56 protein-coding genes, 2 tRNA genes and 2 pseudogenes (1 of these 60 running past the window's edge) are annotated in these 57,023 nt (G+C 70.1%); 27 read left to right on the plus strand and 33 right to left on the minus strand.

All coding sequences use genetic code 11. The annotated features are described in order from the left end of the window. The 4 genes and pseudogenes from GA707_RS12515 to GA707_RS12530 all read right to left on the minus strand — a co-directional run. Positions 1–566, minus strand: a 566-nt coding sequence (locus tag GA707_RS12515) for a transposase family protein (RefSeq protein WP_193315320.1), incomplete at its 3' end; no start/stop codon positions are given. A 255-nt stretch (positions 567–821) separates the two neighbouring features. Continuing rightward, positions 822–1,922 (minus strand): annotated as a pseudogene (locus GA707_RS12520) (IS256 family transposase); the annotation flags it as partial. 120 nt (positions 1,923–2,042) lie between these two features. Continuing rightward, a complete protein-coding gene (locus GA707_RS12525) occupies positions 2,043–2,933 on the minus strand; it encodes a hypothetical protein (protein ID WP_152178797.1) in 891 nt (296 codons plus the stop codon). Beyond that, positions 2,930–3,457 carry an RNA polymerase sigma factor gene (locus GA707_RS12530; RefSeq protein WP_226963764.1) on the minus strand — a complete coding sequence of 176 codons (528 nt, stop codon included), beginning with the start codon at positions 3,455–3,457 and terminating at the stop codon, positions 2,930–2,932. The genes GA707_RS12525 and GA707_RS12530 overlap by 4 nt, the downstream gene beginning before the upstream one ends. A 146-nt stretch (positions 3,458–3,603) precedes the next feature. Between GA707_RS12530 and GA707_RS12535 the strand changes: the two genes are divergently transcribed. From GA707_RS12535 to GA707_RS12560, 6 genes are all read left to right on the plus strand, one after another. Continuing rightward, positions 3,604–3,801: a hypothetical protein gene (locus tag GA707_RS12535; RefSeq protein ID WP_152178798.1), complete on the plus strand. Its 198-nt coding sequence runs from the start codon at positions 3,604–3,606 to the stop codon at positions 3,799–3,801. Then, a complete protein-coding gene (locus GA707_RS12540) occupies positions 3,785–4,123 on the plus strand; it encodes a type II toxin-antitoxin system PemK/MazF family toxin (RefSeq protein ID WP_152178799.1) in 339 nt (112 codons plus the stop codon). The genes GA707_RS12535 and GA707_RS12540 overlap by 17 nt, the downstream gene beginning before the upstream one ends. Positions 4,124–4,312: 189 nt before the next feature. Further along, positions 4,313–4,627 (plus strand): helix-turn-helix transcriptional regulator, encoded by a 315-nt coding sequence (locus GA707_RS12545; RefSeq protein ID WP_226963765.1) that lies wholly within the window; start codon positions 4,313–4,315, stop codon positions 4,625–4,627. Next, positions 4,624–5,664: a permease gene (locus tag GA707_RS12550; protein ID WP_152178800.1), complete on the plus strand. Its 1,041-nt coding sequence runs from the start codon at positions 4,624–4,626 to the stop codon at positions 5,662–5,664. The genes GA707_RS12545 and GA707_RS12550 overlap by 4 nt, the downstream gene beginning before the upstream one ends. Positions 5,665–5,688: 24 nt before the next feature. Continuing rightward, positions 5,689–5,931: a thioredoxin family protein gene (locus tag GA707_RS12555; RefSeq protein ID WP_152178801.1), complete on the plus strand. Its 243-nt coding sequence runs from the start codon at positions 5,689–5,691 to the stop codon at positions 5,929–5,931. Positions 5,932–6,190: 259 nt separating this feature from the next. Then, entirely contained in the window at positions 6,191–7,444 is a 1,254-nt protein-coding gene (locus GA707_RS12560; protein ID WP_370460041.1) for an IS110 family transposase, read from the plus strand. 378 nt (positions 7,445–7,822) lie between these two features. Here GA707_RS12560 and GA707_RS21310 read toward each other — a convergent pair. Then, positions 7,823–7,945, minus strand: a pseudogene (locus GA707_RS21310) (transposase); the annotation flags it as partial. A 214-nt stretch (positions 7,946–8,159) separates the two neighbouring features. Here GA707_RS21310 and GA707_RS12570 point away from each other — a divergent pair. The 3 genes from GA707_RS12570 (at position 8,160) to GA707_RS12580 (ending at position 9,647) form a co-directional block, all read left to right on the plus strand. After that, positions 8,160–9,074, plus strand: coding sequence for a tyrosine-type recombinase/integrase (locus GA707_RS12570; RefSeq protein WP_152178802.1), 915 nt, complete (start codon positions 8,160–8,162; stop codon positions 9,072–9,074). A gap of 273 nt (positions 9,075–9,347) precedes the next feature. After that, positions 9,348–9,491, plus strand: coding sequence for a hypothetical protein (locus GA707_RS20890; protein WP_193315321.1), 144 nt, complete (start codon positions 9,348–9,350; stop codon positions 9,489–9,491). A gap of 3 nt (positions 9,492–9,494) precedes the next feature. Continuing rightward, complete coding sequence (locus tag GA707_RS12580) at positions 9,495–9,647, plus strand: DUF86 domain-containing protein (protein ID WP_152178803.1); 153 nt, start codon at positions 9,495–9,497, stop codon at positions 9,645–9,647. A gap of 86 nt (positions 9,648–9,733) precedes the next feature. Here the strand turns inward: GA707_RS12580 and GA707_RS21320 are convergent, their stop codons facing one another. The 9 genes from GA707_RS21320 to GA707_RS12620 all read right to left on the minus strand — a co-directional run bounded on the left by GA707_RS21320 (position 9,734) and on the right by GA707_RS12620 (position 15,050). Then, entirely contained in the window at positions 9,734–10,234 is a 501-nt protein-coding gene (locus tag GA707_RS21320) for a transposase (protein ID WP_226963766.1), read from the minus strand. A gap of 195 nt (positions 10,235–10,429) precedes the next feature. Continuing rightward, positions 10,430–10,798 carry a transposase gene (locus GA707_RS21325; protein WP_226963767.1) on the minus strand — a complete coding sequence of 123 codons (369 nt, stop codon included), beginning with the start codon at positions 10,796–10,798 and terminating at the stop codon, positions 10,430–10,432. A 226-nt stretch (positions 10,799–11,024) separates the two neighbouring features. After that, on the minus strand, positions 11,025–11,282 hold the full coding sequence (locus GA707_RS12590; protein WP_152178804.1) for a Txe/YoeB family addiction module toxin: 258 nt from the start codon (positions 11,280–11,282) through the stop codon (positions 11,025–11,027). Between the two features lies 1 nt (position 11,283). Then, a complete protein-coding gene (locus tag GA707_RS12595; protein ID WP_152178805.1) occupies positions 11,284–11,541 on the minus strand; it encodes a type II toxin-antitoxin system Phd/YefM family antitoxin in 258 nt (85 codons plus the stop codon). A 151-nt stretch (positions 11,542–11,692) separates the two neighbouring features. Further along, positions 11,693–12,112, minus strand: a complete 420-nt coding sequence (locus GA707_RS12600; RefSeq protein WP_152178806.1) for a type II toxin-antitoxin system VapC family toxin — start codon at positions 12,110–12,112, stop codon at positions 11,693–11,695. Further along, positions 12,109–12,345, minus strand: a complete 237-nt coding sequence (locus GA707_RS12605) for a toxin-antitoxin system antitoxin subunit (protein WP_152178807.1) — start codon at positions 12,343–12,345, stop codon at positions 12,109–12,111. Before GA707_RS12605 ends, GA707_RS12600 begins: the two co-directional genes overlap by 4 nt. 921 nt (positions 12,346–13,266) lie before the next feature. Beyond that, positions 13,267–13,911 carry a site-specific integrase gene (locus GA707_RS12610; RefSeq protein WP_152178808.1) on the minus strand — a complete coding sequence of 215 codons (645 nt, stop codon included), beginning with the start codon at positions 13,909–13,911 and terminating at the stop codon, positions 13,267–13,269. Positions 13,912–14,215: 304 nt separating this feature from the next. Next, positions 14,216–14,287: transfer RNA gene (locus GA707_RS12615), tRNA-Arg, on the minus strand. 103 nt (positions 14,288–14,390) lie between these two features. Continuing rightward, positions 14,391–15,050 carry a hypothetical protein gene (locus GA707_RS12620; protein WP_193315322.1) on the minus strand — a complete coding sequence of 220 codons (660 nt, stop codon included), beginning with the start codon at positions 15,048–15,050 and terminating at the stop codon, positions 14,391–14,393. A 31-nt stretch (positions 15,051–15,081) separates the two neighbouring features. On the opposite strand from GA707_RS12620, the gene GA707_RS12625 reads away from it, so the two are divergent. Genes GA707_RS12625 through GA707_RS12635 form a run of 3 tightly spaced genes read left to right on the plus strand, consistent with a single transcriptional unit; the run spans position 15,082 to position 20,800 of the window. Further along, the gene (locus tag GA707_RS12625; protein WP_226963768.1) at positions 15,082–16,446 is read left to right on the plus strand and encodes an MFS transporter; all 1,365 of its coding nucleotides are present in this window, start codon (positions 15,082–15,084) and stop codon (positions 16,444–16,446) included. Positions 16,447–16,455: 9 nt separating this feature from the next. Then, a complete protein-coding gene (locus GA707_RS12630; RefSeq protein WP_152178811.1) occupies positions 16,456–20,451 on the plus strand; it encodes an AAA domain-containing protein in 3,996 nt (1,331 codons plus the stop codon). After that, positions 20,426–20,800: a hypothetical protein gene (locus GA707_RS12635; RefSeq protein WP_152178812.1), complete on the plus strand. Its 375-nt coding sequence runs from the start codon at positions 20,426–20,428 to the stop codon at positions 20,798–20,800. Before GA707_RS12630 ends, GA707_RS12635 begins: the two co-directional genes overlap by 26 nt. Before the next feature lie 245 nt (positions 20,801–21,045). Here GA707_RS12635 and GA707_RS12640 read toward each other — a convergent pair whose 3' ends face one another. From GA707_RS12640 to GA707_RS12655, 4 genes are all read right to left on the minus strand, one after another. Continuing rightward, positions 21,046–21,405, minus strand: coding sequence for an MscL family protein (locus tag GA707_RS12640; RefSeq protein WP_152178813.1), 360 nt, complete (start codon positions 21,403–21,405; stop codon positions 21,046–21,048). A gap of 437 nt (positions 21,406–21,842) precedes the next feature. Further along, complete coding sequence (locus GA707_RS12645) at positions 21,843–22,664, minus strand: S-methyl-5'-thioadenosine phosphorylase (RefSeq protein WP_152178814.1); 822 nt, start codon at positions 22,662–22,664, stop codon at positions 21,843–21,845. A gap of 42 nt (positions 22,665–22,706) precedes the next feature. After that, positions 22,707–23,063, minus strand: coding sequence for an FmdB family zinc ribbon protein (locus GA707_RS12650; protein ID WP_152178815.1), 357 nt, complete (start codon positions 23,061–23,063; stop codon positions 22,707–22,709). An 87-nt stretch (positions 23,064–23,150) separates the two neighbouring features. Next, entirely contained in the window at positions 23,151–24,692 is a 1,542-nt protein-coding gene (locus tag GA707_RS12655) for a potassium/proton antiporter (protein ID WP_226963769.1), read from the minus strand. 119 nt (positions 24,693–24,811) lie between these two features. Between GA707_RS12655 and GA707_RS12660 the strand changes: the two genes are divergently transcribed. Beyond that, the gene (locus tag GA707_RS12660) at positions 24,812–27,394 is read left to right on the plus strand and encodes a penicillin acylase family protein (RefSeq protein WP_152178817.1); all 2,583 of its coding nucleotides are present in this window, start codon (positions 24,812–24,814) and stop codon (positions 27,392–27,394) included. Between the two features lie 142 nt (positions 27,395–27,536). Here the strand turns inward: GA707_RS12660 and GA707_RS12665 are convergent, their stop codons facing one another. Continuing rightward, entirely contained in the window at positions 27,537–28,160 is a 624-nt protein-coding gene (locus GA707_RS12665; RefSeq protein WP_226963770.1) for a 5-formyltetrahydrofolate cyclo-ligase, read from the minus strand. 38 nt (positions 28,161–28,198) lie between these two features. On the opposite strand from GA707_RS12665, the gene GA707_RS12670 reads away from it, so the two are divergent. The 6 genes from GA707_RS12670 (at position 28,199) to GA707_RS20895 (ending at position 33,658) form a co-directional block, all read left to right on the plus strand. Continuing rightward, positions 28,199–29,605 carry a UTP--glucose-1-phosphate uridylyltransferase gene (locus GA707_RS12670; RefSeq protein ID WP_226963771.1) on the plus strand — a complete coding sequence of 469 codons (1,407 nt, stop codon included), beginning with the start codon at positions 28,199–28,201 and terminating at the stop codon, positions 29,603–29,605. Further along, a complete protein-coding gene (glp, locus tag GA707_RS12675) occupies positions 29,602–30,855 on the plus strand; it encodes a gephyrin-like molybdotransferase Glp (protein WP_193315323.1) in 1,254 nt (417 codons plus the stop codon). Before GA707_RS12670 ends, glp begins: the two co-directional genes overlap by 4 nt. Beyond that, positions 30,852–31,349 carry a cyclic pyranopterin monophosphate synthase MoaC gene (gene moaC, locus GA707_RS12680; RefSeq protein WP_152178818.1) on the plus strand — a complete coding sequence of 166 codons (498 nt, stop codon included), beginning with the start codon at positions 30,852–30,854 and terminating at the stop codon, positions 31,347–31,349. Before glp ends, moaC begins: the two co-directional genes overlap by 4 nt. Beyond that, positions 31,346–31,840, plus strand: a complete 495-nt coding sequence (locus tag GA707_RS12685) for a molybdenum cofactor biosynthesis protein B (protein WP_152178819.1) — start codon at positions 31,346–31,348, stop codon at positions 31,838–31,840. Before moaC ends, GA707_RS12685 begins: the two co-directional genes overlap by 4 nt. Before the next feature lie 76 nt (positions 31,841–31,916). Continuing rightward, positions 31,917–32,552 (plus strand): GNAT family N-acetyltransferase, encoded by a 636-nt coding sequence (locus GA707_RS12690; protein ID WP_226963772.1) that lies wholly within the window; start codon positions 31,917–31,919, stop codon positions 32,550–32,552. 92 nt (positions 32,553–32,644) lie between these two features. Next, entirely contained in the window at positions 32,645–33,658 is a 1,014-nt protein-coding gene (locus GA707_RS20895; protein ID WP_193315324.1) for a hypothetical protein, read from the plus strand. Between the two features lie 31 nt (positions 33,659–33,689). Here GA707_RS20895 and GA707_RS12700 read toward each other — a convergent pair whose 3' ends face one another. Continuing rightward, the gene (locus GA707_RS12700; protein ID WP_152178821.1) at positions 33,690–34,943 is read right to left on the minus strand and encodes an AI-2E family transporter; all 1,254 of its coding nucleotides are present in this window, start codon (positions 34,941–34,943) and stop codon (positions 33,690–33,692) included. A 132-nt stretch (positions 34,944–35,075) separates the two neighbouring features. On the opposite strand from GA707_RS12700, the gene GA707_RS12705 reads away from it, so the two are divergent. Both GA707_RS12705 and GA707_RS12710 read left to right on the plus strand, forming a co-directional pair. After that, positions 35,076–35,151: transfer RNA gene (locus GA707_RS12705), tRNA-Ala, on the plus strand. A gap of 213 nt (positions 35,152–35,364) precedes the next feature. Beyond that, a complete protein-coding gene (locus GA707_RS12710; protein WP_193315325.1) occupies positions 35,365–35,877 on the plus strand; it encodes an LURP-one-related/scramblase family protein in 513 nt (170 codons plus the stop codon). Positions 35,878–36,019: 142 nt separating this feature from the next. Here the strand turns inward: GA707_RS12710 and GA707_RS12715 are convergent, their stop codons facing one another. The 5 genes from GA707_RS12715 to fumC form a co-directional block, all read right to left on the minus strand. After that, entirely contained in the window at positions 36,020–36,847 is an 828-nt protein-coding gene (locus GA707_RS12715) for an SDR family NAD(P)-dependent oxidoreductase (protein WP_152178823.1), read from the minus strand. Next, positions 36,844–38,250, minus strand: coding sequence for an NAD(P)/FAD-dependent oxidoreductase (locus GA707_RS12720; protein ID WP_152178824.1), 1,407 nt, complete (start codon positions 38,248–38,250; stop codon positions 36,844–36,846). The genes GA707_RS12715 and GA707_RS12720 overlap by 4 nt, the downstream gene beginning before the upstream one ends. Positions 38,251–38,393: 143 nt before the next feature. Continuing rightward, positions 38,394–38,846 carry a hypothetical protein gene (locus GA707_RS12725; RefSeq protein WP_152178825.1) on the minus strand — a complete coding sequence of 151 codons (453 nt, stop codon included), beginning with the start codon at positions 38,844–38,846 and terminating at the stop codon, positions 38,394–38,396. A gap of 14 nt (positions 38,847–38,860) precedes the next feature. Then, positions 38,861–39,334, minus strand: coding sequence for a cupin domain-containing protein (locus tag GA707_RS12730; protein WP_152178826.1), 474 nt, complete (start codon positions 39,332–39,334; stop codon positions 38,861–38,863). A gap of 53 nt (positions 39,335–39,387) precedes the next feature. Further along, positions 39,388–40,788, minus strand: a complete 1,401-nt coding sequence (gene fumC, locus GA707_RS12735; RefSeq protein WP_152178827.1) for a class II fumarate hydratase — start codon at positions 40,786–40,788, stop codon at positions 39,388–39,390. A gap of 22 nt (positions 40,789–40,810) precedes the next feature. On the opposite strand from fumC, the gene GA707_RS12740 reads away from it, so the two are divergent. Further along, positions 40,811–41,800, plus strand: a complete 990-nt coding sequence (locus tag GA707_RS12740) for an NADPH:quinone oxidoreductase family protein (protein WP_152178828.1) — start codon at positions 40,811–40,813, stop codon at positions 41,798–41,800. 111 nt (positions 41,801–41,911) lie between these two features. On the opposite strand, the gene GA707_RS12745 is transcribed toward GA707_RS12740, so the two are convergent. The 6 genes from GA707_RS12745 to GA707_RS12770 are packed head-to-tail and all read right to left on the minus strand — an operon-like array spanning position 41,912 to position 50,496. Continuing rightward, on the minus strand, positions 41,912–42,949 hold the full coding sequence (locus GA707_RS12745; protein ID WP_152178829.1) for a phosphotransferase family protein: 1,038 nt from the start codon (positions 42,947–42,949) through the stop codon (positions 41,912–41,914). Then, positions 42,946–43,401 (minus strand): MaoC family dehydratase, encoded by a 456-nt coding sequence (locus GA707_RS12750; protein ID WP_152178830.1) that lies wholly within the window; start codon positions 43,399–43,401, stop codon positions 42,946–42,948. Before GA707_RS12750 ends, GA707_RS12745 begins: the two co-directional genes overlap by 4 nt. Positions 43,402–43,411: 10 nt before the next feature. Beyond that, on the minus strand, positions 43,412–44,374 hold the full coding sequence (locus GA707_RS12755; protein WP_152178831.1) for an ERCC4 domain-containing protein: 963 nt from the start codon (positions 44,372–44,374) through the stop codon (positions 43,412–43,414). Positions 44,375–44,423: 49 nt separating this feature from the next. Then, positions 44,424–47,984, minus strand: a complete 3,561-nt coding sequence (locus GA707_RS12760) for a bifunctional RecB family nuclease/DEAD/DEAH box helicase (RefSeq protein WP_152178832.1) — start codon at positions 47,982–47,984, stop codon at positions 44,424–44,426. A gap of 42 nt (positions 47,985–48,026) precedes the next feature. After that, the gene (locus GA707_RS12765) at positions 48,027–48,887 is read right to left on the minus strand and encodes an NYN domain-containing protein (protein ID WP_226963773.1); all 861 of its coding nucleotides are present in this window, start codon (positions 48,885–48,887) and stop codon (positions 48,027–48,029) included. A gap of 40 nt (positions 48,888–48,927) precedes the next feature. Continuing rightward, positions 48,928–50,496 (minus strand): dolichyl-phosphate-mannose--protein mannosyltransferase, encoded by a 1,569-nt coding sequence (locus GA707_RS12770; RefSeq protein WP_152178834.1) that lies wholly within the window; start codon positions 50,494–50,496, stop codon positions 48,928–48,930. 76 nt (positions 50,497–50,572) lie between these two features. Between GA707_RS12770 and rsmI the strand changes: the two genes are divergently transcribed. The 4 genes from rsmI (at position 50,573) to GA707_RS12790 (ending at position 55,025) form a co-directional block, all read left to right on the plus strand. After that, positions 50,573–51,415 carry a 16S rRNA (cytidine(1402)-2'-O)-methyltransferase gene (gene rsmI, locus GA707_RS12775; protein ID WP_152178835.1) on the plus strand — a complete coding sequence of 281 codons (843 nt, stop codon included), beginning with the start codon at positions 50,573–50,575 and terminating at the stop codon, positions 51,413–51,415. A 99-nt stretch (positions 51,416–51,514) separates the two neighbouring features. Further along, on the plus strand, positions 51,515–52,234 hold the full coding sequence (locus GA707_RS12780) for a succinate dehydrogenase cytochrome b subunit (protein WP_152178836.1): 720 nt from the start codon (positions 51,515–51,517) through the stop codon (positions 52,232–52,234). 38 nt (positions 52,235–52,272) lie between these two features. Beyond that, complete coding sequence (locus GA707_RS12785) at positions 52,273–54,282, plus strand: fumarate reductase/succinate dehydrogenase flavoprotein subunit (RefSeq protein WP_152178837.1); 2,010 nt, start codon at positions 52,273–52,275, stop codon at positions 54,280–54,282. Continuing rightward, the gene (locus tag GA707_RS12790; protein ID WP_152178838.1) at positions 54,282–55,025 is read left to right on the plus strand and encodes a succinate dehydrogenase/fumarate reductase iron-sulfur subunit; all 744 of its coding nucleotides are present in this window, start codon (positions 54,282–54,284) and stop codon (positions 55,023–55,025) included. The genes GA707_RS12785 and GA707_RS12790 overlap by 1 nt, the downstream gene beginning before the upstream one ends. A gap of 99 nt (positions 55,026–55,124) precedes the next feature. Here GA707_RS12790 and GA707_RS12795 read toward each other — a convergent pair whose 3' ends face one another. Together GA707_RS12795 and GA707_RS12800 are read right to left on the minus strand one after the other, a co-directional pair. Continuing rightward, positions 55,125–55,919, minus strand: a complete 795-nt coding sequence (locus GA707_RS12795; protein ID WP_152178839.1) for a CPBP family intramembrane glutamic endopeptidase — start codon at positions 55,917–55,919, stop codon at positions 55,125–55,127. Positions 55,920–55,929: 10 nt separating this feature from the next. Continuing rightward, on the minus strand, positions 55,930–56,514 hold the full coding sequence (locus tag GA707_RS12800; RefSeq protein ID WP_152178840.1) for a DUF4126 domain-containing protein: 585 nt from the start codon (positions 56,512–56,514) through the stop codon (positions 55,930–55,932). Positions 56,515–56,657: 143 nt separating this feature from the next. Here GA707_RS12800 and metG point away from each other — a divergent pair, with 143 nt between their 5' ends. After that, a protein-coding gene (gene metG, locus GA707_RS12805; protein ID WP_152178841.1) for a methionine--tRNA ligase crosses the window boundary here: on the plus strand, positions 56,658–57,023 show its 5' end (the start). The gene runs 1,455 nt beyond the window's last position; the window shows 366 of its 1,821 coding nt (coding positions 1–366); its start codon is at positions 56,658–56,660; the stop codon falls past the right edge of the window.

Below are 57,023 nucleotides of genomic sequence, written 5' to 3' on the forward strand. Positions count from 1 at the left end.
TCAGCGACGCCACCGAAGGACGAGGAGTGATGCCCCTGACCTAACCCCCGACAGGGAGAACACCTGTCCGCCGACAGGGAAGTCACCTGTCCGCACACAAGGAAATCCCGCTGTCCGTTGACACCTGGGGCCCCGCACGCACTCCGCAGCCGGGTCGTAAGCCGTGCCCGCGGCGTGGCCGCCGGCAGTGGCTCGGTGAACAAGGCTCGAGCACGCTCAGCCTCGCGGCAGCGCCATCGGCGCTTGTGCCACACCAGCGCGATCGGCGCCTCCCCGTAGGGCAGGTCCCTGGGGTGGGTGGTTGCCCTGTCCTTGATCGAGGTGGAAAACACCCCGCACGACGGGCACGCCGTCGCGCGCTCATCAGCGGTGGCCACGTGCACCACACCGACCCCGTCCTCGACGAGCTCGACCTGCCGGACCCAGTCCCTCGATCCCAGCAGCGCCGCATCCTTGCTCGCTTCGGGGGTCTCTACGTAGTGAACATGCGTGGGCTGGACCAAGCCGGTGACCTCACCTTCGTGATCATAAACTGCATTGCCAACAGCCACGATCACCGAGGTCACGTGCCCGTCGTGTCACCACGCAGGACCAGCGTGCCCGGTCAAGCTAGAAGAGCCCGCAAACTCGAGCTCGCCGCGGGCGCACCCTCACGACGCGGCTTCGATGGCCAGCCCCCAGCCGCCTACAACGACAAGGCCCGCCGAGATCAGGAGCGGCTCGCCGCAGAACGCCACGAACGAGCCTACGAGGTGATGTCAGCCACTGGCAGCCCCGCCCTCCAGCGAACAGACTCACGCCACTGCCTGCCTCACCTTGACGATCTCATCCGTGGAGAACAGCACCCGTCGAATCTCGACGTCATAGGCCAGGAACGGGATGAACTCCTCCCACGCGGACCGCCACAGCTTGCCAATCGCCGGGTAGGCCTTGGCCCACTTCTCCTCGAGCTCTTCGAACGCGGCCCAGGCGGCCTCGGCGGTGGCCGCGGTGTAGATGGCGCGCAGGTCGCGGGCGATCTGGTCCCAGTACTTGCGGCTCGCGCACCGGAACGTGGCCCGGATCAGGTGGATGACGCATGCCTGCACGATCGCCTGCGGGAAGATCGCGTGCACGCTGTCCGGGAGCCCTTTGAGGCCGTCACAGACGATGAAGAACACATCGCGCACACCGCGGTTGCGCAGTTCGGTCAGCACGTTCATCCAGAACTTCGCCGACTCCCCGCCGCCGTGCCCGGCCCACAACCCGAGGACGTCCCGCCGGCCGCCCAGGTCGACCCCGATCGCGGCATAGAACGGCTGGTTGCCGACCTGCCCGTCACGGACCTTGACGTAGATCGCGTCGATGAAGATCGCCGCATAGACCCGTTGCAGCGGCCGAGAGGACCACGCCTGCATCTCCTCGACGACACCGTCGGTGATCCGACTGATGGTGTCCTTGGAGATCGAGGCGCCGTACACCTCGGCGAAGTGCGCGGAGATCTCCCCGGTGGTCAGGCCTTTGGCGTACAGGCTGATGGCGACCGCGTCGACGTCGTTCAGGCGCCGCTACCGCTGCTTGACGATCACCGGCTCGAACGTGCCGGCCCGATCCCGCGGCACCTCGATCGTGACCTCGCCGGCGGCATCGGTCAGCACCGTCTTCTCCCGAGTGCCGTTGCGGATATTGCCCGCACCGCCCTCGGGAGCACGGTGCTTGGCATGGCCGAGGTGGTCGGTCATTTCCTCCTCCAGCGCCGTCTCCAAGACGGTTGCGGTGATCGACTTCAACAGCCCCTCCGGGCCGGTGATGTCCTCGCCGCGGGCGCGGGCGGCCTTGACCAGCTCGGCGACGGCTGCCCGCTCACCCGGAGTCGCTCTCGACGATGTCTTCTTCTTTGCGTCCTTCGGCATCGAGCCCACGCTCGATACTGTCTCGGTCATCGGTGACCAACCTTCCTCACCAGCACCGCTGGCGTGTCAGGCCGGAAACACCGTTCCCCGGACAGTCCCACACTGAGGTCCGCGGCACATCGCCGGGAGCTGGGCGTGACCTGGGCAGGCTTACGGGTGTGCGGGTGGGGCGTTGGTGATGGTGGTGCCGTCGGTGAGAGTGAGGTCGTAGGTGAGGACGGGTTCGGGGCCGCCTTGACCGCTGCGGCCGGGGTCCTCGTCGGGGAAGATGCGGCCGGGGATCCAGGCCGCGTAGCGGCCGTCCTCGATCGTGGCCTGGACGCTGAGCTCGCCGGCGTGGATCGTCAGGGCGGCGACGTCTTGGCCGACGGCTCCGTCGATCATGGAGATGGGGTCTTGGCCGCTTTGCGACATTGAGCCTTCGAGGAATCCTGTGGCCGGAGCGATGCCGGGCGGTCCCCCCACGGCTCCGCCCAGTCCCTGAGCTTCGACCGTGCCCGAGGTGGCCCCCTGCTTGAGGGTAACGACGCAGAAGCCGCTGAAGTCCTTGCGTGCGCCTTCGTCGCGCAGCAGCACCGAGACCAGGTCGCCGCGACGTTCGGTCAGGGCGACGGTGGCGGCCTGCGGGTCGAACTGTTCCGGGCCCCCCTCGTTGCGCGCCCAGAACGGTCCGCGCAGCGCGTCGCGGCACTCCCGCACGGCGGTGTTCCGGTCGCGGTCGGCGACGGCTTGCGCGGTGGCGGTCCAGCTTGCGTAGGCGCTCCCGTCACTCGGGCCTGGCAGCATCGTCCAGGCCAGCGCTGCGACGGCCGCGGCGGCGACCATGCCGCCGACCCGAACCGGGGTGAGCCGACGGCGGGGGAGGGCGGCGGCGGTGATCGGCGTCGGCGGCGATGTGAATGAGGTGGTGGGGTCGGCAAGGCGGGCGTCGAGCTGCTCGCGCAGCGCTGTGGTGTCGGCGGGTGCGACGTCGTGGGTTCGCAGCAGCCGCGTGAGCGTGTCGTCGTCGACGGTGTTGTCGTGGATGTCGTGGTCAGTCATGGCGTGTGCTCCTTAGCGGGAGTGCTCTCGAGGTGTCGGCGCAGGGCGCGGCGGGCGCGCATCAGGCGCACGCGGTAGGCGGGCGCGGTGATGCCCAGCACCTGTGCGGCCTCGGGGGAGGTGAGCTCGTCGAAGACGGTCAGTGCGAGGCTCTCCTGGTCGTCGGGGGCCAGGCGCCGCCATGCTGTGGCCAGGTCGAGGCGGGTGTTGATGGAGTCGAAGGACGCCTCGGCGCCAGCGTGCACGCTGGTGCGTGGCTGGTCGGCGATCCGCACCGCCAGAGCCTGCTGGCGGCTCGTGCCGCGCACGGCGTTGCGGGCACAGTGTCGGGCGATCCCGAACAGCCACGCCCGCGCCTGTGACGGGTCGGCCGGCAGGTCCTCGACCCGCCGCCAGACCGTGAGGAACGCCTCGGCGACGACGTCCTCGACCACGGTGTCCGGGACTCGCCGGGAGATGAACCGGATCACGTCGTCGACGCTGCTCACATACAGCTGGTGGTACCGGTCTCGCGCGGTGGTCACAGCATCGATCGTGCCCTGTTCTTCGCCGAATACGCTCACATTCAAGACATGTCCAGCACCAGCCCGGATGTAACACAGCGATTACCACCCGCACCCATGAGAAGCGCTGTAGACTGATTCGTCTACACTCGGTGTATGGTTGTCGCATGGCCGAGACCACGACGATCCGCATCAGCAGGGAGACCCACGCGCGGGTGACACGCTTGGCTGCGCTACGCCACGAGACGATCGATGAGACGGTGAGCAAGGCCATCCGCGCCCTGCGCCAAGACGCCATGGCGCGGGACCTTTCGACCGAGCTGACTGAGGATGAGATGGCGTGGCTCGATGCTGACGCCGGGTGACGTGGTCGAGCTCGACCTCGGGATGCCCGCCGGCAGCGAGGCCGGGCTGCGTCGCCCTGCCGTCGTCGTGACCGCCGCCCGGGTCCTCAAGGGTGGTCCGAATGTCATCCAGGTTGTGCCGTTGACGCGCACGATCCGTACCAGTAGTACTGAGGTCATCATCGAACCCGATGAGGTGAACCGTCTTATGGCGCGCTCGTCGGCGCAGTGCCAGCACGTGCGCTCAGTGGCGACCACGCGCATTCACGAGTGCACCGGCAATGTGGGTCCGGTCATCCTGAGCGAGGTCCGCGAGACACTCGCGCTGCTACTCGACCTATAGCGCCTCACGAATGGGACGGGATCTCTCCTCCGGTTGAGACTCCTCAAGTTCAAACGCGAACATTGCCGGTGCATCGCACCACCGCCAGTCAGGTGAGTCACTCCGCCGGGAGATGGCGTCAAGCCGTGCCCGTTGTGGGTAGGGCCACAGTGCACGGGCGGCTGAGGCGGGGAGGGGTACGTTCGGAGTGTGGGTGATTCAAATTCGTTTGAATCAGTTGGTGAGAGAGCGGCCCTGTTGGCCGCGGTCGCTGACCCGATCCGCCTGGAGGTGATTGATCGCCTCCAGCGCGAGGGGACGCGGTGCGTGTGCGACCTGCAACCCGCTCCGCCGATACCGGGCAACCAGTTCAGCTACCACCTGAAGGTGCTACGCGACTGCGGCCTGGTCACGGCGGCCCGGCGCGGCCGGTGGGTCGACTACACCCTGGCCGAGGACGCGCTCGACCGGTTGCACGCCGCGCTCCCTCAACGAATCGGGGCCCGGCAGGGGGCGAGGGTGTGAGCACGACACTGCACCGCAACGACAGCGAGCTGCGCTTGCGCGTCCTGCTGCTGGCCGGTGGTCTGGGCTGGCTGGCCCTGTGGTGGGTCAACGAACGCCTCTGGGACACGCTCGTCGATTGGGCCAGGCTCGACGTGGAGTCCCGCCTGGTCGGGGCGGTTCACTTCTTTTTCTACGACACGACCAAGATCTTCCTGCTGCTGCTCGGGCTGATGTTCGTGGTCGGCATGCTGCGCGCGTCACTGGACCTGGACGCCGCCCGCCGCTACCTGGAGGGGCGGGGCCTGGCCCTCGGATTGTTCCTGGCCGTACTCCTGGGGGTGGCCACCCCGTTCTGCTCGTGCAGCTCGATCCCGCTGTTCATCGGGTTCGTCGCCGCCGGGATCCCGCTGTCGGTGACCTTGACGTTCCTGATCGCCTCACCCCTGGTCAGCGAGATCGCCGCGATCATGATCGGCGACCAGTTCGGCTGGGGGATCGCGGCCGCCTACGTCCTGGCCGGCGGGGCCCTGTCGATGCTGATCGGCTGGGTCTTCTCCCGCTTCGACCTCGAGCGGTGGGTCGAGGACATCGTCAAGAGCGGCCGGGTGGCGGCACTACGCCAAGGCGGGCACACGCCAAGCCTGGCCAAACGCGTCGACGCCGCCCGCGCCGAGACCAAGGACATCTTCGTCGACGTGTGGAAGTGGGTCCTGCTCGGTGTCGCGATCGGTGCCGGCATCCACGGCTGGGTCCCCGCCGACTTCTTCGCCCGCTACGCCGGTCCCGACAACCCGTTCGCCGTGGTCATCGCCACCCTGGCCGGTGTCCCGCTGTACGTCAACGGCGCCGGGATCGTGCCCGTCGGGGAGGCGATGTGGGCCAAAGGCATGTCGATGGGCACCGTGATGGCGTTCATGATGAGCGCGATCGCCCTCTCGATCCCGCAGGCGGTCATGCTGCGACGAGTGCTCAAACCGCCCCTGCTCGCCCTGTTCTTCGGATCCGTCGCCCTCGGCATCATCGCTTTGGGCTTCCTCTTCAACATCATCGGCTGACACGCATAGAGAAAGGGAGACATCATGAGGATCAAAGTCCTCGGCCCCGGCTGCAAGAACTGCCACAAGCTCGAACACAACACCCAGGTTGCCCTCGACCGGCTCGGCCTTCACGAAACCATCGAGAAGGTCACCGACTACGGCGAGATCGCCGGCTACGGCGTCATGAAAACCCCCGCCCTGGTCATCGACGACACCGTCGTGCTCAGCGGCAAGGTGGCCACCCCCGAGGAGATCACCCCCCTCCTCGCCACCGCCACCACCTGACAAGCCACCACCACAACCCAGCGTCCTTCCGGCACCCGTTACTTTCTTCGTGCCCTCATGGTGAGGGTGCAGGCCAGCGATCTGCGTCATGACTGCCGGCTCCTGTCGTTGATGATCACAGAGGTGCTGTCACCGGAGATCGCCGGACGTGTGTGACCGCTGATAGGGACATGGGCCCCTTCGGGGATGCCTTCTCGTAACGTGGCTGCCGGCGCTTCGTCCACGGCTGGTCTGCTCAGCTGGAGGAGGAAGCAGAGAGTTGACTCAGAGCCTGTCCTACCCTGCGGCCGGCGCCGCTTTCGCGGTGTACTGCGGGATCGACGTCGCGCGCGAGACTCACCACGCTGTGGCCCTGGATCCTCAGGGCCGCCGGCTGGTCGATCGGCCCTTGCCCAATGCCGAACCAGATCTGGTCGAGCTGTTCAGCGAGCTTCAGGCCCGTGGACCGGTGTTGGTGGTGATCGACCAGCTCGCGTCGATCGGCGCACTGTCGGTGGCCGTCGCCCGCTCTCGCGGGATCACGATCGCCTACCTGCCCGGGCTGGCGATGCGACGCATCGCTGACCTGTACCCGGGTGAGGCCAAGTCCGACGCCCGCGACGCCCACGTCATCGCCGACGCCGCGCGCACCCTGCCACACGCACTCCGCCGGGTCGGCTTCGAGGAGCAAAGCACTGTCGAACTGAGCGTGCTGGCCGGATACGACGCCGACCTGGCCAAGGAATCCACCCGACTGGCCAACCGGCTCCACGATGCCCTGCTGCACGTTCATCCCGCACTAGAACGCCTGCTAGGCAAGTACTTTCGTCGACCCGGGGTGCTGCGCCTGCTGGCCGTGACGGGCACCCCGAGCGCGATCGCGGCCCTCGGCCCGACCGAGATCAAGGAGGTCATCGCGACCCGCTCACCCCGGCTGGCGGCGACCCTGGCGACCGAGATCCTGGCTGTTTTGGCGGAGCAGACCGTCATCATCGACGCCACCGAACAGTACGGCCAGGTCATCCGCGGACTGGCCCACCAGCTGCTCGCCGTCTTGGACCAGAGGAAGTCGCTGGCCGCCGATCTCGAGCAACTCCTCTCCGCTCACCCGCTGGCCGAGATCCTGAGGTCAATGCCAGGGGTCGGACCTCGCACCGCCATCGAACTGCTGCGCACCATCGGAGACGGGTCCACCTTCGCCAGCGCCGCGCACGTCGCCTCCTACGCCGGCCTGGCCCCGACCACCCGCCAATCAGGACGCAGCCTCAAGGGCGAACAACGAGCCCGCCGCGGCAACCGCACGCTTCGAGGCGCGCTGTACATCTCCGCATTCTCCAGCCTCAGACACCCGGACAGCCGCGCCTACTACGACCGCAAGCGCGCCGAAGGCAAGACCCACACCGCAGCCCTAACCTGCCTGGCCCGCCGCCGCATCGACGTCCTCTACGCCATGCTCCGAGACAGGCAGTGCTACCGGCCCGACCAACGCGCCACGGCTGTGACGCCGACCCCGAAATCGCCTGCCGCCGCTTGACAGAACAGATAGGGACACCTCTGACGTCAAGAGGTGGTTTGGAGGGGTTCTGGCCGTGGGGCTCTTCCCGGTCCGGGTGGCTGGGGGTAGCGTCGTGGGTGCGGGTCCGGGAAGTGGCTGATCCGAAGTGCCGGTGTGCGGGTGCGGGCCGGCCGCGCTGGATATCTGAGACGCCCCGCGGTGCCCTCCCGGGCCCGCCTCTTCGGTGACCGCGAGGGCGGCGTGAGCGTCGGCGCGCAGCTGCCGATAGATCGCGTCGGAGACGCGACGCTTCCGCATCGCCTCGCGTGGGCTCTTGCCGGCGGCGATCTTGCGCAGGTAGTACGGCCGGCCGTCGGTCTCGAGACGGACCTGGGTAGCGGCGGCGACATGGATCATGTGGTTCATCCGCCGGTTCCCGGCGCGGGAGAGCCGATGCCGGACGGTCTCTGCGGAGGAGGCGTCGATCGGTGTGGTCCCGGTCCACGAGGCGAACCGGTTCCGGTCGGCGAAGCGGGCGATGTCGCCGGTTCGGCCAGGACGCGGGCGGCCACGACCGGCCCGACGCCGGGCAGCTCCATCAACGACGAGCCGCGGGCCAGGACCAAGTAGCCGGCTGTTGGGCTATCCACGGGGTCGCGGTCGGGTCTAGCGTCGTTGGGTTCGGGTTGCCTGGCCGCGGTGGCGGCGGGCGAGGTTCAGGCGCAGTCCTTGGTCGCCGCGTGAGGTGATTTCAATGTCTGAACCGAAGGTTCTGCAGCCGTTCCAGCCGGCGACGATGTCGAGCGCGCACCTGGCGGCGGTCTCGTTCCTGGCCCGCTACGGCGGGCGTACCCACGAGCTGTACGAGTACCAGCTGAGGGAGTGGTTCTCCTGGTGCCAGAACAACGGGATCGACCCGCTGGTCGGTGTCCAGCGCGCGCACGTCGAGCTGTACATCCGTGGCCTGGGCGAGCGAGGCCTGATGGACTCCTCGGTGGTGACGATGATGCATGCGGTGCGCGGGTTCTTCCGGTTCGCGCATATCGACGGCCTGATCGCCGCGGATCCTGCCGTGTATGCGCGGCTTCCGAAGGTGCACCGCGATGAGTCCCGCACCCACGGCCTGGACCGGCTCGAGCTCATCCGGTTCCTGCAGGTCGCTCAGACTTTGACGGTCCACCACGGGGCGTTGGCGTTCCTGCTCGGCATCAACGCCCTGCGCGCCTCCGAGGCTGCCGCGGTGCGGATCGAGGACTACGCCGAGACGATGCGCGGACACCGGGTGCTGCACCTGGTCGGCAAGGGCAACAAGCCCGCGACCATGCCCGTCACCGTCCCGGTGCTGCGGGTCCTCGAGGCATGCCGCGGGCAGCGCGCCAGTGGGCCCTTGATCTTGCGACCGCTCACCGGCAACCCGATCGACCGGCGCGACGCGTACCGGATGGTCGCCCGGATCGCCAAGGCCGCAGGCATCCCGCGGCACATCAGCCCGCACTCGCTGCGGCACGCCGCGATCACCAACGCCCTGGACGCCGGCGTCCCGCTGCGCGACGCGCAGATCCTGGCCCGCCATGCCGACCCGCGCACCACCGAGCACTACGACCGGGCCCGCGGCAACCTCGACCGCCACGGGGTGCACTTCCTCACCGCCTACGTCGCCGGCGTCTGACGCGCAAGGAGTGGTCTGCCCTTTCTTCCCCTGTCACATGACGCCGCGACCAACCCGCGACTGTTCGGCTCGGTCGCGCGTGGCGAGGCCACGGCGAGCAGCGACGTGGACCTGCTCGTCCACCTGCAACCGGGGTGGGGGCAACGAGCTGCTCCGTGTCTCCGGGATTGCCGAGGAGCTCAGCCTGCTCCTCGGGCGCAGGGTCGATGTCCTGACATCCTCCCTGCTGCGCAGCGAGGTCTCCGCGACCGCGCTGGCCGATGCGGTGCCCGTGTGAGCCGATCGGAGCAAGAACGGTTTGCCGACATCATCGATGCCGTCGAGCGATGTCAGCAGTACGCCCCGTACCTGCACACCGAAGAGCACACCGCGATGGCATACGACGCGATCCTGCGCAACCTCGCCGTCATCGGCTAAGCCGTGCGGGCCCTGTCATCCGAGACACGCGCCCGGATCCCGGACGTTCCATGGGCGGCCATCGCCGGGCTACGAACAGTCGTGGTGCACGAGTACTTCCGCATCAACCCGGAGCTAATCCTCGACATCGCCGAGAACCAGCTCACACCGCTATAGGACCAACTTCAGAGTCAGCAAGAGACCTGCCGCCCTGAGAAGGGATCTTCCCGACACCGGGCCAGCCGCGACGCTCCTATGCTTCGTCAAGTAGCTGGCGTCCCATTTTCGAGTAGGCGGTACGGGTCGAATGCGACGTAGCGGGCGAGGCAGCGTTTGATCTCTCGGCTGGTCTTGCCTTCGGCGGTGCGGCGGTCGATGTAGGCGCGGGTGGCGGGCTGGTACTGGATCCGGCTGCGGACGACGGTGTGCCGGGCCGTGTTGAGCTGCCGGTCGCCGTACCGGTTGAGCCGATACCGGGTGGTGACCTGTCCACTGTTCGCCGGGATCGGTGCGACGCCGGCGAGCATCGCGAACGCGGCCTCGGAGTGGACGCGACCGGGATGGGACCAGGCGCACAACACCGTCGCGGCAACGATCGGTCCGACACCGAACTGCTCGAGCAGGTCGGGGCGCCAGGTGCGGATGATGGCCACGAGCGCCTTCTCCAGTTCCCGTGCCTCTTTCAGTATCGCGTGTGCGCGGCGAGCCAGGGTGCGCAGGGCGACGACGGTGCTGGCCGTCTCGATGTCCCAGGAGGAGTGCACGCGCGCGCAGGTTGGCTCCGGTGGTGAGCATCGCGGCGAGCTTCTGACCCCGGAACCTGGCCCGGATCGGTTCCGGGGCGGCGATGACGAGACTGAACAGCTGTAGCTGGGCCTCGGTGGAGGCATTGACCGCGGAGCGGCGAGCAGCCAGCAGCACTGAGAGTGCTTGGCGTTCGGTGCCGCTGCGCGGCGCTCCTAACCGGGTCGCGCCATCGCTTCACGCGCAGCTCGGATCGCGTCGAGGGGGTCGGACTTCGCGCCGTTGCGGCGGGCAACCCGCTTGGGGCGGTCGAGCTCGATGACGATCTCCGACATCGCCAGCAGGTGACGGCTCAGCCCGGCGCCGTGCCCGCCGGTGCCTTCGATGGCCCAGGCTCGCAACCTCGGATGGGTGTTGGCGAACTCCATCAGCTCGGCATAGCCCTCGGCTGTGGCCTCGACGGTGAACTCGGCCAGGACACCGCCGGTCGCGGTGTCGACCACGGCCGCGGAGTGGGTGTGGACGTGGGTGTCGACGCCGATGACGACATCGACCACCTCGCGTAGATCGGTCAGACTGGTCATGCGTTCTCTCCTTCGCCGGGACGGGACGTGGTTCCGGTCCGGGACGCAAGGCTCGGCAGGACTGTGATGAGACACGCCAGGCGCCGCTAACGCCAGGTGGTCAGGCTCCTGATCAGGCCAGCTCCACCAACCACAGCCCAGCACGATCAGGCTGCGTTGGCGATCCTCACAGTGACAGCGCCGCCGCGAGTCGGGCTTGAGGTGGGTGCGGTTCGGAGCGCTGCGGCTATCCGTAGTGGTAGCGGCACGCGGCGATGCGCACCTCGTCGCCGGCGATCTTGTACACGAGGCGGTGTTCGTCGGTGATGCGTCGCGACCAGTAGCCTGCGAAGTCGTGTTTGAGGGCTTCGGGTTTGCCGATGCCGTGGTTGCCGTTGCGCTGTATGTCCGCAAGGAGCGTGTTGATTCGCGTAAGTACTCTGCGGTCCTGGGCTTGCCACCACAGGTAGTCCTGCCAGGCGTTCTCGTCCCAGACGAGCAGCACGTCAGTCGGTCTCGATCAGATCGTGGGCCTGGCCGCGGCCGGCTTCCAGCCGTTCCATCGCGTCGAGCAGGCGTCGGGCGTTGGCGGGCGAGCGCATGAGGTAGGCGGTTTCCTTGAGGGACTCGTAGTCCTCGAGCGAGACGATGACGACGGGGTCGTGACCGGCGCGGGTGATGACGACCTCCTCGCGGTCGTTCGTGACGCCGTCGAGCACCTCGGCGTACCGCGCGCGGGACTCGGTGTAGCTCATCGTCTTCATGTCGTACCTCCGGTACAGAAAAGCGTACGCTGCCGAGCCGGGGCCCGCAAGTGCGACTTCTACTGGTGGCGCCACCATCCGCAAGGGGCAGATACCCCTATCCGCCGCCTGTCGGGAGCGGCGCCTAATGGGGGTCTGCGCCCAGGTGGGGCTACTGCTGGAAGGGGTTGATGAGGGTAAGCCCGGAGACGGTGGAGAAGTCGTCGACGTTGCGCGTGGCCAGGTCGTGGTCGCTGCCCCGGCAGATGCCGGCGATCTGCGCGTCGGCCAGCGATATGGGTCGCCCGGCTGCCTGGGCGGCTCCCAGGATGGCGGCGGTCTGTTGAGCTGCGGGCAGGTCGTAGACCACGACGGCGTCGGCGAAGATATCCACCAGGTCGCGCCAGCGGGCCGTGAGGTCTCGTCGGCGTCGACCTGCGGGGAGCAGGGCGAGGCCTCGTTCGATCTCCTCCACGGTCACCACGCAGATGCACAGGTCAGCTGGCGCGACGGTGCGCGCCCAGGCCATGACCTCCGGATCGGGGTCGTCCCGCATGAACTCGGACACCACGTTGGTGTCAGCGATGATCACGGCAAGTCCACCGGCCGGGGCTGGTCGGTTCGAGGCGGCGCCTCGAGCTCGACGCCGCCTCCCTGCGCCATGGATGCGTGCAGGGAGAGGAGGAAGTTGTGCTCGGGAACGTTGACGGCGGCGTCGAGGATCGCGCGGACCTCGGCCTCGACGGAGCGGCCGTGTTCCGCCGCGCGTCCCCGGAGTCGGGCATGCGTGCGCTCGTCGAGCTGCCTGATCGTCAAGGTGCTCATCAGTTACCTCCTAGTGAAAGCAATGCTAGCACTGATGGTCCGGGAGTCACAGCGTCTCGAGTCGGGCTGGATGTGGGTGCGAGTTCGGAGTGCTGCGGCTACTACCAGTGGTGACAGCACGCGGCGATGCGCACCTCGTCGCCGGCGCTCGTGTACACGAGGCGGTGTATGTCGCCCTGGCCCGCCGCATCCGCGTGCGACTCCTGACCCGAATCGAGAGCTCCATGGCCCCATACACCCTCTGCATTCGAGGGCCGGAGAATGTCGTTGTGACGAAGAACCAGCGCGCGGAGAGAGCCGGTGGGGAACTGTGAGCGAGAACCGATGGTGCTTTCCCCTTGCGGCCACCGGGGCTGGGAGCAGTAGCGAGAGACCGCCTCCGGCCACGCTGCGGTGGACGTCAGGAACCGGCTCATGGAAACCGTCAAGACCGCTCACCGACCTCACCGCTGACTGGATTCCGGGCGTGTGCACGACCGCGACCTACCCGCCGTGGCGCCGGCCGTCCACGAGCCCGCGCAGGTGGTGGCACGCCGGGAGAGGGTGCAGTGGGGGCCGACCTTTGGAACCGCTGAGGCGACGGCCAGCTCAGACCCGACGGAGCGACGGGAGGCGCGCCCTATCAAGTGCCCTCCTTCCGGATGGCCATCTCTGACAGAACGTCAGCCAGGTCGTGATCGTGTGACGTCGAGGTGTGCAGGTAGATGGCACTGACCTTGGGGTCGGCATGGCCCATCCGTGCCTGAAATGTGGCCTGGCTCGCGCCCGCGTCCGCGGCGAGGGTGTTGCGGTGTGCCGCAGGTCGTGCCAGACCATGCCGTCGCGGTCGATCGATCGGCAGGCGGCGCGGAATGCCTTGAGGGTGGTGTGGCGTGAGACCGCCTGGCCGTCAGACCTCGTCCAGACGAGGTCCCTCGGCTTTCATCCGCTCTCGCCGTCGGGGTACTCGGCCAGCGTATCCGTGACGTGTCGTGGCATGTGCACCGTCCGCGCCCCGCGGGCTGACTTCGGCGGTCCCATGACGAGCTGGGCGCCGATGTACTGCGCTGTCTGCACGATCCGGAGGACGCCGTGCTCGAGGTCGACGTCGCCGCACCGCAGTCCGGCGGCCTCGCCGATCCTCAGCCCGCACCATCCGGAGACGAGCGTCAAAGCGCGCCACTGCCTCGGCATCGCGTCCGCCAGTGCAGCGAGCTCGGCGGGATTCAGCGCGACCGACTCACGACGCTTCATGGCACGGCCGGCGCCTTTGAGTCGGCATGGGTTGCGGGTGATGAGGCCGTCCTCGGCCGTCTGCAGGATCGCCTTGAGCACCCCGTAGGCCTTGGCACCGGCCGAGTCGGTGCCCTTCGCCGCGAACTGCCCGCGCCACGTGCGGACGGCCGCCGTGGTGATCTCGTCGAGTGGCAGGTCGCCGAAGGCCGGCAGGATGTGGTTGTCGAGGGCGTTGCGGATGCCGAACTTCGTCGCCGGCCGCAGGGCGGCGCCGCTCGGGGTGAGCCGGCTGGCCAACCAAGCCTCCGCATACGCCGACAGGGTGCGCGCTCGACGCTGAACCTCCGCCACGGCGGCACGCTCAGCTCGGACCGAGGGGAGACCCACTCCTGCCGGGAGATCAGCAGCCGCTCGCCCGCGAGCCAGCCCCGGGCGTCACCCTTGGTCTGGAAGGTGGTCGGTGCGGCATGCACTCGGGCGTCCGGCCCGGTGTACCTCGCCTGCAGCGCCCCGACGGCAGCCTCCTGGTGTTCCCGAACCCGCTCCTGCCGGCCATGGACGTCTCCTCCCCTGCGCGTCCTGGTGGCGTCGAGTATGCCCATCTCGTGCCGGATACGTGCCAGATGAGAGACGTCTTCTGTCCATTTCCGTCCAGTGCCCCCGGCAGGATTCGAACCTGCGACACCTTCTTTAGGAGAGAAGTGCTCTTCCCCTGAGCTACGAGGGCATGGGCCGGTTCGTGGGCCGACCCGAGGGCCCAGCCTACCGACCCTCCGTCGCTGCCCGACCCGGAACAGTCATCACGACACTCCCTCACGACAGGGCGTTGCTCAGACCCCGTGAACCCAACAACGTGTCGCGTGATGGGAACCATCCCTCGTGGAGGAGGTCCCGGCGTCGAGCGACTCCACGACAGCCTCCACCACGACACCCACGGCACGGGTGAGCTCCGGGACGGACAGCACCTCCTTGCCAGGCACATGGATGAACCCCGCCTTCGCTCCACCGGACCCGAGCGGACGCAGGGAGTGGAGCACCGCATACATGGTCTCGTTGCAGACGAACGTGCCGGCGGAGGCTGACAGCTCGGCCGGGACCCCGGCGGCGAGCAGCCGCTCGACGATCGCTCGGTTCGGCAGGGTGGCGAACAAGCCGTCCGGGCCGCCCTCCACCACCGGTTGCTCTTGGGGCGGCGCACCGGCGTTGTCGGCGACTGTCTCCCCGGCGATGTCGCGCACGTTGATCGCGATCCGCTCCGGAGTGACGGAGCGACGCCCGGCGGCGAGTCCAGTCAGCACGACCGCGTCGGGGGAGTGCTCGCACACCAGCCCCAGCGCGACCTCGGCGCACCGGCCGAACTCAACCGGCAGGACAGCCGACACGACCGATGCTTCAGCGATGACACCGGGCAGCTGCCGGACCATCTCCTCGGTCGGGTTCGCTGGGTGCTCGCCGAAGCGCTCGAAGCCGGTCACGAGAACGGTGTGCATCCGCGCCATTCTGCCCCTTAGAGTCCAGGGAGTGACCACCCATCCGCGCGACCCGATCCAGCGCCGGACGCTCGGCACGTTGGCGTCGACCCAGGTGCTGGGTGGGATCGGCCTGGCCGCCGGTATCGCCGTCGGCTCGCTGATCGCCGAGGACATCACGGGCAGCCCGACGTATGCGGGTCTCGGCGGCACGTTCCAGGTCCTCGGCAGCGCTCTCATCGCCATCCCGGTCGCCAGGATGATGTACGCCCGCGGTCGTCGTCCTGGCCTCGTGCTCGGGTACGCGCTCGCGTTGGCCGGGGCCGTCCTGATCATCGCCGCAGCGCTGGCGGGCAGCTTTGCGCTGCTCCTCGTGGGCAGCCTGCTCTTCGGCGGCGCGACGACCTCGAACTCGCAGAGCAGGTTCGCCGCCGCGGATCTCGCCGCACCCGAACACCGCGGCCGCGACCTGTCGATCGTCGTGTGGGCGACGACCATCGGCAGCGTGCTCGGCCCCAACCTCGTCGGCCCGGCCCAGCCGGTCGCCCGTGCCCTCGGCATCCCAGAGCTCGCCGGACCCTTCGTGTTCTCGCTTGTTGCGATCGGGGTCGCGATCGTCGTCCTCGTCCTGCGCCTGCGCCCTGATCCGTTGGTCCTCTCCCGCGAGCGCGAGCGCGGGGCGGCGGAATCCATCGCCGTGGCCGCCGCGGTCCCCGAGACCTCGGACCCGCTCGCGGCCGACCCGCCCGCCCCCACGGCGCACCGCGCCGGCAGCATCCGGCAGGGGCTGGCCGACGTCGTCTCGCACCGTCCGGCTCTCCTCGGCCTGATCACGCTCGCGCTGGGTCACGCGACGATGGTCTCGCTCATGGTCATGACGCCGTTGCACATGAGGCACGGGGACGCCGAGCTCACGCTCATCGGCCTGGTCATCAGCATCCACATCCTCGGCATGTTCGCTCTTTCACCCGTCGTCGGCATCGCCGCCGACCGGTTCGGTCCGGTGGGGGTCGCTCAGGTCGGGTCGCTCATCCTCATGGTCGCCGCGGCCATGGGTGCGTTCGCCTCGGAGGGGTTCTCCATCCCGCTCACGCTGGCGCTGTTCCTGCTCGGGCTGGGCTGGTCGTGCACCCTGGTGACCGGCTCGACCCTGCTCACCGCAGCGCTCACGCCTGAGCAGCGCCCGGGCGCCCAGGGGTCGGCGGACCTGCTCATGGGGCTCGCGGCGGGCGGCGGCGGAGCCCTCGCCGGCGTCGTGGTCGCCCAGGCCTCGTATGCGATGCTCGCCGCCGGCGTCGGCGTCCTGGCCGCCGCGATCCTGGTCGCGACGGTGGTGCTCGGCCGTCCCTCCCCGGGCGGCGACAAAGCGGGCAACACGCTCCGGGGCCAGCGGTCGGCTTCTTCGCATCGCGGATAGCCTGAGGCGGTGACCGAGACAGCCACCGATCCGCGCCGCGACCTCGTCGCGGCCGCCGTCGACCGGTGGTCCCGCCAGCTCGTCGACCTCGGCGGGCGGAACACCCTGCTCTGGTACCGCGACCTGCGCGCCGGCACCCTGGACCTGACCACCGCCCACCCCGGCGGTCTGTCGGTCCTCATGGCCGGGGGCACTCCTCGACTGCGCGACCTCTTCCGCGAGGACACCGCCTTCGCCGATGCCCGCCACCGGGCCCGCACGATCGCGGCCAAGTCCCGGGAGCTGCTCGAGGAGCGCGGCATCGCCACCCTGCACCTGGCGATCGGGCTGGCCACCTGGACCCTTCCGCGCACGTCCCGGACCCCGATGGCGCCGGTGCTCCTGCGCTCGGCCACCCTGCGCCCGACGACCGCCGCCCACGATGACTTCGTCCTCGCGGTCTCAGCCGAGGTCGAGCTCAACCCGGTCCTCGTGCACTACCTCGTCGAACAGCGGGGACTCCGGCTGGATCCCGACCAGATCGAGGCGCTGACCGACACCCCGACCGGCTTCGACCCCCAGCCCGCCTACCGTGCGCTCGCCGAGGTGTGCGGGTCGATCGAGGGGTTCACGGTCACCCCGCGCCAGGTGCTAGGGACCTTCTCGTATGCGAAGCTCCCGATGGTCGTGGACCTCGCCGCCCAGGTCGACCGGCTCGCGAACCACGACGTCGTGGCCGCCCTGGCCGGTGACGCCGACGCCCTGTCGTCCGTGCGGTCGAGCCCGCCACAGCCCGACCTCGTCGTCGACCCCCGTCGTGAGCACCTCGTCCTGGACGCCGACGCGACCCAGATCGCTGCCATCGAGGCTGCCCGGGTGGGCTCGAACCTCGTGATCCAGGGGCCGCCCGGCACCGGCAAGTCGCAGACCATCGCCAACCTCGTCGCGGCCCTCATGGCCGACGGGCGCCGGGTGCTCTTCGTCGCCGAGAAGCGGGCGGCGATCGATGCCGTTCACCAGCGACTCACGCAGGTGGGGCTCGCCGATCTCGTCCTCGACCTCTACGACGGGGTCGGCAGCCGACGTGCGGTCGCCCGGGAGCTCGCCGGCGCGCTGGACCGCTTCGGGCAGCCGCAGCGGATGAGCGAGGCGTCGTGGCGGGACCCGCAGCGCACCGCACTTCTGCTCGCCACCCAACGCGAGCTGACCGAGCACCGCGACGCCCTCCACGAGCAACGAACCCCGTACGGCGTCTCCGCGTTCGAGGCCCAGGAGGCCGTCAGCCGCCTCGAGGCGGTCAGTCCCCCGCCGCGAAGCAAGATCCGGCTGCGGGGCGAGACGCTGCACGGGATCGACCGGGCCCGGATGGAGGAGGACGGCGCAGCCCTGGCCCGCGCGGCGGACCTCGGGGCCTGGTCTGCCGACGCCGAGCACGACCCGTGGTTCGGCGCTCGGATCCCGACGAGCGAGGACGCCGTGCGCGCCCTCGAGATCACCGAGCGGTACGCCAACGGTGGCCTCGAGCGCTTCGCCCGGCTGGTCGAGGACGTCTTCCGTTCGCTGCGCATACCCCCGGCCTCCTCGGTGACCGAGTGGGGCACGATCCTCGGCACGGCCAGCCGGGTCCAGGAGACCCTCGAGACGTTTCGAGCCGAGCTGTTCGACGTGCCGCTCGCGGACCTCATCGGCGCCACCGGTACCCGTGAGTACCGCCGATCGCACGGCGTCGAGCTCAGCTGGTGGGAACGCTGGCGGCTGCGCCGCCAGGCGGAGCGGTTTCTGCGTCCTGGCCCCCGCCCGCGCAGTCTGCACGACGAGCTCGTGGCCGCCGACGGCCAACGCCAGGCGTGGAACCGGCTCATGGGCAAGGGCGGCCGACCCGAGGTGCCGCACGAGCTCGCGAAGGCGGTCGACGCATACGCCCGCCTGTCGTCCGACCTCGAGTGGCTCGGCGCCCGACTCGCCGGGACCTCCGGCGGAGGGCGGTTCCTCACCGACCCCATCGTGCTCGTGGCGGAGCGCCTCGACGCTCTTGCGGCCGCCCCCGAGCGGCTGCGGGTGATCCCGAGCGTCCTCGGCATCCTCGACGAGGCCCGGGCGCATGGTTGGGGTCCGCTGGTCGAGGACCTCGCCGCCCGCCGAGTGCCCGCTGACCAGGTGCCGGCCGAGGTCGCCTTCGTCTGGTGGGCATCGGTCTGCGACGACATCGCGCTCGCCGACCCGCGCTACGGCGAGCCCGCGGGCGACCGGTTGCGTGCGGTTGTGAGCGACTTCGCCGAGGCCGACCGGCAGCACCTGCGCGACAACGCCGCCCGGGTCCGCGACGCCGTGGCGAGCCGCGCCCGCAGCGAGCTCCGGCATCGGCCCGCCGAGGAGGCCCTGCTGCGCGCGGAGGCTGGGCGCTCGCGCGGGCACAAGCCGCTGCGGGAGCTCATGTCGAGCGCCTCGGGACTGCTCACCGCGCTGAAGCCGTGCTGGATGATGAGCCCGCTCGTCGTCGCCGGGGCCCTACCGCCGGGCACGCACTTCGACGTCGTGATCTTCGACGAGGCGTCCCAGATCCCGCCGGCCCAGGCCGTCTCGGCCATCGCCAGGGCGCACCACGTCGTCGTCGCCGGCGACGACCGGCAGCTGCCGCCGACGACGTTCTTCACGAGCGCCGCCGACGACCTCGCCGACGAGGTCGCCATCGAGGGCAGCGAGGTCGACCTGACCACAGGCTTCGAGTCGGTGCTCGACGTGCTCGCCGCCATCGCGCCGGTGCGACGCCTGACCTGGCACTACCGTTCGCTCGACGAGCGCCTGATCGGCTTCGCCAACGACGAGGTCTACGACGGTGGGCTCGTCACCTTCCCGGGCACGGGCAGCGACTCACCGCTGGTCGTCGAGCACGTCGAGGGCGTCGGCGTCCTCACCGAGGGCTCGGAGGGGGTCGAGTCCACGCACAACGAGGTGCAGCGGGTCGTCGCGCTCGTCCTCGAGCACGCGAGCACCCGACCCGAGGAGTCGCTCGGTGTCATCGCACTCGGAATCACCCATGCCGCCCGCCTCGAGGAGGCGATCCGGGCGGCTGTGGCCGCGGTCCCGGAGGTCGCGCCGTTCTTCGACGAGGCTCGGGAGGAGCGGTTCTTCGTCAAGAACCTCGAGCGCGTCCAGGGTGACGAGCGCGACGCCGTCATCCTCTCGATCGGCTATGGCAAGACCCCCCACGGTCGGGTCATCTATCGGTTCGGTCCGATCAACCAGGCCGGCGGCGAGCGTCGCCTCAACGTCGCCATCACCCGGTCGCGCCGCCGGATGACGGTGGTCACGTCACTGCGCTCGAGCGACCTCGACCCGGAGCGGCTGAACTCGCGAGGGGCTCGGATGCTGCGGGACTTCCTCGCGTATGCGGAGCGCGCCGGCGACGGCGAGCTGCCGCCGACCGTGGGGGAGCGGGGCGGCGATCTGCCTCTGGTCATGAGTGAGATGGCGCGGCGGCTGCGAGCGCACGGACTCGTCGTGCACGAGGGCTACGGACACGGGGAGGTGCCGGTCGACCTGGCCATCGAGGACCCGGCCCGCACCGGTGTGCTCGCCCTCGCGGTCGAGTCGGACGGGCCGCAGTATGCGTCGCTCGCCACCGTGCGCGACCGCGACCGGTTGCGGGCCGAGCACCTGGGCCGCCTCGGCTGGAGCCACCACCGGATCTGGACGGCCGACGTTTTCCGGGACCCGGCGCGTGACGTCTCGGCGATCGTGCGGCTCGCACACCGCCGAAGCCCGGCATCCGCCCCGACCGAGCGAGAGGGCGTCGCCCGCGGTGACGTCTCGAAGGTCGACGTCGAGGAGGCGATGTCGCCCGAGGCCGGTGTCCAGCCGGCGAACGGTCTGGCAGCGCTGTCCGATGCCGAGGACACGGGACCGGTCGGTCCGACGACGGTGCGGACCCGAGAGAACGGCGGCGAAGCGAGCGGCGGCATCACCGGTGCCGGCGACTCGGCGGTCACCGAGGACGAGGATGAGTCCGACTCCGAGTCTGCCTGACATCGGCCTCGCGGACGTCGGCCGAACCTTCGTCATGCGGCCGGGTTCGCAGCGAGTGCTCGTCCTCGACCGCGCCGCGCCGGCGCCGACGGTGGTGGGCGACGACGGCGTGGTCGAGGTGGACTCCGAAGGCGCTGGTTCGCCGGCCGGTCCTCGGCGCCTCCGCCTGCAGGCGGTCGGGTCGGGACGCGTGACGATCAGGTCCGGTGACGCCGAGTGGCACGTCGAGGTCCGGCGTGCGACGGGCCCGCCGGAGCAGACCCGTGACGACACGGACCAGGGGTGGGGAGACGGCGACGCCGGCAGGTCGCAGCGGTGGTGGGAGGAGCAGCGCCCGCCACACTGGTGACGCTCTGCCGGGTGGAGGGCGCCGTTGCTCCCTCCGGAGACCTTTGCCCCGTCGATCGCCGATCCCTCCGTCACTCGTGGGAAGTTGCAGTCGCGCGACGGAGTTCCTGTCGCGCCTAGGAGCCTTCGTCGCGTCGGGGACTGAGGCGCTGGCGGCACGGGCGAGAGGTATGGACGACGCGACCCCGGGATCTGACCTCGATGGCGAGGTTGGTCCCGGGGTCGCGTCGGGGATGCGACGCCGCGTCAGCCGCGGGCGCGCAGCGAGTCGCGGATCTCGCGGAGCAGCTCGACCGACTCCTCGGTCGTCGGCTCCTCGGCGGCGACGAATCGCTCGCGGGCAGCCTGGTAGGGCTTGACGACCAGGAAGTAGACGATCGCTGCGAGCAGGACGAAGGAGACCAGGGCGGTGAGGAACGGACCGACCGTTGTGAAACCGCCCGGCGCCCACTCGTCGAAGTTCGGAGCCCCGCCGGCCTTGGCGATGGCCTCCATGATGATGGCCGTGAACGCCGTGACGAGCGCCGCGAACGAGGTGGCGATGATGAACGCGACGGCGAGCTCGACGAGGTTGCCGCGCATGAGGAAGTCCTTGAACCCCTTCATAGGGATCTCCTTCTGTAGAGAGTGTTTGGCAGTGGGGGGCGTGATCCCACGATGCGCCGTGTGCCCCCGGGGTGAACAGCTCCGAGGCTAGCGAACGCCGCGATGTGCTGCGAGCCGGGTCAGGCTGTCGCAGGGTGTGGCTCCTGCTCAGCCCGCGCCGCGAAGCTCGGCGAGAGGGCGGAGTCAGCTGGGCACGATGGCCTGCAGATCGACCGTGAGCGCCAGCCCATAGCCGCAGAGCACGAGCACGGCCGCACCAGCTCTTCGCGCGACGAAGCGTCGGTGAGCGGCCCGACGGCTCGACCCGAGCAGGGCCGGGTAGGCCTCGGCGAGGCGGCGGCCGGGGCGCCGAGGGGCTCGGCTGACCGGTCGGGCATGCCGACCGGTGTGCGCCCGACCACGCGATCGGGCCGCCGGCCCACGCCCACCGGGACGGCTCACGGCAGCGCGATCGGCAGTCGGATGCCGTCCAGGGCATGGCGGCAGGGACACTCCGGCTCGGCGTCCGGGGCGGGAAGCCGTGCGATGGCGTCGGCGATGACTCCCTTGAGCTTGTCGACATTGGAGCCGAAGGCCTCGAGGACGCTGTGGTGTGTCACGGCCGCGCCGCCGTCGACCCCCACGTCGTGGTCGGTGACCAGGGCCACCGTCGTGAAGCACATCGCGAGCTCGCGTGCGAGCGCGGCCTCAGGCATCGCGGTCATGCCGACGATCGACCAGCCTGCCTGCTGGTGCATGAGCGACTCGGCCCGCGTCGAGAACCGTGGGCCGTTGACCACCACGAGAGTGCCGCCGTCGACCGCTCGCACCTCGCGCGCACCGGCGACATCGAGGACGGCCCGTCGGCCGAGCGGACAGAACGGGTCGGCGAACTCGATGTGGACGACCGGACCCTCGACGTCGTAGAACGTGTGCTCCCGGCCCCAGGTGCGGTCGACGACCTGGTCGGGCACGAGGATGTCGCCGGGGCCGACCTCGACGAGGAGGGATCCGACCGCGCAGGGCGAAAGGATCTGGCGGACCCCGACGCTGCGCAGCGCCCAGAGGTTGGCTCGGTAGTTCACCTTGTGCGGTGGGAAGCGGTGACCCTGACCGTGCCGGGCCATGAAGGCGACACGTCGGTCCCCGACCTGCCCGACGACGACGTCGTCGCTCGGGTCGCCGAATGGTGTGCTGACGCGCACGCGCTCGGCCGAGTCGAAGAACTCGTAGAAGCCTGAGCCGCCGATGACGCCGTAGGGGGCTGGGTCCGTGGGCACGACACCGAGGCTAGTGCGTGAGCGCGGGGCGAGGGGGTCTGCTCAGTCCTTGGTGGACGACGCGCCCGAGGGGACCTTGGGTGTGGACGAGGCACCCGAGGACGCAGCGCCCGTCGACGGGGACGTCGACGACGAGCCCGCGGATGACGAGTCGCCCGAGGACGAGCCGGAGCCCGAGCCACCTGAGCTGGTGCCGCCCGAGCCGGAACCGCTCTTGTCCGCCGACCGGGAGTCGGTCCGGTAGAACCCGCCGCCCTTGAAGACGACGCCGACCGCGTTGAAGAGCTTGCGTAACCGACCGCCGCACTCCGGGCACTCGGTCAGGGCGTCGTCACTGAAGGACTGCACGATGTCGAAGCGGTGCTCGCACTCGGTGCAGGCGTATGCATAGGTGGGCACAGGACGGATACCTCGCTGGGACGCGCTCCATGGGAGGGGCGCAGGGACCGGATCGGGCTCGATCGTACTCCCCGCACGCGGGATCCCTCATTCGTGGGGGTCGCGCCGGGGTCGCCGCTGCCAGCGCCGGGCCGCCCACCCCGCGAGGCGCCCCTCCTCGCTGACCATCCGCACGCGCCGCTCCGCAGCGTCGCGTGCCCGCGTCGTCGTGACGATGAGCAGCTCGTCACCGCGCATGATCGAGGTGGCCGGGGTGGGGACGAAGCCGGCCTTGGCGCGGATGATCAGGGTGACGTTCGACCCCGCGGGCAGCCTCAGCTCTCCCACCTCGACCCCCGCGATCCGGGAGCCCGGACCGACCGTGACGAGGAGCAGGTCGGCGTCCATCTCCTCGAGCGGCACGAGTTCGACCGCGAGACTGAGCGACTGATAGGACTCGGTCACCTTCAGCCTGCGCGCGACCCAGGGCAGCGTGGGCGCCTGGATCAGCGTGAGTGCGACGACGAGCACGAACACGAGGTCGAACATCCACTCGGTCGCCAGGCCGTAGGTGATGGGCACGGTGGCCACGACGATCGGCACGGCGCCGCGCAGTCCGGCCCAGGACAGGAACGCCTGCTCGCGCCAGGGCAGCCGGAAGGGCAGCACCGAGAGCACCACCGAGAGCGGCCGGGCGAGGAGCAGGAGGACTCCGCCGACGACCACCGCGGGGACGATCTGCTCCAGCAGGTTCGCCGGGCTGGCGAGCAGTCCCAGGAGCACGAAGAGCCCGATCTGGGCGAGCCAGCCGACCGCGGTGCCGAAGGCGCCCACGGACTGCTGGTGGGGCAGGCCCGCGTTGCCCATGACGAGTGCCGCGAGGTAGCACGCGATGAACCCGGAGACGCTCAGGGACGCGGCCGCCGCATACGCGAAGACGGCGACGGCGAACACGGCGATGGCGAACAGACCCGAGGAGGTCGAGGCGATCCGGCGCAGCACCCGCACCCCGACCCACCCGACGGCCAGACCCAGGGCGACACCGCCGAGGAGCTGCAGCGCCGTGCCAAGGGCGAGCTCGACAACCGAGAGCGGGCCGTCCGGGCTCGCGGCGTTGGCGGCGAACGCGACGACGAGGATGACGACCGGTGCGTCGTTGAACCCGGACTCCGCCTCGAGCAGGCCGCTCAGCCGCTTGGGGAGCGAGACCGTCCGCAGCACCGAGAAGACGGCGGCGGAGTCGGTGGACGCGAGCACCGCTCCGATGATCAGGGCGATCTCCCAGCCCACCCCGAGGAGCAGGTGCGCCGCTGCGGCCACCACGAGAACCGAGACGACGATGCCGACGGTGGCCAGCGAGACGGCCGGCCCGACCGACCCTTTGATCGTCGACCATCTCGTCGTCAGACCACCTTCGATGAGGATCAGGGCGAGCGCCGCATACCCGAGAGCCTGGGTCAGCAGCTCGTCGTCGAAGCGGATCCCCAGACCGGACTCGCCGAGGAGCATCCCGAAGACGAGATAGATGATCAGCGAGGGCATCCCCGAGCGGACCGACAGCCGGACCGCGGCGGCGGCCGCGATCAGGACGAGGCTGCCGATCAGCAGGGCGGGATTGAGGTCTGCGACGGTGAAGCCGCTCTCGGCCATCACCATCCGCGCACCCCCCGTCGCACACCGCGGCACCGCGCGGCCGGGCGCTGCGCAATGATCGCTGTCACGGCCCTGTCGTCTCCCGTCCGGTGCCTCGTGTGACTTAGTCTCGCAGGGTGACCCGTCGTCAGCAGGTTCGTCTCGCCCTGATCGCGGTCGCGATCGGTGTGGCGATCGCTCTCGTGGTGGGCGTGGCGCTGGCGACCTCGAGCGTGCGTCGGCCGTATCCCACGACGGATGGCGAGCTCGCGATCTCGGGACTGTCCGGTCCGGTCGAGGTGCTCAGGGACGAGCGCGGGGTGCCGCACATCTTCGCGGACACCGCGGACGACCTGGCGATGGCGCAGGGTTTCGTCCACGCGCAGGACCGGTTCTTCGAGATGGACCTGCGCCGTCACATCACCTCCGGCCGCCTCGCGGAGCTCGTCGGCGAGGCGGGGCTGGAGAGCGACCGCGTCGTGCGCACCCTCGGCTGGCGCCGCGTCGCCGAGCAGGAGCTCCCACTCCTTGAGCCGCGCACCCGCAGGCTGCTGCAGGCCTACGCCGACGGGGTCAACGCCTATATCGCCCGCCACGCCAGCCCGAGCACGATGGCCTTCGAGTACGTCGTCCTGGGTCAGCGGTTCGGCGGCTACACCGTCGACGACTGGACGGCGGTCGACTCGCTCGCCTGGCTCAAGGCCATGGCCTGGGACCTCAAGGGCAACTACGAGGGTGAGCTGACCAGGGCCCGCCTCGCGGGACGGATGACGGTCGGCCAGATCCTCGAGCTGTACCCGCCCCTCGACGTCGAGTCCCGCCCCCCGATCCTCTCGGCGGAGGAGTGGGACCCCGCGTCGAACGGACCGGCGGACTCGCGGGTCGCGCTCGAGCGTCTCGGCGTCGACCTCGGGGACGTCCACCGAGTCGAGCAGGCGTATGCGCGGGTCGCGGGGGCCATGGAGGCCATGCCGGCCGCGGTGGGCCGGGGTGAGGCGGTCGGCTCCAACTCGTGGGTCGTCACGGGCTCGAGGTCCTCGACCGGCGCGCCGATCCTCGCCAACGACCCGCACCTGGCGGTGAGCATCCCGAGTTCGTTCTACCAGGTGGGCCTGCACTGTCGGGCGGTCACGAGCAGCTGCCCGTTCGACGTCAGCGGCTTCTCGTTCTCCGGGGTGCCCGGCGTGGTGATCGGGCACAACCAGCGGATCGCCTGGGGTTTGACCAACCTCAACGCCGACGTCACCGACTTCTACCTGCACCGGCTCCGCGACGACACCTACCTGCGCGACGGCGCCTACGAGCCGCTCGAGACCCGGACCGAGACGATCCGTGTCGCGGGAGGCGAGGACGTGACGATCACGGTGCGCAGCGCGCCGCAGGGCCCCTTGCTCTCCGACGTCTCGCCCGCGGCCGGGGACGCGGGGGCGAATGCCCCGGTCGAGGGTCGAGAGATTCGGGAGCGCTACGCCGTCGCGCTGGCGTGGACCGGTCTCATCCCGGGCAACACCATGGACGCCATCATCGGTTTCAACGCGGCGACGAGCTTCGCCGAGTTCCGCGACGCCGCAGAGCTGCTGACGGCCCCGGCGCAGAACCTCGTCTACGCCGACGTCGACGGCAACGTCGGCTACCAGACGCCCGGATCGATCCCCATCCGCACCTCCGCGATCCAGGGGGCTCCGCCCGGCTTCTGGCCCGCTCCGGGATGGGACGCCGGATACGACTGGCGCGGGTTCGTCCCCTTCGCGCAGTTGCCGTGGGCGTTCAACCCGGAGGACGAGATGATCGTCGCCGCCAACCAGCCGGTCACGGCAGGCTCTCGTCCGTTCCTGACCACCGAGTTCGACCCGGGGTTCCGTTCCACGCGGATCCTCGAGCTGCTCGAGGAGCGCGGCACCGTCAGCCCACAGGACGTCGCCGAGCTCCAGATGGACACCCGCAACTCCTTCGCGCCGATCCTCGTCTCGGCCCTGCTGCTCGTCGACACGAGCGATGACCCGTTCACGCGTGAGGCGCAGCGGCTCCTCGTCGACTGGGACTACACCACGCCGGCCGACGCCTCTCCGGAGGCGGCGGCAGCCGCCTTCTACAACGCGGTGTGGAGCAACCTGCTCACGCTGCTCTTCGACGACGAGCTCCCGCGGGACCTCTGGGTCGACGGCGGAGCGCGCAACCAGGCCAGTGTCGCCGAGCTGCTCAGGCGGCCAGACAGTCTGTGGTGGGACAACAAGCAGACCGCGGGCATCACCGAGGAGCGCGACGAGATCCTGCGCCAGGCCCTCCAGGAGGCGCGTCTGGAGCTGACCCGCCAGCTCGGCAAGGACCCGCAGAGCTGGGAGTGGGGCAAGCTCCACACAATCACCTTCGAGCACGCGATCCTCGGCGGCGAGGACGTGCCGGCGCCGATCCGCTGGCTCGCCAACCGAGGGCCCTACGCCCTGCCCGGTGGCCCGGCGATCATCAACGCCAACAGCTGGAGCGCCAACGAGGGCTATGAGGTCGACCGAGGGCCCGCGATGCGGATGGTCGTCGACCTCGCCGATCTCGACGCGTCGACCTGGGTGAACCAGACCGGCCAGAGCGGTCACGTCTACAACGACCGCTACGGCGACCAGATCGACGCCTGGGTCTCGGGTGAGCAGTTCCCCTGGCCGCATAGCCAGGAGGCGGTGCGTGAGTCTGCGGCCGCGACCCTCACGCTGGTCCCGCGCTCCTGAGCACTCCATCGACTTCGGTGCCGTTCCACGACCTCAGGCGCCGAACCGTGGTCCTGCACCCGAACTGCGACCTGACCCCTGCAACTGCACGGGTCAGGTCGCAGTTCGGGTGCGCGGGGCGGAAAGGTCGGGGGCCGGCTGCTCACCTGTCCAACGAAGGTCGGTGGGGGATGCTCCGGATCCCGTCGGCCGTCAGGACCGCGTCGACGACGACGTCGTGCACCTCCCGCGGCAGAGCCGGCTCGGTCAGGTCCTCCTCCGGGTGGAGCACGCAGATCACCGGGGCTCCGGAGCGGACCCGCGGCAGCGCCTTGTCATAGCACCCGCCCCCCTGTCCGAGTCGGGTCCCGGAGGCGTCGACGGCCAGCCCCGGCACGAACGCCACCGAGACCTCGGCGACCGCGTCCTTGCCGAGCGGTGCGCCGGAACCCGACGGGCTCCACTCCCGCCAGTCCAGGTCGAGATCGGTGAGGGTCAGCGGGACCAGCACGCGCATACCCCTGTCGTATGCGGCGCGCAGCAGCGCGCTCATGTCCGGTTCCACGGGAAGCGGCTCATAGGCCGTGATCGTCACCCGACTGCCTGCAGCAGGGGCAGCGACCAGCCGACGCTCCACCTCGCCCAGCGCGTACTCGGCGATCCGGACGCCGTCGGCGGCCAGGTCGCGCCGGGCGGCCAGCTCACGACGCCGGGCGCGCAGCTCGGTACGGCGGCGGCGCTTGTCCTGCGTCCGGTCGTCACGGGCGCGATCCTCGGTCGACGGCACCCGCCCATGCTAGGAGCAGCCGACTACGCTTGAGCCCCATGAGCCACCCCGGACTGCACGCGGCCCTCGACCTGATGCGCGCGGCCGGCGAGAGCGACCAGGCGATGGCGGTGTTCGCGACCTACCATGCCCAGCTCCAGGCGGGTCACACCGGCACCATCCCCGAGGACTCCATCAGACCTCTCACCGACGTGCCCGAGCTCGGCGACGTCGCGGTGAGCGAGGAGGAACGGCGCGATGCGCTCGCGCGCACGGTCGTCCTCAAGCTCAACGGCGGACTGGGCACCTCGATGGGCATGAAGGGCCCCAAGTCCCTCGTGCCGGTCCGCGACGGCCTGACCTTCCTCGACATCGTGGCGCGCCAGGTGCTCGCGCTGCGGCGACGCTACGACGTCGATCTGCCGCTGCTGCTCATGCACTCGTTCTCGACCCGGGAGCCGTCGCTCGAGGCGCTCAGCGCATACCCCGACCTCCAGGTGGGCGACCTGCCGCTGGACATCCTGCAGAACCGGGAGCCCAAGCTCACGGTCGACGACCTTGCGCCCGTGAGCTGGCCGGCCAACCCCGACCTCGAGTGGTGCCCGCCCGGCCACGGTGACGTCTACGTCTCACTCCTCACCTCCGGAGTGCTCGAGCGGCTGCGCGAGCAGGGGTACGAGACCCTGTTCCTGTCGAACATCGACAACCTCGGGGCGACCTGCGACCCCGATATCGCGGCGTGGATGCGGGCCGAGGGTGCTCCCTACGTCGCGGAAGTCTGCGAGCGGACGCACAACGACCGCAAGGGCGGTCACCTCGCCGTCCGCCGGAGCGATGGGCGCCTCGTCCTGCGCGACAACGGAGCGGTCGCGCCCGGCGAGATGGAGTTCTTCCAGGACACCGAGCTGCACAGCACGTTCCACACCAACAACCTCTGGGTGAGCATCGAGCGGCTGCACGACCAGCTGACGGCGACCGGCGGGGTCCTCGGACTTCCGATGATCGCCAACCACAAGACCGTCGACCCCACGGACCGACTCTCGACCCCGGTCGTCCAGATCGAGTCCGCCATGGGCTCGGCGATCGAGATCTTCGAAGGCTCGCGCGCGATCGGCATCCCACGCACCCGGTTCCGGCCGGTCAAGACGACGAACGAGCTGCTGCTCATGCAGTCCGACATCTACGACCTCACCGACGGCTACGAGCTCGTCTCGACGATCGACCATCCCGAGCCCTACATCGACCTCGGCCCCACCTACGCGCTCATCGACGACTTCAGCCGCCACTTCCCCCACGGCGCCCCGTCGTTGCGTGACTGCGAGACGTTGCGGATCCGCGGCGACCTCACCTTCGGCGCCGGCGTGCGGTGCGTCAGCGACGTCGACGTCGTCGTCGAGCACCCGGCCGTCGTGCCAGACGGTGCCGTTCTGACCCGATCCGGGGCCGAGGTCATCGAGCCCCGATGAGCCTGCGGAGCATCGAGGAGCATCTCGCCGCCGTCCTCGCGACCGTGCATCCGACTCCGGTCGTCGAGCTTCCGCTGGTGGATGCGCTGGGGTGCACGCTCGCCGAGCCGGTGCGCTCCCGCGTCGACCTGCCCGGGTTCACGAACAGCGCCATGGACGGGTATGCGGTGCGCGCCTCGGACTGTGCCGGTGCCTCCGAGGAGACACCGGTCGAGCTGCCGGTGGAGGGGGACATCGCCGCGGGTGACACGCGAGACCTGGAGCTCACCCCCGGCCGTTGCTGGCGGATCATGACCGGTGCGCCGATGCCCGCCGGGGCGGATGCCATCGTGCCGGTCGAGCTGAGCGACGGCGGCACCGATCGGGTGCGGCTGCGGCTCGCGCCCGAGGTCGGCCGGCATGTTCGGGCGCGGGGTGAGGATGTCCGCGCCGGGGATGAGCTCCTGGCCGCCGGCGCGGTGGTGACACCGGGGAGGCTCGCCCTGCTCGCCGCAGCGAACGTGGCCACCGTGCCCGCGCATACCCGGCCGCGGGTGGCGGTCATCTCCACCGGTGACGAGCTGCGCGACCCGGGAACCGAGCTCGGCCACGGCGAGATCGTCGACAGCAACTCGCTCATGCTCGTCGCCCTCGTGCGCGCGGTGGGCGCCGAGCCGGTCCTGCGTGCGCGGTCCCGCGACGACGCGGGCTCCTTGCGGGCGGTGCTGGACGAAGCCGCCGATGCGGCCGACCTCGTCCTCACGACCGGCGGTGTCTCGATGGGGGCGTACGACACGGTCAAGGAGGTGCTGGCGGACAGCGGCTCGGTCGACTTCGCCAAGGTCGCGATGCGCCCCGGGATGCCGCAGGGCCACGGCGTCATCGGAGAGGGCAGGACTCCTCTCGTGACGCTGCCCGGCAACCCGCTCAGCGCGATGGTGTCGTTCCATGTGTTCGTGCTGCCGGCGATCGCGGCTCTCCAGGGACGCGACGGCGACGTCGACTCGTGGCGCTCGGGAGCCGTGCCCGCCCGCGCCGGTGCCGGGTGGGCCTCGGTCCGGGGCAAGACCGAGCTGACCCGGGTGACGCTGCGCCACGGACTCGCCTGGCCCGCGTCGGGCCAGGGCTCGCACATGGTCGGAGCCCTCGCCGACTCGAACGCGCTCGCGATCGTGCCCCCCGAGGTGACGGCCGTGGTCGAGGGGGACGAGGTGGCGTGCATCCCGCTCGTCGGTGCCGGGTCCTGGAGTGGGGCGGGGGTCCCGTCATGACCGACCCGGACGAGGTGGGCGGCCTGACGCATGTGCGCGCGGACGGGTCGGCGCACATGGTCGACGTCTCGGCCAAGGCGGTCACGGCGCGGGAGGCCTCGGCGGCCGGGCGGGTGCTGCTCAACGCTGCAACGGTCTCGGCGCTGCGCTCGGGAGAGGTTCCGAAGGGCGACGCCCTCTCGGTCGCCCGGATCGCGGGGATCCAGGCGGTCAAGCGGACCCCCGAGCTCATCCCGCTCGCCCATCCGATCGCCGTGCACGGCGTCGAGGTCGACCTCACCGTCGTCGACGCGGGTGTCGAGATCGTCGCGGTGGTCCGCACCGCTGACCGGACCGGGATCGAGATGGAGGCGCTCACCGCGGTCAGCGTCGCCGCTCTCACCGTCATCGACATGGTCAAGGCCGTCGACAAGCACGCCCGCATCACCGACGTGCGGGTGACCGCGAAGTCCGGGGGACGATCGGGGGACTGGCGCGAGGAGGCCTCACCGTGAGTGCCGACGAGACCCCACCCCCGCACGCGGTCGTCGTGACCTGCTCGACCCGAGCTGCGGGAGGCGTCTATCCCGACCGGGGTGGGCCCCTGCTCGTCGAGGCCTTGCGCTCGTGGGGCTTCTCGTGCGGGGACCCCGTCGTCGTTCCCGACGGCCCGCTCGTCGAGGCGGCGCTGCGCGAGGCCGTCGCGACGGGCGCGTCGGTCGTCCTCACGACCGGCGGAACGGGGCTGTCCCCGACCGACGGCACCCCCGAAGCCACCCGTGCGGTCATCGACCGTGAGGTCCCCGGGATCGCCGAGGCGATCCGGTCCGCCGGCGTGACCGCCGGCGTACCGACCGCCATGCTCTCCCGCGGTGTCGCAGGTCTGTCCGGTCGCACCCTGATCGTCAACGTCCCCGGGTCCACAGGCGGCGTCCGCGATGCGCTCGACGTGATCGCACCCGTCCTCACGCACGCGGTCAGCCAGATCGCCGGTGGCGACCACTGATGGGGTCGAGGCGTCGCGCCTCCGCGGACACCGAGGCCGCGTTGCCGGGTCGAAGGCAGGCACTCGGGCGGCTCCGGTGAGCCGGCACGAGCTCGTGCTCGCGGGCCGCACGCCGGCGGGTGAGCCGATCACGCTGCGCCCCTTCCGGATGCGTGACCAGGAGGCGTATGCGGAGGCCCGGCGCCGCGACGCAGGCTGGCTCACGCCATGGGACCCGACGAGCCCCGACGGGGATCGACCGACGCTGACCTTCCGGGAGATGGTGCGTCGGCAACGGCGCCGCGCCCGCGCCAAGGAGTCGCTCGCCTTCGTGATCGAGAGTCGCGGCCAGATCGTCGGGCAGATCAACGGCAACTCGATCGTGTGGGGCGCCGCCCGGTCGTTCAGTGCCGGCTACTGGGTGTCCTCACGGATGGCGGGACGCTGGATCGCACCGACAGCGGTGGCGCTGCTCGGTGACTACGGCTTCGGCGGGCTCGGCCTGCACCGACTCGAGCTCGGGATCCGCCCCGAGAACACGGCGTCCCTCGCTGTCGCACACAAGCTCCGGATGCGCGACGAGGGGGTGCGGCCGAACTTCCTGCATATCGACGGTGCCTGGCGGGACCACCGCATCTTCGCGCTCACGGCCGAGGACCTCGCCGAGGACGGCTGGGGACGGACCTTCGCGGAGCGGCTGACACGGTCGTGGGCGGAGCGCAGCGAGGTCTGATCCCGCCCGTCACATCCGTTTCACACGTCACTTGTGCGACACACCGCGTCGGTTGACCGGCGGTGCCGTGACGCGGTCCTACGGTGGGACCCGTGGGTACCGGGATCGTCTTCGTCGTGCTGGTCGCGATCTGGGTTGCCTACTTCGTCCAGTACTGGTCGCGCCGCCGCGAACACCTCGCGACCGCCCGTTCGGTCGAGGCCTTCAGCGAGGCAATGCGCGTCCTCGAGCGCCGACCCGTCCTACGCGCCCCCTCCGGCGACCGGATCTCGACCGCGTATGCGGTGTCTCCGGCCCGGGTCGTCGGCGCCCGTCCCGCTCCGCGGCCCCAGGTCGTCGCCAAGCCGCTTGCACCGACGCAGCCGTTCCCCTCGCGTGGAGGAGTACCCCGCATGTCGAGCCCGCAGCCTTCTCATCCCCAACGCCGGCCCAGCCGACCGAATCCGACCGGGGCCGATCGCCCACCGCAGTCCCGCCCGATGTCGGTCTCGCCGAGTCGCCGGGTGCGCGGCCTCATCCTGCTCGGTTCGGTCGTCGCGACCATCGTCCTCGTCGGTCTGGCGGCGTTCTCGATCCTGCTGCCGTGGGTGCCGATCGTCGGTGCCGCCGCGGTCGTGGGCTCCTTCCTGTTCGTGCGCGCGGGGGTGCGAGCCGAGCAGGCGGCCCGGCGCGCTCGCCGGGCACGCGCCCGGCAGAGGCAGACCGTGCGGCGCTCACCTGCGTCGCACCGGGCCACCGAGCCGGTCGGTGCCCGTGGCTCCGATCGGTCAGTGCACGGAGGACCGGCGGCCGACTCGGGTGAGGTCGGCGACCTCGCAGATGCGGAGCTGCTCGAGCGAACGGAGGTCACCGCCGAGGCGGAGGGTCGACCGGACGGATGGCAGCCGGTCCCCGTTCCCCCGCCGACGTACACGCTCAAGGCCAAGGCCGAGCGTCCTTCCGCTGCGGTGACCGTCGACCCGGTCAAGGCCGATGCACCGGTGTCCGCCGCAGAAGGGCAGAGCACCCGGGCGGACGACGCGGTCGACGCGCCGACAGGTCCCGCAGCCGTCGTCCCCGCCGACGGTGAGCAGCCGGAGCCCCGGACCGCCGCATACGGCACCTGAGCGGACCCCTGTCCCTCGGGCGGCCTGCGGCTCAGTCGCTGCCGGTCGTCGCGCCGGTCTCGTTCAGCTCTCGGCGATCCGGCGGCAGATCCGTCACCGGGTCGGGGTCGAGGAGCCCGTCGTCGGCGGCCGTGACGTCCTCGTCGGCGAAGTAGTACTTGCCCACCGCGTTGAGGACGGCGACCACCGGCACGGCGATGAGCGCACCGGTGATGCCGGCGAGAACCACTCCGGCGGCGATGGCGAGGATGACGCCGAGCGGATGGAGCTTCATCACCCGGCCGAGGAGGAGGGGCTGCAGCAGGTGCGACTCGATCTGCTGCACCGCGATCACGCCCCCGAGCATCAGCAGGGCGGTGATCGGTCCCTGCGCGACGAGGGCCAACAGGACCGCGACCGCCCCTGAGATGCTCGCGCCGATGATCGGGATGAAGCCGCCGAGGAAGACGAGCAGGAAGATGATCGCCGGGAAGGGCACGTCGAGGAGCACGGCGACCAACGTGATCCCGATGGCGTCGGCGAACGCGACGATGACCGTCGCACGGGTGAAGGCGCCGAGCTGGCCCCACGCGATGTGCCCGGCCTCGTCCACCCCGGCGCGTGTCGGACGGGGGAATAGCCGGATGAGCCACGACCAGATGCGCTGCCCGTCGTAGAGGAAGAAGAACAGCGCGAAGAGCGCGATGAAGAACCCGGCGATGAAGTGCCCGGCCGTCAGGCCGACGGTGGTGAGCATCGGGCCGATGCCCTCCCCGGCGTTGCTCGTGACCGTCTCGCGGGCCTGGTCGATGTACTGGTCGAGCTGGACGTTCGTGATCCCGAAGGTGTCCCGCACCCACGCCCGCACCTCCTCGACGCCCTGGAGCACCTGCTCGGTCACGTCTCCGAGCCCTTCGGAGAGCGTGCGACCGATGACGGTGAACGCACCGCTGAGGATCAGGAGCAGCGCGACGACGGTGAGGCCGGCGGAAAGGGTGCGGGGCAGAGCGCGGGACATCCCGCTGAACAGTGGCTGGAGCAACGCAGCCAGGAGCAGGGCGACGAGCAACGGGACGACGATCTGGGACAGGATCGTCAGGCCCTTGAGGATGACGAGGAGCGCCGCCGCGACGAGCAGGAACCGCCAGGACCACTCGGCGGCGTTGCGCAGGGTCAGCGGCACAGGGTGCTGGCGGTCCTGGGCCTGGGCCCTGGCCGGTCGAGCCATGGGTGGCGGGGCGACCGCCTGTGCGCGTGCCTGGCGCAACCTGTCCAGCGCTCGGCGCTGCAACGCGAATCTGCTCATGGGGCCGAGCCTAAGCGGTCCGGGTGACACGCGTCGGAGCGGCGAACGGATGGGGGGAGAGCAGGTATGCGCAGGTCACCGGGGGAGTTTCGTCACGGACCGACGGCGGTGCTACCCTCTACGACGGCACTCGGGGCTGTGGCGCAGTTGGTAGCGCGTCTCGTTCGCAATGAGAAGGTCAGGGGTTCGAATCCCCTCAGCTCCACCACCCGACAAGGGCCGGCTGACGCCGGCTCTTCGTCGTCTGGCGGACCTGAGTGGGCCCGCCCTCAGCTCCACCACCCGACAAGGGGCCGGACACGCTTTGCGTCCGGCCCTTTGCACCTTCTCTGCCTCGGAGCCGCTGGCGGGCATCCCACCCCGGCGGTTAACATTCGCCAGGGCCCCACGGTGGCGGCCCCAGCGTTGCTTGGAGGTCCCGATGGCCATCCCGTCTGCCCCTGCCGGCTACACCCGCTACCTCATGAAGAGCAAGTTCGGCGCCGGCCGCGACTTCCGCATCCTCGACCCGCAGACCGAGGACCAGCTGTTCTTCGTCGACGGTAAGCTCGGCACGCGTCCCAAGGCCGACATCCAGGATCGTGACGGCACCGTCCGGTACAGCGTACGCGGGAACCTGCTCGGCATCCCGAAGCGGATGGACGTCACGGACGCCGAAGGGAACCAGGTCGCGCACCTGCACGCCAAGGCCTTCAAGTTCGTCAAGGACAAGATCAATGTCACCCTCGCCTCCGGCGAGGAGTGGTTCCTCGAGGGAAGTCTCATCGAGAAGAACTACGCAGTCAACGACAGCTCCGGGCGGCACGTCCTGCAGATCACCCAGAAGTGGGTCGCGATCCGCGACCAGTACGTCATCGACGTCGCAGACGGCCTCGCCCCTGAGGTGGCGTTCGCGCTCGTCTGGGCGGTCGACCGCTGGGTCGAGCGCGACTGACCCCGCCGCACTTGCCGGATGCGTCAAGGTTGCGTCCGGCCGTGGCCGTGGCCGTGGCCGCGGTCCTGTCCTCGGGCGTCGGTCTCCGATATGCCATGAATACCCGTTGGAGGACCTGCCGTTGGGATCAGACGAGGCACTCTCAGTCCGTTTCGAGCCTGGACTGGTAGTCCGCCCGTGCGCCGGGGTCGGACTCGCGGAGCTGGTTGGGTACGAGCCGACGGCTCACGGCATCGCGCGCAGGGCGGGGGAGGAGTCCGATCGCCCGGTTGAGCGGGTCGACGTAGCGCGGGATGCTCACCTCGAATCGCGGCTTCGTCAGCACCTCGAGCACTGCCTCCGCGACCCGATCGGGCGAGAGCCGTCCCGCAATCCCTGTCGCCGTCCCGGCGGCCAGCTGGGTGTCCACCACGGCCGGCAGCACGACGCTGAGGTGCACGCCACTGCCGAGCAGTTCCTCGCGGACGGCCTTCAGGTAGCCGAGCACTCCGTGCTTCGTAGCGGCGTAGGAGGCCTCGCCGGGAAGGGCGAGCAGCGATCCCGCCGACGCGATCGTGACGATGTGACCCGAGCCGCGCGCCTGCATCGCCGGAGCGACGAGCCGCACGCCGCGCATGACGCCGACGAGGTTGACCTCGAGCTGGCGCCGCAGGCAGATCTCCGGCTCCTCCGCGAACGGACCGACCCACATGACGCCTGCGTTGTTGACGAGGACGTCGACGGACCCGAGCGTGCTCCCGACCTCGTCGAGGAACGCCCCGAAGGACTCCGTCGAGGTGACGTCGAGGTGGCGTCCCACGTGCTCGTCGCCGAGCTCGCTCGCCACTCGGACGGCCGCGGTCTCGTCGATGTCGCCGACGGCGACCCGAGCACCCGCAGCGGCGAGCCGCACGGCGATCCGCTCCCCGATGCCCCGGCCGCCGCCGGTGACGGCGACGACGCGGCCGGCCACCGCATACCGGCGGCTCATACCGATCTCCTTTCGGGGGCCGCGACTCGACCGGTTGCTCGGGCACGTCCGGCGCCTCGACGCCGTTCGCGGCGCAGGTCCCACAGGTAGTGGTCGAAGTCGATCTCCATGGTGTGCCGCGGGGAGTCGTAGAACTGTCGCCGGTTGCGCTCGTGCTCGGCCGCCAGATGCCGACGGACCTCGGCCTCCGGTGGCGGGGTGTACCGACCGGTGAGCATCTCGACGACCCACTGACTCTGGGCCTCGGCCAGCGGCATGATCGCCCCGAGCGGCTGCAGCAGCCCGATGAAGAACAGACCCGGCAGATCGGGGTGGACCGTGCGCTTCCACAGGGGGAGGTCGTTGTCGTGCACCGGCACCAGGTCGGGCGGGAGGAACGGGAAGCTCACGCGGTACCCGGTGGCCCAGACGATGAGGTCCGCCCGGCACGTCGTGCCGTCGACGAAGGCCACGGTGTGGCCGTCGAGGCGCTCGATGGCAGGACGCACCGTGACCGCTCCGGCAGCGAGGCGGTCTCGGATCTGGTCCGACTGCACGGGGTGGGACTGACCCGGGCGGTGGGTCGGTTTGGGAAGTCCGTAGCGGCTGAGTCCACCCGCGAGGAGCGCCCCGAGGCGGAGTCGGGCGGCCGTGGCCCACCAGGGCAGCCAACCGGGCAGTGCGACCTGGTCCGCGGGCCGCCCGAACGCCATCTTGCGCAGGACCCACTGGCCCCGACGGATCGAGAGGAACGCGCTCCGCGCCCGGTAGGACGCCTCGACCGCGATGTCCATGGCTGAGTTGCCGGCGCCGACGACGAGCACGTCGCGCCCCTCCAGCTGCTCGCCCGAGCGGTAGTCGTGGGCGTGGATCTGCTCGCCGTCGAAGTGGCCGGGATACGGCGGGTCGGGCCAGCGGGCGTCCCAATGGTGCCCGTTGGCGACCATGACGGCGTCGTAGGTGCGGGTATGCGCGCCGTGCGGGCCGCTGACAGTCACCCGCCACCCGCCGGACTCATCCGGCTCGACACGCTCGACCGACGTGTCGAACGTGATCGTGTGCCGGAACCCGAAGTGGTCCACGTAGGACTCGAAGTAGGCGTGGACCTGGTCGTGGCGTGCATAGGGCGGGTAGTCCTCCGGCATCGGGAAGTCGGAGAAGGCCATCCGCGGGCAGGAGGTGTTGATCTCCAGGGTCTCGTAGCAGGCCGAGCGGCCGTTGGGATTGTCGTAGAGCCAGTTGCCCCCGATGGCGCTGCCGGCCTCGAAGCAGTCGAACGGGATGCGGGCGAGGTAGAGCGTCTTCGCGGCGGCCAGCCCGGAGGAGCCCGCTCCGATGATGCAGACGCGTGGCAGGGAGTCGTCCGGCGGAATCGCCTCGGTGACGGGTGGCGCGAGATGCGAGGCTCGCACGAAGTAGGGCATGTCCCAGATCATCACACCCTTGGGTGGGGCGTGGGCGGCAACTGCGTCGACGACGGATGGTTGCGGACACGGTCCCGGTAGAGAATCGCGTCCGAAACCATCTCTCGGCGGGTGGGTCAGGGCCCTCGCTCGCCCCGGACCCGTCAGTCGAGGTCGGGCAGCGAGGCGAGGTCGCCCTCGACGACCGCGCGGTCCTCGGGGTCGTCGACGGCGCCGAGCGCTTCGACGGCGCGGTCGCGCCAGAGGCGCGCCTCGTCGCGCTCGCCGGCCACCGCATACGCGCGGGCCAGGGCCTCGTATGCGCTGGCCACCAGCCAGGGCACGTCACCGACCTCCTGGGCCAGGTCATGCGCCCGCTGAGCGTGGTGGAGGGCGGGCTCGGGTCGGGCGAGCACCGCATACACCCGCGAGAGCTGCCACTCCCCGATGGCGCGGTTCTGTGCCGTCCCGACTCTCGACCAGTGCCACGCGCTCGCGTGCGCGCAGTGCACGACCTCGTCCTGCCGCTCGGGTGTGCTGGTGTCCTCGAGCAACGTCCAGGTGTGGTTGTAGAGGTCGACGGCGAGGGACCGCTCGCGCTCTTGGTCGAGGCTCATCGTCAGGCTGCGGCTCAGGCGAAGACCAGGCCGTAGCGCTCCATGATCGGACCGGTCGCGTCCAGGTCCAGGTCGCACCCGTAGTCGATCGCGACCTGGGCCAGCACGTCGTCGTCCTCGGAGGTGTCCATCGTCCGGAAGCCGTGCTCGAGCCCGCCGGGATGGATCAGCTCCATGAGCCGGGCGGGGGAGTCGGCGGCGTTCCAGAACGTGTGCCACTCACCGCGGGGCTTGACCACGACGTCCCCGACCTCTGCCACGTGCTCCTCACCCGCCGCGACGAACCACACGCGCCCCTCGAGGATGACGCTCATCTCGTCCTCTCTCGAGTGCCGGTGCATCGGCGCCGCGATCGAGTGCGGGGCGAGGATGTGCTCGACGAGTGCGAGCCGTCCGTCGGTCTCACGGGAGTCGACGACGAAGCGGTCCTGACAGCCGGTCGGCGGGCCGAGGACCTCACCGGCACCGGCGCGGATGATGTGCGCCATGGTCCATGGTGGCATCCCGGTGGCCGTTGCGGCAGGTCCGTGCCGGCGCCAGTTCAGCGCCGGCCGATCATGTCACCGGGGACGACCCAGGCGTCGAACTCCTCACCGGTCAGGTGTCCGCTCGCGACCGCGGCCTCACGCAGCGTCGTGCCCTCGCTGTGCGCCCGCTTGGCGATCTGCGCCGCCTTGTCGTAGCCGATGTGCGGGTTGAGCGCCGTGACGAGCATGAGCGAGCGCTCGAGCAGCTCGGTGATCCGGTCGTGGTTCGGCTCGATGCCGCGGGCGCAGTTCGCGTCGAAGCTGCGCATACCGTCCGCGAGCAGCCGGATGGACTGGCAGACGTTGTGGGCGATCATCGGCCGGAAGACGTTGAGCTCGAAGTTGCCCGACGCGCCGCCGACCGAGACGGCGACGTCGTTGCCCATGACCTGCGCGGCCAGCATCGTCAGGGCCTCGCTCTGGGTCGGGTTGACCTTGCCCGGCATGATCGAGCTGCCCGGCTCGTTCGCCGGGATGCTGATCTCGGCGAGTCCCGAGCGCGGACCGCTCGCCATCCACCGGACGTCGTTCGCGATCTTCATCAGGCCTGCGGCCAGGCCCTTGAGGGCCCCGTGGAGCTGAACGAGCCCGTCGCAGGTGGCCAACGCCTCGAACTTGTTGGGTGCGGTCACGAACTCGAGCCCGGTGAACTCCGCGATCTCCGCGGCGACGGCCACCGCATACCCCTCGGGTGTGTTCAGGCCCGTCCCGACGGCGGTGCCGCCGAGCGCGAGCTCGCGGACATGGGGGAGCGCGTCCCGGAGGTGACGCTCGGCGTGCTCGAGCTGGGCCACCCAGCCGCTCATCTCCTGCCCGAGCGTGAGCGGGGTGGCGTCCATGAGATGGGTGCGACCGATCTTGACGACGTCGTCGAAGCGGGCTGCCTTGTCCGCCAGGGTCGCCCGCAGCTGCTCAAGCCCTGGAATCAGGTCCCGCTCGACACCCTCGACCGCCGCGACGTGCATGGCCGTTGGATAGACGTCGTTGCTCGACTGGCTCTTGTTGACGTCGTCGTTGGGGTGGACCAGCCGGTCCGCGCCGCGGCTGCCACCGAGAAGCTCGCTGGCCCGGTTGGCCAGGACCTCGTTCATGTTCATGTTCGACTGCGTGCCGGATCCGGTCTGCCAGACGACGAGGGGGAAGTGGTCGTCGTGGTCGCCGGCCAGCACCTCGTCCGCAGCCTGGACGATCGCGTCGGCGCGGTCCTGGGGGAGCGCCCCGAGGCGGGCGTTGACGATGGCGCTCGAGCGCTTCACGATGGCCAGCGCACGGACGATCTCACGCGGCTGTCGCTCCCCGCTGATGTCGAAGTTCTGCAGGGACCGCTGCGTCTGGGCTCCCCACAGCCGGTCGGCCGGCACCTCGACCGGCCCGATCGTGTCGTGCTCCACCCGCAGATTCGCCTCATCGCTCATCGATCCATCGTAGGGTCGGGATATGCGCGCATGGCAGGTGACCGAGCTCGGCGAACCCAAGGACGTCCTCACGGAGGTCGACCTCGACATCCCCCGCATCCACGGCGCCCAGCTGCTCGTCCGCACGCTGGCCGCACCCGCCAACTTCCCGGATGTCCTCATGTGCCGGGGCATGTACCAGGTGCGTCCACCCCTCCCCTTCACCCCGGGCGTCGAGGGATGCTTCGAGGTCGTGGACGTCGGACCACACGTCACCGACTGGGCCGCGGGCGACCGGGTGATCGGTGGACCGGTCCTCCCGCACGGAGCGTTCGCCGAGTATGCGGTGCTCGACTCCGCGGGCACGTTCGCCGCCCCGGTGTCTCTCACGCACGAGGAGGCCGCCGCGCTGTTCATCGGCTACCAGACCGGCTGGTTCGCCCTGCACCGCCGGGCGCGGCTCCAGAAGGGAGAGACGCTGCTCATCCATGCGGCCGCCGGCGGCGTGGGGTCGGCGGCGATCCAGCTCGGCAAGGCCGCCGGTGCGCGGGTCATCGGCATCGTCGGCGGACCCGACAAGGCCGAGTACGCCCGTCGGCTCGGCGCGGATGTCGTCGTGGACCGGCACTCCCAGGACTTCGTCGAGGTCGTCAAGGACGTCACCGGCGGTCGGGGTGCCGACGTCATCTTCGACCCGGTGGGCGGCGAGACCTACCAGCGCTCGACGAAGTGCATCGCCTTCGAGGGCCGCATCCTCGTCATCGGCTTCGCCGGCGGTGAGATGCAGCAGGCGGCGCTCAACCACGCTCTCGTGAAGAACTACTCGATCCTCGGGCTGCACTGGGGGCTGTACGCCGCGCAGGACCCGGCCGCCGTCCGGGAGTGCCACGAGGAGCTGACCCGGCTCGCCGAGAAGGGCATCGTCCGCCCGCTGATCGGGGAGGCGCGGGGGCTGGACGAGGTGCCCGCGGGCGTCCAGGCGCTCGCAGACGGGCACACGGTCGGCCGCGTCGTGTTCTCGCCGGCCGCCTGAGTCGATCGCCCGGCCGCCTGAGGGATCCCGGCCGCGACGGACGGCGCAGCGGTGGCCATCCGTGGTCATAGCCACCGCTGAACCGTCCCTCGCGGGATCGGGAGAGTGCGGTCAGCGGCGGAGGGCGGCCAGCCCGTTCTCGAGCAGCATGTAGACGCCACCGCCGGCGTGCTCGAAGCCCGCGCCGACGGTCTTGCCCTGCACGAACCGGTAGTGGATGCCCTCCATCACCCCGGCGAGCTTGTAGTTCGCCAGAGCGATGTACCACGAGAGGTGGCTCAGGTCGCGGTCGCTGACCGACGCATACCGCTCGATGAGCTGCTCGTTGGAGGGGTAGCCGGCGGCCAGTGGCGCGGTGGTGACCGCTGCGCTCCAGGCCGGGTCGCGCCCGAGGTCGGAGTAGACGAGGAGGAGGGCGAGGTCGGTCAGCGGGTCGCCGATCGTCGACATCTCCCAGTCGAGCACCGCCGTGAGCGGATCGCCGGGAAGCGTCACGTCGACGAGGCAGTTGTCGAGCCGGTAGTCGCCGTGGACGATCCCGGTCGGACCCTGGTCGGGCACGTGCTCGGCGAGCGCCTCGAACAGGGCGATCTCGCCGGGCAGGTCGCGGCTGCGGGAGGCGTCGAACTGCTTGCGCCACCGCTGGACCTGGCGGGCGAGGAAACCCTCCGGCCGGCCGAAGTCGCCGAGCGCGACATCCTCCGGGTCGATCGAGTGCAGGTCGGCGAGCACGGTCATGAGGCGCTCGATGATGGCCGCAGTGCGCTCGGTGCCGAGCTCGTCGAGTTCCTCCTTGGTCCGGTAGGCAGCGCCGGTGGCCTTGCTCATGACGTAGAACGGCGCCCCGAGGACGGACTCGTCGGCACAGACTGCAAGGACCTGCGGCACGGGGACGGCGGATCCGGCGAGGGCGCTCATGACGCGCGACTCCCGACCCATGTCGTGCGCGGTGGCGAGGACGTGTCCGAGGGGAGGGCGCCGGAGCACGACCTCGCGGCCGGCGCCGTCGGAGACGATGTAGGTGAGGTTGGACTTGCCACCGGGCACCAGGGTGCCGTGGAGGTCGCCCTCGACGACTCCCGGGTGCTGCTCACGCAGCCACGTGGCGAGCGCGCCCAGGTCTGCGCCGGGCAGGTCGCGGTCGCTCACGTGTACATGACCGAGATGGCCTCGGCGTAGCAGGCGGGCTTGTCGGACCCCTCGAGCTCCACGGTGACGTTCAACGTGACCTGGGCGCCGCCGTTCGGGACCCGCGTGACCTCTCCGACCTCGATCGATCCTCGCAGCCGCGACCCCACGGGCACCGGGGTGAGGAAGCGGACCTTGTTGGCGCCGTAGTTGATGCCCATCCGCACGCCCTCGACCCGGTAGACCGTGCTGTAGAACAACGGCAGCAGGCTCAGCGTGAGGTAGCCGTGCGCGATGGTGGTCCCGAACGGGCCCTCCTTCGCGCGCTCGGGGTCGACGTGGATCCACTGGTGGTCGCCGGTCGCCTCGGCGAACGCGTCGATCCGCTCCTGGGTGATATCGACCCACTCGCTCGTGCCGAGGTGCTGACCGACGAGGCTCTCGAGGTCGTCGATGCCGGTGAGAGTACGCATGCGGGCCAACCTATCGGTCGCGGTAGGCGGCCCAGACCTCCGGTCGCAGTCGACCGCGGTCCGGAACCGGTATGCCGTGCTCGCGCGCCCAGGCCCGCACCTCCGCGGTGGTCGGCTCGGGCGCCCCGAGGGGCCCTGCCTGCACGAGGTCGCCGAAGCGGCGCTCCGCGCCGCTCTCGTCCTCGGCCCGCGACAGTGCGGCGCCGAAGAAGCGGAACGTCCACTCCTGGGCCAGCGCTCGGGTCTCGGCGAAGACCACCGGCACAGCGGGGAACCGCGCCTGACACTCGCCGAGTCCGTCGAGGACGACAGCCGGTCGGACGTGGTCCAGCCCGAGGATCCGGGAGTATCGGTCCTCGACGACGACGGCCGCATGGTCGAGGGCTGCGAGGTCCGCCATGACGTACCGCAGTCGACCGCTGGTGAGGGTCGTGACGAGGTCGGACAGGGACTTGCGCTCGACCGCGGCGACGACGCGGCCGTCGAGCTCGACGGCGTAGTCCCCTGCGGGCAGGGCGCGCCGCTCGGTCATGGCCTGCTGGTCGGAGAACTTCCAGGCGTAGCGCTCGTGGCTGTCGATGTAGATGGTCAGGTCGCTCCGGCCGGACGCACGTGCGGTGGGGAGGCTCCCGCGGGGCCGCGCCTGCTTCGTCGTGCGACCGGTCTGCCAGAAGATCGCCTCCCGCCCGCCCCGGATATGGGTGAGGACGAACTGGGAGCGGTTCTCCCTGCCCCGGTCGAGAACGAGGTCGATGGCTGCTCCTCGGCGGACGCACGACCGGGTCGGGACGCGCTCGACGATCTCCGCATCCTCAGGCCAGGCCTCGGCGCGGTGGCAGTACACCTTCGCCGTGCGCGGCCAGGTCTCGCGGGCCTTGAGCACGATCCCGTGCGGGCCGAGAGGGATGCGGACCAGGTAGGGGAGGGTGCTGTCGGGCTCGGGGTTGCGGGCGATGACGAAGTCCTCCGGCACCCCGTCATCGTCGCATCGTCCTCAGGTGCGGAACCACCACCCGCAGGACTCAGTCGCGTCGTGCCTGGTCACAGAGGCGGAGGAAGGCTCCCAGAGCCACCATGTCGCGCGTGGACCGCGGGGCGAAGTCGGTGAGCACATCGGAGCGGACGATGTAGGCGGCGAACTGACCGCGGGATGTCGCGACGTTGAGCCGGTTGCGGTCCAGGAGGAATCCGATTCCCCGCGTCACGTTGCCGTGCGAGGAGGCCGCCATGGACAGGATCGCCACGGCCGCCTCCTGACCCTGGAACTTGTCGACCGTCCCGACCGGCACCTCGTCCCAACCGGCCTCGTCGAGAACCCGACGCAGCAGGTGGACCTGATTGTTGTAGGCAGTGATCACGACGATGTCGGTCGGTCGCAGTGGACGGGGACCGACGTGGGAGCCGTCGGCATCTCGTTCCGACGGGTCGTGCCACGTTCGTCCGACGAGACTCTCGACCAGACCGACCACCTCGTCGGCCTCCTCCGGCGAGGACGTCGAGTTGTCGCGATGCTCGACGATGCGCAGGTGCAGCCCCGGCTCGACCCCGTCGAGTGAGCGCGCGGCCGTCACGGACGCCTCGGCGTGCAGTTCGCCGTCGTAGGCGAGCTCGGAGACCGGCTCGGCCAAGGCGGGGTGCAGGCGCCAGGTGCGCTCGAGGAAGTACCCGCGCGCGGCGGGCAGGGTGCGCCCCTCGGCAGGGTCCTCCGGCAGGAGCCAGCCGAGGGCGGAGGCGTCGACCGGGTCGGGGTGGCTGCCGGTGCTCACCTGGGGCAGCTGGGCCGGGTCGCCGAGCAGGAGCAGCCGCGCTCCTGCGACGGAGGCCGCGAGCGTCTTGGCCAGGGAGTACTGACCCGCCTCGTCGATGACGACGAGGTCGAGCTGTCCGCGGTCGATCCGCCGCGTGTTGGTCAGGTCCCACACGGTGCCGCCGACGACGTACCCGGCGTCCGGGTCGGCCTCGGCCAGCTCGGTGACGAACCGGCGCAGGTGGTCCGCCTTGTCGAGGTCGGTCCATCGCGGCTCGGAGGTCTCGCGAGTGTGTTTGGCGACCTGCTCGGCGGGCAGGCCGGCGTCGATGACCGAGTCGAGGATGTTCTCGATCGCCTTGTGGCTCTGGGAGCACACGGCGACCTTCCACCGGTGGTCTCGCACGAGCCGGGCGATCACCCGGCCACCGACGTAGGTCTTGCCCGTCCCCGGTGGCCCCTGGACGGCGACGTAGGAGTCGTCCATGTCGAGGAGGGCCGCCGAGATCGCGTCGATGTAGCCGTCGGTGCCGTCCGCGACTGCGGGGAGCGGCCCACCGCTCCGCAGTCGCGGTGGACATCGGAGCAGCACGTCGATGGCCGAGCGGGCCGGCAGAGCCGGATGGGACTCGAGCAGCTGTTCGCCGATCTCGGCGAGAGCCGCATCGATCGAGTCGGTCCGCATGGCGTCGACCTCGACCAGGGCGACCGGCATCGCGTCGTGGGGCTCTCCGCCCGGGGCGGTCTCCTCGACCGTCACATGCTGTCGGAGCCGGTGGGTGCCGACCACCTCGTCCACGATCCCGACGACCGAGATCGTTCCCGACGAGACGCAGTACAGGTGACCGGGGCTCGGTGACATGGCCGCGGGGGCGGGCACCGCATACACGCTCTTGTAGGTGCGCCCGGGGCGCAGGGGTGCGCTGCCGAGCGGCTCTCCACTCAGCCGCAGGGTGCGCCTGGGCGTGCGCTGGCCGGGCCTGGTCATCGCCCAGTCGGCCCCGACCTCCGCGTCGCGCACGAGGAGCACCGTCTCGTCACCGCGGCGCCAGTCGCGGATCGGGGTGCGGAGCCGCTCGAAGTGACGCTGCCACGTGGGCTTGTCCTCGCGGGCGTGGAAGAGGACGGAGGAGGCGACCAGGGCCAGCACGCGCTGCTCCGGGGTGCGGTCCCCGGGGCGAACGCCGGCGACGAGGTCTCGGAGCCGCTCTTCGACTCGCATGAGGGCCAACCGTTGCCCGGACGGGGTGAACGGCTCGCTCACCACCTCCGGGAGGACACCGTGCGCCTTGGTCTGGGCCAGCAGCCACTCGCGCAGCTGGTAGGTCGACCGGCAGTCGTCCTCGTTGTAGCGCCGGATCTCGTCCAGCCGCTCGGCCTCCTCGTCCAGCCGGCCGGCCACCCGCGCCGCGACCGCCTCGTGGTAGGCCACGATCGAGGCGGCTCCCTCACTGACGCCGTCCTTGTCGCGCTCACCGCGGTAGAGCGCCTCGACCTTCTTCAGCGAGTACGAACGGTCGGAGATCCGGATCGACCCCCGGACCACGGAGTACAGGTCGACGAACACCCCGTCGCGAAGGAGCTGGTCGACGTCGTCCTCGCACACCCCGTGCCGCGCGGCCAGCCGGAGCAGGGCCGACGGCTCGTATGCGGCGTAGTGGTAGACGTGCAGGTCCGGCCAGCGCCGGCGCCGGTCCGCGAGATATCCGATGAAGTCGACGAGTGCCTGGCGCTCCTGCACCCGGTCGTGTGCCCAGAAGGCCCGGAAGGCCGGGTCGCCCCCTGAGGCGACCTCGTCGACCTCGACGACGCCGAAGAGGTACTCGAGCCCCCAGCTCGGATCGCCCCGCTCCATCCACATCGGGTCGCCCTCGAAGTCGAAGAAGATGTCCCCGTCGCTGCGGTTCGGGAGGAGTGCCAACAAGGCTGGGTCGACCACCTCGTGCCGAAGTGGACCACCGGAGTCGATCTGCTCGAGCTGGAGGCGTGCCTGCGCGGAGAGCCGCTCGAGGACACCCTCGCGCAGGTCGGGAACCGGCTCGGAGCGTCGTGCGAGCTCGCGGCGGGTCCGCACGCCGGCCTCGATGAGCCGCCGCCTCGTCGGCCCCCAGACGCCGGCGACCAACAGAAGGTCGTCGTGCTCCTCGAGCGCGACGGCACACACCTCGCAGCGCCCGCACGCCATGATGTCCTCGGCTGCCCACACGAGCGGGGTGTCGGCGGCCAGCCGCGCGGCCACGAGGGCATCGAGCCGAGCCCGACGCGTCCGGTAGACGGGGACGATCTCGGCGAGACGGAAGTCCTCGTGGACCCCCGAGCCGAGCACGAGTCGGGCGACCGGTGCCAACGCGACGCCCGCCTCGTCCAGAGCGGCGGCGTAGGCCGCGACCTGGAGCAGCGCCGCAACCGTCGCCGACCGCGCGAGCTTGGTGTCGCTGATCAGCCAGCCCCCGGGCGTGCGTTCGAGGAAGTCGATGTGACCGACGAAGGACCCGTCGTAGACGGTGCCCTGCGCCACGACCTCGACGGTCGGGTCCGCGAGCGCCGCGAGCGTCCGGTCGCGGGCCGCGGTCAGGCCCGTCTCGTCGTGGGCGGGCAGAGAGAGGTGGACGACCGCACCCTGCCCCGGGTGTGCCGAACGCAGGCGTCTCAGCTCCTCCTGCTCGTGCTCCCGGCCGAGCTCCGTGAGTCGGCTCTGCATCGGGTCCGGCTCGGGGTCCTGCCGCTCGAGCCGCCCGAGCCGCCGGTCGAGCTCCCGGAGCAGCGCGTACTCGCACTCGGTGGCGGCCCGCAGGTCGCTGGGGCTGAGCACGAGGCGGTCGGGGAGGAGGAACACGTCTGCGACTCTAGGTGAGCGCTCCGACACGACCGCCCCGGGTCAGCCGGCGTCCTTCGCGGACGGCGTGGTGCCCTTCTTCGCGCCCGTCCTCTTCGCCGACGTCTGCTTGGCGCCCGCCTTCGCCCTGGCCGTCGTCGCGGGCGCGGTCGCTCGACGCGTGGCGCGCTGCTTGAGACGCACCTGGCGCTGCGACCCCTCGGTGCGGGTCTCGAGGTAGGGCTGTTCGTCGACGAGGGAGCTGAGCTTCTGATGGCCGAAGTCGCGCGGGTCGAAGTCCGCGTGCGCCCGGCTCAGGTGCTGGCCGACCACACCGAGGGTGCTCCACCCGTCGTCGCTCGAGGTCGCGTTGATCGCCCTGGTCAATGCGCTCTGCAGGTTGATCCGGCTCGAGGCGGTGTCCGCATCCGACCCCGACGCCGTCTCCGTCGTGTCGGACTCCTCGGCCCGCTCCTGGTCCTGGAGCACCTCGAGGAAGATGAACTGGTCGACCGCACGCCGCAGCGACTCCGGCGTCTTGCGGCGGCCCAGGCCGTAGACCCGCTTGCCGGACTCGCGCAGCCGGGTCGCCAGCCGGGTGAAGTCCGAGTCGGAGGACACGATGGCGAAGGCCTCGACGTTGCCCTGCCACAGGAGGTCCATCGCGTCGATGATCAGGGCGGAGTCGGTCGAGTTCTTGCCCACCGTGTTCGAGAACTGCTGCACGGGCTGGATCGCGTTGCGCAGCAGCTCGGGCTTCCAGCTCGTGAGCTGAGTCGTGGTCCAGTCGCCGTAGGCGCGCTTGACCGTCGGAACGCCATACGTGGCCAGTTCCTCGAGGACCGCACCGATGTGTTTCGCCGAGACGTTGTCGCAGTCGATCAGGACGGCGATCCGGGTCGAGCTGCTCGCGTCGGTCTCCACGACATGCACCATATCCGGCCGGCTCCCGACGCCGGGTCTCCTAGATCCAGCTCGGGAACCACATCCGCCAACGCCACTCGGCGTACGGGATGACCTGCGCCGTGTAGACGGGCCAGAAGAAGGCGAAGACGAGCAGGACGAGGAGGCAGAAGCCGCCCACCGCGAGCAGGCCGACCTGGCGCCGCCACCACGGGGCCGTCGACGACCCGAGGACGAGGCCGAGCATGAAGGTCGCGGACAGCACGACCCACGGCACGAACGCCACGGCGTAGAACGTGTAGATCGTGCGCTCCTGGTAGGAGAACCACGGCAGGTAGAGCGCGGCGAATCCGGCGAGGATCGCGCCGGCGCGCCAGTCGCGGCGCAGCGCCCAGTGGTACAGGAGGAACACGATGCCGATGGTCGCGAGCCACCAGATCGGGATGGTCCCCACCGAGGTGATCGCCTTGCTGCAGAGCGTCACGGTGCACCCGTCCTCGCCCTGCTTCGGCCCCTCGTAGAAGAACGAGGTCGGCCGGCCCTGCACGAGCCAGCCCCACGGGTTGGTCTCGTAGGGGTGGTCACTGCGGAGTCCGATGTGGAAGGAGTAGGCGTCCTGGTGGTAGCGCCACAGCGACCGCACCGAGTCGGGGACCCAGCCGAACGCGGTGGACGGGTTCTGCGCGCCCCAGTCGCGCTGGTAGCCGTTCGCGCTGCGGAACCATCCGGTCCACGACGCGACATAGACCACCAGTGCGGTCGGCACGAGGGCGACGAACGCATACAGACCGTCCTTGAGGACCGCCGCCCGCGCCCAGTGCCGGACTCCCACCGCCCTCCTGGCCCCCATGTCCCACCAGACCGTCATCAGCCCGAAGACCGCCAGCGCGAACAGGCCCGACCACTTCGTGCCGATCGCGAGACCGAGGCTGATCCCGGCCACCCAACGCCAGGGCCGCCAGCCGAGCCACGGACCGTATGCGAGTCGCACCCCCTCGTCCAGCGCCCCGACCTTTCGGGCCAGGACCTCGCGCGAGGCGTCCCGGTCGACGAGGAGCGCCGCGAAACCGGTCAGGGTGAAGAACATGAGTGTGAGGTCGAGCAGACCGGTCCGGGAGTGGACGAAGTGGTGCCCCTCGAAGGCGAGAAGGAACGCGGCGATCGTTCCCAACAGGGTCGAGCGGAACAGCCGGCGGGCGACCCTCCCGACGACGAGGATCGAGAGGGTGCCGAGGACCGCGACGCCGAACCGCCACCCGAAGGAGGAGGTCGGGCCGAACAACCACTCACCCGCGGCGATGACCCACTTGCCGACCGGCGGATGGACGACCATGTCTCCGGTCGTGCCCCAGACGTCGGTCGTGCCGTTGGTGAACAGCTCGTCGGGCGTCTCGAGGCCGTCGCGGACCCGCAGCTCGACGCCGTGGTCGAGGAGCGAGACCCCCTGCTTGACGTAGTACGTCTCGTCGAAGACGAGCTGGTCGGGCCGTCCGAGTGACCAGAACCGGATGCCGCCGCCGATGACGGCCATGAGGAGCGGGCCGAGCCAGCCCCACAGTCGGTCGGCGGTCGAGCGGCCGTCGTAGCCCGGTCCGAGCAGCCGCAGGCGCAGCTCCTCGGTGCGGGTCATGCGCGCCATCGTATGCGGCACTCCCGTGAGCGTCCGCCGGCGGAGAGCAGTCGTCGGGCGTGGCAGGATCGCGGTCATGAGCGAAGCCGGAGGAGGGGTCGTCGTGCTCGCCGCAACCCCGATCGGGCGGGTCGGTGACGCGCCGCCCCGGCTGGCCGAGGAGCTCGCCGGAGCCGACGTCATCGCGGCCGAGGACACCCGGCGGCTCACCCGTCTGCTCCGCGAGCTGGGAGTCACGCCTCGCGGAACGGTCCTCAGCTACCACGAGCACAACGAGGCCTCCCGCACGGCGGAGCTGGTCGAGCGACTGGACGCCGGTGAGCGGGTCGTCCTCGTCACGGATGCGGGCATGCCGAGTGTCTCCGACCCCGGCTACCGGCTGGTCCGGGCAGCGGTCGACGCCGGACACGAGGTCACTGCCGTGCCGGGGCCGAGCGCCGTCCTCACCGCACTCGCGGTCTCGGGCCTGCCCGTCGACCGCTTCTGCTTCGAGGGGTTCCTGCCGCGACGTGCGGGGGAGCGCCGGCGGACTCTTGCCGGATTGTCGGGCGAACGCCGCACGATGGTCTTCTTCGAGGCTCCGCACCGGCTCGCCGAGTCGCTCACCGATCTCGCGAGCGCCTTCGGCCCGGACCGCCCCGCCGCCGTGTGCCGGGAGCTGACCAAGACGTACGAGGAGGTCCGCCGCGGGGCGTTGGCCGACCTGGCCCGCTGGGCCGAGAACGGGGTCCGCGGCGAGATCACGGTCGTCGTCGCCGGCGCCGACCCCGTCGCCTCCGCGGTCGAGGACCACCTCGGGACGATCGCGACCCGTGTGGCGGCCGGTGAGCGTCTCAAGTCGGTATGCGCGGAGATCGCCTCCGACACAGGGCTCTCGCGCAAGTCGCTCTACGACGCCTACCTCGCGTCGCGCGCGTGAGCGAGCCACCGCATACCCACGGGTAACCGGGCCAATCTCACAACGGAACGGGCCGGATCCCCCCGCGGCGTGATCCGCACCACGGGGTACTTTTGACCCGTGGCAACGACGACAGCACCCGCGAGGCGGGGGACGACGGCCCGTGGCACGACCGTCTTCCTGAAGTTCATCATGGCGACGACGGGCATCGTGTTCATCGGATACGTGCTCCTGCACATGTACGGCAACCTCAAGATCTTCGGTGGACAGGAAGCGTTCGACCACTATGCCGAGGGTCTGCGCACGTTCGGTGAGCCCCTGCTCCCGTACGGCGGGCTGCTGTGGATCGTCCGGATCCTGCTCATCGCCTCGATCATCGGCCACCTCTATGCCGCCTTCACGCTCTGGAGCCGCGCGAACTCCGCACGGTCCCAGCGGTATGCGGTCAAGAAGGCCGTGGGCGTCAGCCTCTCCAGCCGGACCATGCGGTGGGGCGGCGTCGCGCTTCTGATCTTCATCGTGTGGCACCTCTTCCACTTCACGATCGGCAAGCCGGCGGTCAACTCCTCGGTGTCGGCCAGCGAGGTCGCCGCATCGCCCTACGTCATGGTCGTGGCCAGCTTCCAGCTCTGGTGGATGACCCTCATCTACCTCGCCGCACTCGTGGCCCTCGGGTTCCATCTCATGCACGGCGTCTTCAGCGCCCAGCAGACCCTCGGCTGGACCCAGAGCCCGGCCGCCTACACGCGGGCCCGCGTCAGTGCCCAGGCCATCGCCGCCATCGTCGTCATCGGTTTCGCCCTGCCTCCGCTCGCCATCCTCTTCGGAATCGTCGAGTGACGAGCGCTTCGTCGGACCACTCAAGGAGAACTGCACCCATGGCACTCATCGACGGCCTCTACACCGAGGGCGAGAAAATCGCCGACACCAAGGCCCCCGGGGTTCCCATCGACCAGAAGTGGACCACGCGCAAGTTCGAGGCGGCCCTGGTCAACCCGGCGAACCGGCGCAAGCTGTCGGTCATCATCGTCGGCACCGGTCTGGCCGGTGCGGCCGCGGCGGCGACCATGGGGGAGGCCGGCTACAACGTCAAGTCCTTCTGCTACCAGGACTCTCCGCGAAGGGCGCACTCCATCGCGGCCCAGGGTGGGATCAACGCCGCCAAGAACTACAAGGAGGACGGCGACTCCGTCTTCCGGCTGTTCTACGACACGGTCAAGGGCGGCGACTACCGCGCGCGGGAGACCAACGTCTACCGGCTCGCCGAGGTGAGCGCGAACATCATCGACCAGTGCGTCGCGCAGGGGGTGCCCTTCGCGCGCGAGTACGGCGGACTGCTGGACAACCGGTCCTTCGGCGGCGTGCAGGTCTCGCGGACGTTCTACGCCCGCGGCCAGACCGGCCAGCAGCTGCTGATCGGCGCCTACCAGGCCCTCGAGCGTCAGGTCGCCGCCGGCACCGTCGCGATGTACACCCGGCACGAGATGCTCGAGGTGATCGTGACGGAGGACGCCGACGGCCAACGGCGCGCTCGGGGCATCATCGCCCGCGACCTCGTCACCGGCGAGGTCGAGACCCACCTCGCCGATGCGGTCGTGCTCGCGAGCGGTGGCTATGGCAACGTCTTCTTCCTCTCGACCAACGCCATGGGCTCCAACGTCACGGCGATCTGGCGCGCGCACCGAAAGGGCGCCTACTTCGGCAACCCCTGCTACACCCAGATCCACCCGACCTGCATCCCGGTCTCCGGTGACTACCAGTCCAAGCTGACGCTGATGTCGGAGTCGCTGCGCAACGACGGCCGCATCTGGGTGCCGAAGCGACGCGAGGACTGCGACAAGGACCCCCGTGACATCCCCGAGGAGGACCGCGACTACTACCTGGAGCGGATCTACCCGTCCTTCGGCAACCTCGTCCCCCGGGACATCGCGTCCCGGCAGGCGAAGAACGTCTGTGACGAGGGCCGCGGCGTCGGCCCGATGGTCGGTGACTTCCGGCGGGGCGTCTACCTCGACTTCTCCGACGCGATCGCGCGGATGGGCGAGGATGCCGTGCGGGCCAAGTACGGCAACCTCTTCGACATGTACGCCCGGATCACCGGCGAGGACCCTTACAGGACGCCGATGCGGATCTACCCCGCGGTGCACTACACGATGGGCGGGCTCTGGGTCGACTACGACCTGCAGTCGACGATCCCGGGTCTGTTCGTCACCGGAGAGGCGAACTTCTCCGACCACGGAGCCAACCGCCTCGGTGCCTCGGCCCTGATGCAGGGTCTGGCCGACGGGTACTTCGTCCTCCCGAACACCATCCGCGACTACCTGGCCAAGGGTCCGTTCGAGCCGCTGTCCGCCGACGCCCCGGCTGTGGTGGAGGCGCGGGAGTCCGTCGAGGCGCGCACGCAGCGCCTGTTGGCGATCAACGGTGAGCGATCGGTCGACTCCTTCCACAAGGAGCTCGGCCACATCATGTGGGAGTACTGCGGCATGGAGCGGAGCGCCGAGGGCCTCAACAAGGCGATCGAGCTGATCCGCAGCCTCCGCGAGGAGTTCTGGCGCAACGTGCGGGTGCTCGGCAGCGCCGACACCCTGAACCAAAGCCTCGAGAAGGCCGGGCGGGTCGCCGACTTCCTCGAGCTCGGCGAGCTCATGTGCATCGATGCGCTGCACCGACGTGAGTCGTGTGGCGGTCACTTCCGGGCCGAGTCGCAGACCGAGGACGGCGAGGCGCTGCGGCACGACGACGAGTACCTCTACGTCGCCGCGTGGGAGTTCAGCGGCAGTGCCGACGGTGTGGGTGGCTCGTTCGGGGTGATGGGTCCGCCCGTGCTGCACAAGGAGGACCTCGTCTACGAAGCGATCGAGGTCAAGCAGAGGAGCTACAAGTAATGAAGCTGACCCTGAAGATCTGGCGTCAGGCCGGACCGAAGGACAAGGGCGACCTCGTCACGTACCACGTGGACGACATCTCGGAGGACATGTCCTTCCTCGAGATGCTCGACGTCCTCAACGAACAGCTGATCGCCGAGGGGACCGAGCCCATCGCGTTCGACAGTGACTGTCGCGAGGGGATCTGCGGCACCTGCGGTCTGATGATCTCCGGTGAGGCGCACGGGCCGGAGCGCACGACGACCTGCCAGCTGCACATGCGCTCGTTCTCCGACGGCGAGACGATCACGATCGAACCGTGGCGGGCCGACCCGTTCCCGGTCATCCGCGACCTGGTCGTCGACCGGGGCGCGTTCGACCGGATCATCCAGGCCGGCGGGTTCATCTCCGTCAACACCGGTGCTGCTCCCGACGCCCACGCGACCCCCGTGCCCAAGGAGAGCGCGGACCGGGCGTTCATGGGTGCCGAGTGCATCGGGTGCGGCGCGTGTGTGGCGGCCTGTCCCAACGCGTCGGCGATGCTGTTCATGGGCGCCAAGATCACCCACCTCGGCGAGCTGCCGCAGGGTCAGCCCGAACGTGACGCCCGGGTCGTGAGCATGGTCAACCAGCACGACCACGAGGGCTTCGGCGGCTGCACGAACATCGGCGCCTGCTCGGCGGCCTGCCCCAAGGGGATTCCCCAGGACGTCATCTCGACGCTCAACCACGACCTGCGTCACGCCCTGCGCGCCGGTCGCTGAGGAGACGCCTCACCTTTCTCTCCCCAACCGGTAAAGGGCTTCTTCACCACGGTTATCTTCCGTGGCGAAGAATCCCTTTCCCACATGGGGAGAGAAACGTCAGAGCCAGCCGACGCGGTCGCGGAGGAGGGCGTAGCCGACGAACGCGATGACGTCGAGGAGCGTGTGCGCGATGACGAGCGGCATGACGCGGCGCGTGCGGGTGTAGAGCCACCCGAAGATCACGCCCATGACCGCATTGCCGACGAAGCCGCCGAACCCCTGGTAGAGGTGGTACGTCCCGCGGATCAGGGCGCTGGTCACGATGATCTGCCAGGTGCCCCACCCCGCCTGCGCCCAGCGGCGGAACAGGTATCCGATCATGACGACCTCCTCGAGCACCGCGTTCTGCGCGGCCGCGAGGACGAGCACCGGCACGGACCACCAGACGTCGACGAGGTTGGCGGCTGCGATCGTCGTGTTCATGCCCAGCTCCCGGCTGACCACATAGAGGGCCAGCCCCGGGATGCCGATCAGGGCGGTGAGCCCCAGGCCGGCGAGGACGTCCTGACCGGGCCGCCGCAGGTCGAAGCCCATCGACGCCCCCGGATGGGGGTCCTCCCGGTGCAGCAGATGCAGCGCCAGCAGGACGGGGACGAGGGCCAGGCCGATGCCGACCACCTGATAGGCGAGGTCCAGCCACGGTCGGTCCGGTGTGACCGAGCTGTTCATCGCGGTCGTCTGAGCGGACAGGGCCGTCTCCGCGGTGACCTTGCGGATGATCGACAGCACGGACCAGATGGCCGAGGCGCCGAGGGAGACGCCGAGGACGAGGGCGGTCTCGTGCAGGAGCGCGCTGCGGGACAGGCCCCCCGCAGGGGTCGCCTGCGTCGTCTCGGTCGGCCTGCTGCTCATCGGACCCAGGCTAGGCGTAAGCGGTGCGATCCCGACCCCGTCCGCGTCGCCTGATCCAGAGCCAGGTCCACACGAGGAGACCGAACATCGCGATGATGAGGATCGGCAGGAAGATCGCGATCAGGCTCAGCCCGACCGAGGCGCCGTCCTCGACGGTCGAGACCACCGGCGCACCCGCGCCGAGCGTCGCCGCGTTGACCACAGGCCGGGCCGCCATCTTCCCACCGTGGACGAAGAGGGCGACCACGACCCCGAGCACGACACCGACCCACGCGTTCTCCTGCATCCACGGACCCGACTCGATGTTCTCCGCCGCCTGGGCCGCCGCGAAGATGACACCGCCCATGGCGGGGCGGATGACGGTCTGGACGGTGTCGTTCAGGGTGTCGATCGCGGGGATCTTGTCGAGAGTGATCTCCGCGATGAGCAGGATCGTTCCGAACCCGATCGCCCACCAGCTCTCCATCCACGCATAGCTCGAGGGCAGCACGATGACGTCGGTGAACTTCGCGAAGAGCGCGACGATGAGGAACGGGATGTAGGCGTTGAAGCCCGCTGCGGCGGACAGACCCATCCCGGTCAGGGCTGCGAGCATCGTCGTGGTCCTCTCGACGTCGTGCGCCGGCGAGGACGAGAGCCCTGCGCACCGGCTGGACCGACCCTATCGATGCGCGGTCGCTCCGGACTCAGAACGCTCCGGTGGTCGACGCAATTCCATGCCTCCCTAGGATGGTCGCCATGTTCGTCCTCTCCGCCGTCGCCTGGCCGTACGCCAACGGTCCACGGCACCTCGGTCACATCGCCGGGTTCGGCGTTCCCTCCGACGTGTTCAGCAGGTACATGCGGATGGCGGGGCACGACGTGCTGATGGTCAGCGGTTCGGACGAGCACGGCACCCCCATCCTCGTGCTCGCCGACAAGGCGGGGGTCAGCCCGACCGAGTTCGTCGACGCCAACCACGCGGTCATCGCCGGCGAGCTGGCCGATCTCGGGTGCACCTACGACCTCTACACCCGGACCACGACGGCGAACCACTACGCGGTCGCCCAGGAGCTGTTCCGCCGGGTCTGGGAGAACGGCTACATGGTCGAGCGCACCCAGAAG

Source organism: Nostocoides sp. F2B08 (assembly GCF_009184895.1).
In the GTDB taxonomy this organism is placed as follows: domain Bacteria; phylum Actinomycetota; class Actinomycetes; order Actinomycetales; family Dermatophilaceae; genus F2B08.

Coding starts and splice junctions, on each gene's coding strand:
- GA707_RS12525 (WP_152178797.1), bottom strand. CDS start 2,933: ATGACTGACCACGACATCCACGACAACACCGTCGACGACGACACGCTC.
- GA707_RS12535 (WP_152178798.1), top strand. CDS start 3,604: ATGGCCGAGACCACGACGATCCGCATCAGCAGGGAGACCCACGCGCGG.
- GA707_RS12540 (WP_152178799.1), top strand. CDS start 3,785: ATGCTGACGCCGGGTGACGTGGTCGAGCTCGACCTCGGGATGCCCGCC.
- GA707_RS12555 (WP_152178801.1), top strand. CDS start 5,689: ATGAGGATCAAAGTCCTCGGCCCCGGCTGCAAGAACTGCCACAAGCTC.
- GA707_RS12570 (WP_152178802.1), top strand. CDS start 8,160: ATGTCTGAACCGAAGGTTCTGCAGCCGTTCCAGCCGGCGACGATGTCG.
- GA707_RS21325 (WP_226963767.1), bottom strand. CDS start 10,798: ATGACCAGTCTGACCGATCTACGCGAGGTGGTCGATGTCGTCATCGGC.
- GA707_RS12595 (WP_152178805.1), bottom strand. CDS start 11,541: ATGAAGACGATGAGCTACACCGAGTCCCGCGCGCGGTACGCCGAGGTG.
- GA707_RS12605 (WP_152178807.1), bottom strand. CDS start 12,345: ATGAGCACCTTGACGATCAGGCAGCTCGACGAGCGCACGCATGCCCGA.
- GA707_RS12620 (WP_193315322.1), bottom strand. CDS start 15,050: ATGCACACCGTTCTCGTGACCGGCTTCGAGCGCTTCGGCGAGCACCCA.
- GA707_RS12635 (WP_152178812.1), top strand. CDS start 20,426: ATGAGTCCGACTCCGAGTCTGCCTGACATCGGCCTCGCGGACGTCGGC.
- GA707_RS12640 (WP_152178813.1), bottom strand. CDS start 21,405: ATGAAGGGGTTCAAGGACTTCCTCATGCGCGGCAACCTCGTCGAGCTC.
- GA707_RS12655 (WP_226963769.1), bottom strand. CDS start 24,692: ATGGCCGAGAGCGGCTTCACCGTCGCAGACCTCAATCCCGCCCTGCTG.
- GA707_RS12670 (WP_226963771.1), top strand. CDS start 28,199: ATGAGCCACCCCGGACTGCACGCGGCCCTCGACCTGATGCGCGCGGCC.
- glp (WP_193315323.1), top strand. CDS start 29,602: ATGAGCCTGCGGAGCATCGAGGAGCATCTCGCCGCCGTCCTCGCGACC.
- moaC (WP_152178818.1), top strand. CDS start 30,852: ATGACCGACCCGGACGAGGTGGGCGGCCTGACGCATGTGCGCGCGGAC.
- GA707_RS12700 (WP_152178821.1), bottom strand. CDS start 34,943: ATGAGCAGATTCGCGTTGCAGCGCCGAGCGCTGGACAGGTTGCGCCAG.
- GA707_RS12710 (WP_193315325.1), top strand. CDS start 35,365: ATGGCCATCCCGTCTGCCCCTGCCGGCTACACCCGCTACCTCATGAAG.
- GA707_RS12715 (WP_152178823.1), bottom strand. CDS start 36,847: ATGAGCCGCCGGTATGCGGTGGCCGGCCGCGTCGTCGCCGTCACCGGC.
- GA707_RS12720 (WP_152178824.1), bottom strand. CDS start 38,250: ATGCCCTACTTCGTGCGAGCCTCGCATCTCGCGCCACCCGTCACCGAG.
- GA707_RS12725 (WP_152178825.1), bottom strand. CDS start 38,846: ATGAGCCTCGACCAAGAGCGCGAGCGGTCCCTCGCCGTCGACCTCTAC.
- GA707_RS12730 (WP_152178826.1), bottom strand. CDS start 39,334: ATGGCGCACATCATCCGCGCCGGTGCCGGTGAGGTCCTCGGCCCGCCG.
- fumC (WP_152178827.1), bottom strand. CDS start 40,788: ATGAGCGATGAGGCGAATCTGCGGGTGGAGCACGACACGATCGGGCCG.
- GA707_RS12740 (WP_152178828.1), top strand. CDS start 40,811: ATGCGCGCATGGCAGGTGACCGAGCTCGGCGAACCCAAGGACGTCCTC.
- GA707_RS12750 (WP_152178830.1), bottom strand. CDS start 43,401: ATGCGTACTCTCACCGGCATCGACGACCTCGAGAGCCTCGTCGGTCAG.
- GA707_RS12770 (WP_152178834.1), bottom strand. CDS start 50,496: ATGACCCGCACCGAGGAGCTGCGCCTGCGGCTGCTCGGACCGGGCTAC.
- rsmI (WP_152178835.1), top strand. CDS start 50,573: ATGAGCGAAGCCGGAGGAGGGGTCGTCGTGCTCGCCGCAACCCCGATC.
- GA707_RS12785 (WP_152178837.1), top strand. CDS start 52,273: ATGGCACTCATCGACGGCCTCTACACCGAGGGCGAGAAAATCGCCGAC.
- GA707_RS12790 (WP_152178838.1), top strand. CDS start 54,282: ATGAAGCTGACCCTGAAGATCTGGCGTCAGGCCGGACCGAAGGACAAG.
- GA707_RS12795 (WP_152178839.1), bottom strand. CDS start 55,919: ATGAGCAGCAGGCCGACCGAGACGACGCAGGCGACCCCTGCGGGGGGC.
- GA707_RS12800 (WP_152178840.1), bottom strand. CDS start 56,514: ATGCTCGCAGCCCTGACCGGGATGGGTCTGTCCGCCGCAGCGGGCTTC.